The organism is Variovorax paradoxus EPS (assembly GCF_000184745.1).
Taxonomy (GTDB): Bacteria; Pseudomonadota; Gammaproteobacteria; order Burkholderiales; family Burkholderiaceae_C; genus Variovorax; species Variovorax paradoxus_C.
Window position 1 is genome coordinate 4,788,564 of record NC_014931.1, and the last position, 54,905, is coordinate 4,843,468.

Genomic DNA, 54,905 nt, shown 5'->3' on the forward strand with positions numbered 1-54,905 from the left:
AGGGCTCGCTCACCGAAGCGCCGTTCATCGGCCTCGATGTGGACGACCGGGACAGCTTCGGCCCCGAGGTCACGACGTTCGCGAAACTCGCGAAGAACCGCACCTACCGGTTCATCGTGCACAACTATTCCGACACCTTCGATCCGGGACAGACCGGCTCTCCGGCACGGATAGAGGTGGCCAACCGCGGCGCGCAGTGGATCTTCGCTCCGCCCGCCGGCGAGACCTCGTCGACGCGCATCTGGCATGCGTTCGACATGACCACCGATGCGAACTGCCAGGCGACCATCGTGCCCGTGCAGCAGTTCCTGGCCGATCCGCCCGCGCCGATCAACACCGACAACGACGCGCAGTACTGCAACTAGCACGCGCATGGCGACAGGCGCATGGCCCGACGGGCTATGCTCCTTCGCCATGAATTCGCCCACCGCCATTTCTTCATCTCCGAAGAGCCTGGCCGTGGGCGTTTTTGTTTTTCTGCTGGTGGCCGCGGGCAGCGCCTCGGCCGAGCCGGGCTGCCTCGACACCGCCACGCAGATCCCGTCGCCCTCCCGCGCACTCGCCATGGCGACCTTCGCGCAACAGGAGCACCAGGCCTTCGGCGCACAGACCATGGATGCCGAAGGCCGCCTCACCTACGCCGGGGCCTGGGAGGCAGAGAACTTCCGCACCACCGCGCAAGACCTTGCGCCCTGGCAGCGCGTGCTCGGCTACTGGCAGGCGACCGGCGTGCGCCTGCGCGGCACCGACCCCGATGTCGCACTCGACTCGTCCGAGCCGCAGTCCATCGACAACGCGTTGAGCCGAGTCGCCGTGATCGATGCGCCGTGGTCCGCCGCCTTCATCAGCTGGATCGCGCAGCGGGCCGGGCTCGGCGCGGACGAATTCGTTTTCTCGGAAGCGCATGCCGACTACGCCGGCGCCGCGTGGAGAGCGGGCCTCGACGAAGCGGCCAACCGGACGACGCGCTACGCAATGCGCGCCTGCGACCTGATGCGCACACCGCCGCGCGTGGGCGACCTCGTCTGCCAGGCGCGAGGCGCTGGTTCGGGCTATGACACCTTCGAGCGGATCGGCGAAGTGCTGGCCCAGCGCCCTACAGGCGGCGAGGCGTTGCCGATGCATTGCGATGTGGTGGTGGGCGTCGATGCCACGGGCTTCGACACCATCGGCGGCAACGTGGTCCAGTCGGTCACCTTGCGGCGCCTGGCGTTCGCGCCCGGCACGCGGCTGCTGGATCGGAGCTATTTGCCCGAGGGATGCACGGCCGGTGCAACGGGAACGACTGGCCCGGCCGGCTGCATCGATCGCCACATGAGCCGCCAGCCGTGGTCGCTGTTGCTGCAGTGGCGCTGAAGGGGCGCAAGGCCCCTTCCTTCTGTCTTACCGGTAGTAGGCCTCGACCGTGCCCTTGAGCTTCAGCAGCAGCGGGTAGCCCTTGCGGTCCACCGCCTTGCCCGCTGGCACCTTGATCCAGCCTTCGCTGATGCAGTACTCCTCCACGTCGAGCCGCTCCTTGCCGTTGAAGCGGATGCCGATGGGAAATTCGAAGACGGCGGCCACGTGGTGCGGGCTGCGCGCATCGGTGGAGAGGTGATCGGGAAGCGGCGGGCGGGTAGTTTCTTCGGTCATGGGAGTCTGTGGTTCGGGAACGACCCGAATGATAAGGACCTCGACCAGCGGCGCTTTTCAGCGCCGCTTTTTCCAGGGCTTGGGCGGCGGCTTCGGCCCCATGCCAAGGGCCGCGCGCGCCAGCGCATCGGCCTCGGCATTGCGATGGCGCGGAATCCATTGCACGCGGGCTTCTTCGAACTCGCCCAGCAGCGCACGGGCATCGTCGTAGAGCGGTGCCAGCCGCGCGATCGGCCGGGCATCGGCCGTGCCGAGCTGCTCGACCAGGATGCTGTTGTCGCTGTACGCCACCACGGCGCTGGCGCCGCGGGCGCGCAGCTCCCTCAAGGCCAGGGTCAATGCCCGCAGCTCCGCCTCGTTGTTGCAGCCGATGGCGTGCGTGGCCTGCGAGAGCGTGTGGCGGGTGCCGTCGGGCTGCGTGATGACCGCGCCGATGCCCATGCGGCCCGGGTTGGGCATGGCGCTGCCGTCGCAATGGACGGTCCAGTGGCGCGAATGCATCGACGCGGAAAGAGTCATGGATCGAATGCAGGGCCGGCGCCCTTCAACCTTCAGCAGTTGTTGCGCTTGATGCCCGCGAGGTTCTGGCACGGCCGTTGGCCAGGCGGCGGCCCCGGATCGCGCACGCGGGGCGGACGCTGTGCGTGCCGCTGCGGTCCGTCGTAGTACGGCTCCGGCCCCAGGATGTAGACCGGCGGATCGACCGGCGGCGCCTCGGCAACCGGGTGGCGCGGAATGATGGCCGGGCCCGACGGCGCGGCAACTGGCGGCGGCGGCGTGTAGACCGGCTGGCGCGATTCCTCGGCCTGCGGGCGCGGGGCCGGCACCGGCGGAGGCGGCGAGTCGTCGATGGCCACTTGCCGCGACTGCTTGGTGTCGGTCGGGCACTTGCCGTCGGTGTACGAGATCTTGCCGTTGGCATCGGTGCAGCGCACCACGTCCGCATTCGCGGCCAAGGCGGCGAAAAGGAGCGGAAGGAGGACGAGGGAAGTGCGCATGGGGCGGTTCTAACAGATCGCGCACGAATTCCCAATCGGAGACGGCGCTGTCGTATCGTTGCGGCTGCAGCCATTTCCGCCCCTCCACCACCCGTGATGCACCCCGCCCCTCCCGTCGAAATTGCCCTTGCCGACCTGCCGCGAAGCGCGGGCTCCCCGCTCTTCGAACGGCTGCGCGCCTCGGTGAGCCGGGTGACCCGGCGCACCCCGCTGGCGCATGAAGCCGAGCGCTGGCACACGCACACCATCGGCGGCGTCGCGCGGCGCTTTGCACAGCCGATCACCTTCACGCCCTATGCGTCGGTGCGGCCCTGCTCGGCGCGCTGCAGCTTCTGCTCGGAGAACCTGCGCAAGACCGAGGGCGGAACGCCGGCATCGCGGCTGCGCCCCACGCCCGACTACTTCGATGGCCTCGCTCGCGCGCTGCGGGCCCTGCGCGGCGTGCCGCTCTCGTGGTCGCTCTCGGGTCTTGAAACGAGCGACGACGCCGGCTGGATGCTTCAGTTGCTTCACACGCTCACCGCGAGCGAAAAAGACGGCCCGGTCATCGAAGATCGCGTGCTCTACACCAACGGTGCCGGCTTCGCCGCGCCGCAAGGCGAGGCGCTGCGATGCGCACTGCAAGCCTTCGGGCTGAGCTGGCTGGAGCTGTCCCGCCATCACCACGACGGCGCGACCAACCAGGCCATCATGCGATTCCGCCCCGAGGTGACGATCGGTGATCAGACGGTGTTCGAACGCACCGCGCGGCAACTGGCCGACGCGGTTCCGCTGCGCCTCGTGTGCATCCTGCAGCGCAGCGGCGTCGCGCAACCGCAGGACGTGGCGGCGTACCTTTCTTGGGCGCGGCAATGCGGCGCCGGCACCGTCGTCTTCCGCGAGTTCTCGCGCCTGGACGACGGCTACCGAGACAACGCCACCGCGCGCTACCTGCGCGCGGAACGCGTGTCGATGGACGCCCTGCTGACCGCCTGCCTCGACGACCCCGAGGTCTCGCGCGGATGGGCGCTCGAAGCCCTCACCGAGGGCTACTACTTCTGGAACCTGCGCCTTCGCACCGAGAGCGGACTCAACGTCGTCTTCGAAAGCGCCGACTACGGCGCGATGCACCAACGCCACGCAACCGGCGACATCTACAAGCTCGTCTACTTTGCCGACGGCCAACTCTGCGCAGGCTGGGAGCCGGGGCATGACGTGCTGCTCGACACCCGCACCGAACAACAGGCCCTCGCCCATGGCTAGCCACAGCTGGTTGATGCTCGACCACGAATCGCCGCGCTACCGGCTGCCGGACGACCTGCGCGCACGCGACCCGATGGGCGGTCGCGATTGCGGATGGATCGAGCAGATGCTGCCCTTCGTGCGCCAGTTCTCGCAGCCGGGCGACACGGTGTTCGATCCGTTCGCAGGCTTCGGCACGACATTGCTGGCGGCAAGGCTCGAAGGCCGGCTGGCTTCGGGCTGCGAGGTCGATGCGGACCGCATCGGTCTCATCCGCGAGCGGCTGGCGCGTCACGATCTCGCGCAGGGCACGACGCTCCTGCATGGCTCGTGCGATGCGCTCGACGACGCCGCGCTCCCGCCCTTCGACCTCTGCCTTGCCAACGTGCCCTACTTCGGCTGCGGCTGGACAGGCGCACCCGCGGCCTCGCAGCTCTACGACAGCCAGAGCTACGCCCAACACCTCGACGGCCTTCGCAACGTGTTTTATCGCGTCCGCGCGGGCCTGCGCGAAGGCGGCGCCTGTATTGCGATGGTGCAGAACATCCGCCTCAGCGACCGCGTGCTGCCCCTCGCCTTCGATCTCGCGCGCATCCTGGGTTCGCTCTTCGTCATGGAAGAAGAGCGCGTGCTCATCTATCCACACGAGGGCGAAGAAACCAATGCCGATGCGCGTACCGACCGGCGCCACGAATACGCACTGGTCTTCCGCAAACAGCGCGAGCGCATCGACCTGCAAGCCACCGCCGCATTGCTCGAAACCCTGCGCACACAGGGCCATGCCTTCACCCTGCTCGGCAGCTTCGCGCGATGGCTGCAAGATCCGCAAGGAACGCCGCCCGCAGACGCCGACATCCGCGTAGACGCAGACCCGCAGCGCCTGAATGCCCTGCTGCAACACCTGCGCGACCAAGGCTTCGCACTCACAAGCTGGGGCGACCCCGTCGACCTGCCCCTTCACTTCGACAGCTACCGCAACCGCTACTACTTCCGCGCCGACCGCATCGACAGCAAAGGCGCATTGATCCGCCTGGACATCTGCTACGAACAATGAGCGCCGCGCTCAACCGCCCGGCACAACGACAGCGCCTTACGCGCGCAGGCCACCGGGTGCTCCCCGCAGCGAAATCAAGGAGGAGGCCGCAGGCCGGGGGACATTCGCGGAGGGGAGTACCCGGTGGCCTGCGCGCACGCCCTGAACACAGCGCGAACAAGAACCTTCAGAGCAACCCGGTCATCTTCCCCGCCGCAGCCTTCAACGCATCGATGCGCTTCACCGCATCTTCCATCGACATCCGCGCCGTCGGCGCATGCACCGCCAGCGCCGCGCGCACTTCGCCCGCCGCATCGCGCACCGGCACGGCCACCGCCACCAGCCCCGCGATGAACTCCTCCCGGTCGCGCGAGTAGCCGCGCTCGGCGATCTCGTCGCACTCGGCGCGCAGCGCATCGGCCTTGGTGATCGTGTTCGCCGTCATGCGCTCGAACGGCAGGTTGTCGATGAGCACGTCGCGGGCCTTCTTCGGCATCTGCGCGAGAAAGAGCTTGCCGCTCGCGGTGCAGTGCAGCGGCACATGCGAGCCCACATCGAGCGTCAACCGCAACGGCCACTGCGCCTCGACGCGGTCGAGGTACAGCACCTGCGCACCGTCGAGCGTCGTCAGGTTGCAGGTCTCGCCCACCTTGCGCACGAGCTCGGACAACACCTCGTGCCGCAGCCCCCGCACCACGCCGTGGTTCAGCGTGTCGAAGGCGAGCTTGCGCAACGCCGGGCCCACGCTGAACGAGCGCTCGTCCACATCGCGCGCGAGGAACCCCGTCGTCAGCAACTGCGTGCAGATGCGGTGCGCCGTGCCCTTGGGCAGCCCGAGCTGCGCAGCCAGTTCGGCGAGCGTCAGCGCCCGGCCTTCATTGGCCAGCAGCGCCAGCAAGCGCAGGCTCCGCTCGGCGGACGAACCGGAAGCCGACTCCTCGACAAGCGGGGCGTCAGGAACGGCGGGAATCACTTCAGCAGGCGCGCGCGCGGCTCGTGGCATGCGGGTAAACCTTAAAAATGGAACATTGCGTTCCGAAAAACAATAACCTAGGATGCGGCGGATCGGAAGCGATTGTTCCACTCCCCGAATGCCAAGTGATGCCAAGCGGTGCCAAGCGGTGCCAAGCATGCGTGATGAAGAGTTCGACTACATCGTCGTCGGCGCCGGGTCGGCCGGCTGCGTGCTGGCCGGCCGGCTGAGCGAAGACCCCGCCACGCGCGTGCTGCTGCTCGAAGCCGGGCCGCGCGACAGGTCGCTCTGGATTCACCTGCCCATCGGCTACGGCAAGACCATGTGGAGCCCCACCTACAACTGGCGCTTCGAGACCGACCCCGACCCCAACATGAACGGCCGTCGCATCTACTGGCCGCGCGGCAAGACGTTGGGCGGATCGAGCGCGATCAACGGCCTCATCTACATCCGCGGCCAGCGCGAGGACTACGACCACTGGGCCGCGCTCGGCAACGCCGGCTGGGGCTACGACGACGTGCTGCCCTACTTCATCAAGTCCGAAGGCAACCAGCGCGGCGGCGATGCCTTTCACGGCGGCGACGGGCCGCTCAAGGTGTCGGACATCGCGGCGAAGCACGAACTCATCGAAGCCTTCATCGACGGCGCGCGGCAGACCGGCGTGCCGCGCACCGAGGACTTCAACGGCGCCGCGCAAGAAGGCGCGGGCTACTACCAGCTCACGACCTACAAGGGCTGGCGCTGCAGCACCGCCAAGGCTTACCTCACGCCCGCGAAGCACCGCCCCAACCTGCGCATCGAAACGGAAGCGCTCGCGAGCAAGCTCGTGTTCGAAGGGCGCCGCGCCGTCGGCATCACCTACCGGCAAGGCGGCGAATTGAAGACCGCACGCTGCCGCGCCGAAGTGTTGCTCTCGGCAGGTTCGATCCAGTCGCCGCAGTTGCTGCAGCTCTCGGGCATCGGGCCGCGCGCGCTGCTCGATCGCCTGGGCGTTCCCGTCGTGCATGACCTTGCCGGTGTCGGCGAGAACCTGCAAGACCATCTGCAAATTCGCCTCGGCTACGAGTGCACGAAACCCATCACCACCAACGACCAGCTCAACGCCTGGTCCGGCCAGATCGGCATGGGCATGGAGTGGCTGATGCACCGCACCGGGCCGCTGGCAGTGGGCATCAACCAGGGCGGCTGCTTCATGCGCGCGCTGAAGGACGAACACGGCCAACCCGTGGCCGCCACGCCCGACATCCAGTTCCACGTCGCCACGCTTTCGGCCGACATGGCCGGCGGCAAGGTGCATCCGTACTCGGGCTTCACGATGTCGGTGTGCCAGTTGCGGCCCGAGTCGCGCGGGCACATCCACATCCGCTCGCTCGATGCGGCCGAGCCGCCCGAGATGCAGCCCAACTACCTGGCCACCGAACTCGACCGCGCGACCACCGTGGCCGGCGTGAAGGCGGCGCGCGCCATTGCCGATGCGCCCGCGATGCGTCCCTACGTGAAGCGCGAAGTGAAGCCCGGCCCCACGGCTGCTAGCGATGAAGACCTGCTCGAGTTCTGCCGCAACAACGGCGCCACCATCTTCCATCCCACCGGCACCTGCCGCATGGGGAGCGACGCGCTCGCCGTCGTCGATGCACGCCTTCGCGTGCACGGCATCGCGGGCCTGCGCGTCATCGATTGCTCGGCGATGCCGACGCTGGTGTCCGGCAACACCAACGCGCCCGCCGTGATGATGGCCGAGAAGGCCGTCGACATGATCAGAGAGGACGCCAAGGGTTCCTGATATCAAAGGCCCGAAGAGGCCGCCGCAATACAACAACGCATTGGAGACAAACACATGAGCGCAACCGACGAGAAAGCGATTCGCAGGGTGGTCATCTCCGCCCTGGTGGGCGCCACCATCGAGTGGTACGACTTCTTTTTGTACGGCGTGGTGGCCGGCATCGTGTTCAGCAAGCTGTACTTTCCGGGCAGCGACCCGGTGGTGTCGGTGCTGCTGGCCTACACCACCTTCGCGGTGGGCTTCGTCACGCGGCCTTTGGGCGGCGTGATCTTCGGCCACTTCGGCGACAAGATCGGCCGCAAGAGCATGCTCATCATCACGCTGATGATCATGGGCGTGGCCACCTTCCTCATCGGCCTCGTGCCGACCTATGCGCAGATCGGCATCGCGGCGCCCGTGCTGTTGCTGCTGCTTCGCGTGGCACAGGGCATCGGCCTTGGTGGCGAATGGGGCGGCGCGGTGCTCATGGCGTATGAATACGCGCCGAAGGACAAGCGCGGCTTCTATGCGTCGCTGCCGCAGATCGGGCTGGCCATCGGCCTGTGTCTGGCCTCGGGCGTGGTGGCGCTGCTGTCGTCGCTGCTCACCGACGAGCAGTTCATGTCGTGGGGCTGGCGCATCGCGTTCCTGATTTCCGGCGTGATGGTGCTGGTGGGCATGTACATCCGCCTGCACGTGCAGGAAACGCCCGAGTTCGCGGCGGTGAAGGCGCGCAACGCCGAGCTGCGCATTCCATTCATGGACATGCTGCGCCGCTACCCGGGCAATGTGTTGAAGGGCATGGGCGCGCGCTACATCGACGGCGTGTTCTTCAACATCTTCGGCGTGTTCTCGATCAACTATCTCACCAGCACCATCAAGATCAGCCGCACCGATGCGTTGCTGGGCGTGATGGCGGCAGCGGTGGTGATGATCTTCTTCATCCCCTTCTTCGGCCGCATGTCCGACAAGGTGGGACGCGGCAAGGTCTACATGTGGGGGTCGCTCATCACCGCGGTGTCGGCGTTTCCGGGCTTCTGGCTCATGACGCACAGCGGAGGCAACGTGCTGCTGGTGTGGCTCGCGATCATCGTGCCCTTCGGCATCCTGTATGCCTCGGTGTACGGGCCCGAAGCCGCCCTTTTCTGCGACCTGTTCGATGCGAAGGTGCGCTACACGGGCATCAGCTTCGTCTACCAGTTCTCGGGCATCTTCGCCTCGGGCATCACGCCGATCATCGCGACCGCGCTGCTGAAATCAGGTGGCGGCGAGCCGTGGCAGATCTGCATGTATGTGCTGTTCGCGGGCGTGGTGTCGGCGCTGTGCGCGTGGATGATCGGGCGCAGCCCATCGCCGGCGGATGCGGTCGATACGGCGGATGCGCCCGTTGTCACCGCTTCGCGCTGAGGCGGCGCTCTACTTCAGCCGGTAGCTGAGCTTGCGGCCGCCGCTCACCGTCGAGTCCAGGCCGATCCACTCGCCCTCGGCCGAGTACCAGATGTCGATCGGCTGCGCCGGCGTCGCGATGCGCCAGCGCGTGGCCGCCACCTGCTGGCCGCGCACCTCCACAGTGCTGCTGCCGGTGCGGCTCACCTGCACCGCTTCGAGCTTGCCGCTTTGCGAATTGAGCAGGCGCTCCTGCTTGCGGATGGCGGGGTTCCAGTAGGCGAAGCTCATCACGCAGCCGTCGACCGATTGCGTGCCCTTGGCCGTGGTCACCGTGAGCGCGTTGTCGCCGGTCGCGCTTGCATCCACCTTCTCTGGCGTGCCGTCGTCGTCGGTCTTCGATGCGAGCTGGCGCAGGCAATCGCCGCGCCATTGCTCGGTCGCCGAATGCCGGTAGCGATAGACCGTAACGCCCAGCAGCTTTACCGCGAACTGCGCCTCGCTGGTCAGCTTTCGCTCTTCGCCATTGGGAACGAGCGCGAAGCGGTGTTCGCCGATGGGCGAATCGTCGAGCAGCACGCGGAAATTCCATTCGCCGCTGGCGGGACCGGCGGCCGAAGCAGCGCCGCACCACAGGGCGACCAGCACGAAGAGCGTTTGTCTCATGAGCGATTCCGGTGGTTGCGCACAGGCCCGGGCACGAAGGCGTTGGTGCGTGCGATGTAGTCGCGATACGCGGGGCGGCGCTCGCCGATGTCTTCTTCGAGCATGCGCACGCCGGAGACCTTCAGCAGCAGCCAGGTCATGAGCAGCGGCGAGACGACGGTCCACGCACCGCTCCAGCCTGCGCCGCCGATGGCGATGAGCCACAGGCCCCACCAGACGCAGGCCTCGCCGAAGTAGTTGGGGTGGCGCGTGTAGCGCCAGAAGCCGCGGTCCATCACCTTGCCTTCGTTCGCGGGGTCGGCCTTGAAGCGCGCCATCTGCGCATCGCCGATGGCCTCGAAGAAAAGGCCGAACAGCGCGAGCACGATGCCGGCGAAGTCGATGAAACCCATCGGCTGCGCCGCCGCCATGCCCGGCAGGAACGGCGCGGAGACGAGCCACGCGAGCACCGCCTGCAGCGCGAACACGAGGTACAGGCTCTTGAACGCAAAGCCCGGCTGGTTGCGCGCGCGCATCGCCTGGTAGCGGCGGTCTTCGCCGTGCCCCCAGTTGCGCCAGGTGATGTAGAGGCAAAGCCGCACCGCCCACGCCGTGCCCAGCACCGCCATGCACAGGCCGCGCGGCGTGTGACCCGGCAGCAGCGCAAAGTAGACGAGCCCCGCGCCGACGATGCAGACGGACCACACGCGGTCGATCAGGCTCACGTCATGGCGCACAAGGCTGGCGAGCCAGGTGAGCACCACGACCAGCGCGGGCCATGCCAATCCGGCGAATGCGATGCCTACCGTTTCTCCCCCTGTCGTCATGCGCGTCGCTCGAACAAGTAATGACTGACCCACCAACGCTGCCCGCCGTCGAAGCCGAACAGCTCCGCCACCGACATGAAGAACAGCCGCCAGCGCGTCCACCACACGTTGGCCTCCGCGCCGTAGGTGGCCTGGAACAGCGGGCGCAGCTGCTCGCGGCGCGCGTCCATGTTGCGCAGCCACGCCTCCGCCGTGCGCTGGTAGTGGCTGCCCTCCCAACGCCAGCGGCGCAAGAGGCGCAGGTCGTCCTGGCAGTGCAGCGCGAGATCGTCGCTGGGCATCATGCCGCCGGAGAAGAAGTACTTGCTCATCCAGTCGCTCGCATCGCGCACCTCGAACGGGTACGGCGCCTCGCGGTGCGCGAAGACGTGCATGAAGAAGCGGCCCTCCGGCTTGAGCCAGCGCGCGACGTTGGCGAAGGCTTGGGGCCAGTTGCGCAGGTGCTCGAACATCTCGACGGAGACGATGCGGTCGAAGCGCTTGTCGGTGTCGAAGGCGTTGATGTCGCGGGTCAGCACGCGGACGTTGGCGAGGCCTCGCTGCGCGGCCTGGGCTTCGATGTATTCGCGTTGGGAGTTGGAGTTGGACAAGGCCGTGATGCGGCTGTTGGGGTAGTTCGCGGCCATCCAGAGGGTGAGGGAACCCCAGCCGCAGCCTAGTTCCATGACGTCCTGGCCATCGACGAGGCCGGCGCGGTCGCAGGTGGCGGTGAGGGCGGCGGATTCGGCTTGCTCGAGGGTGTGGGTGCCTTCGGGCCAGTAGCAGCTGCTGTATTTGCGGTGGTTTCCCAGGACCTGGGCGAAGAACGCGGCGGGGACTTCGTAGTGTTGTTCGTTGGCCTTCTCCGGGAGCGGGGCCAGATGGGCGGAGCGCATCTGGGTGAGGAAGGCTTGGGTCAGATCGGCTGTCGCGAGGGGGTTGCCGGCGTGGAGCTCGGTCAGGCGGTCCTTCAGGAGGCGGCGGATGCCTCGGCGGATGAAAGGGTCGGGAATGAGGCCTTTTTCTACCCAGTGGAGGGCGGAGGTGAGGTCTTGGGGCATGGGGTTCTCCTCGAAGGCAAGCGTGCCGTTGGGAGCTGTACGCAGCTGAAGCCAGTTTGGATGAGGCCTGGCTTTTTTGATCCCGTTCCCTGGCCGCGAGGCCCGGCCCCCCATCGGCTTTCCAGATAGCGATAAACGGCCCTCGCGGTACGAAGATACGGTCCTTGGCTCTCAGACGGGCCGCTTGCTCGTCGCTGGCGAGGCGCCTCCGTCCAAGGCAGCGCGCAGCGATTGCACTGTGATATCCGTGGCTCCGATACTCCGTTCCAAAGCCTCGTTGACGAGCCCCACCAGCGCGCAGAGTTCCGTGCGATCCGGGCCGAATTCTTCCGTGTCGCTCGCATGCTGCGGCCCGATGAGTTTCTCAAGGCACGCATAGGCGCGCTGCACGACACGAAGACTGTCGATGTCGTCGCAAGCCCGCAGCGCGAGCAATCCTGCGCTGGGGGTTTCAGAAGATTCGGGGAACGAGGGAGCGTGAGCCATGCATGGCCTCCAAGAGGTGCGGTTTGCAGAAACCGCCGCCTCCGAGTCCAAACGGGGCGGCAGCTCGACGAGTTGGACTACCGGGCACCTCTTGCGAGAACCGGCCGGGCTTGCGCCCGCCCGTCGAGCCGCCAAAACTGGGGGCACGAATGACAAAGCCGCAGACCCTGCGGGGGTGACTGCGGCTTTCGTCGCAGAGATGCTTCGGGAGTCCAATCCCGGTCACGCCTGTTTTGACGTGACCGGCGCAGTATAGCCACGCACCACAACAAGATCAGCCCCGCGCTGACACTGCAAGACGGGCAATCGCCTGACCCTGCAAGCACTTACCACCACCCCTTCATCGACACGTGCCTGTTCGCAACCTCGTCGTGGTCCTGGGGGACCAATTGAGCCTCTCCAGTGTGGCATTCGATGGCTTCGACGCGGCGCAAGACCGCGTGTGGATGGCCGAGGTGCGCGAGGAGTCCGAGCATGTGCCGAGCACGCAGATGCGCACGGCCCTCTTCCTGTCTGCGATGCGCCACTTTGCAGAGGCGATCACCGCACGCGGCATGCCCATCGACTACCTGAAGCTGGGCGCGCACGATTTCGCATCGATCGAGGCCGCGTTGACGCACGCGCTGTCGCACCATCGCCCCCGCGCGGTCGTGATGATCGAGGCGGGCGAATGGCGTCTCGAACAGACGATCGCAAGGGTGTGCCAGGCCGCGCAGGTGCGGTTCGCGGTTCGCGACGACCTGCACTTCATGGCCTCGCGTGCCGAGTTCTCCGAGCACGCGCACGGAAAACGCCGCCTCGTGATGGAAGACTTCTACCGCCGCATGCGGCTCAAGCACGAAGTGCTGCTCGATGCGCGCGGGCAGCCCGAAGGCGGGCAGTGGAATTTCGACCACGACAACCGCAACGCCTTCGGGCGCAACGGGCCGGGCATGCTGCCGCCGCCGCCCTCCTTCGCGCCCGACGCGATCACGCGCGAGGTGTTGGCCGATGTCGAAACGCACTTCGCTGGCCACTACGGCAGCGCCGCGCAGTTCGACTGGCCGGTGACGCGCGAGCAGGCGCTCGTCGCCATGAACGACTTCATGGCCCACAGGCTGCAGGACTTCGGACGCTTCCAGGACGCGATGTGGACCGACGAGCCGGTGCTCTATCACGGGCTGCTGTCGTCGTCGCTCAACCTCAAGCTGCTCGATCCGCGCGAGGTGATCGATGCGGCCGTCGCGCAGTGGCGCTCGGGAGTCGCGCCGCTGGAATCGGTCGAAGGGTTCGTGCGGCAGATCCTCGGATGGCGCGAGTTCATGCGCGGGGTGTACTGGTGGCGCATGCCGAAGCTGGCCGCTGCCAACGCACTGAATCATCACGAAGACCTGCCCGGCTGGTACTGGACGGGCGACGTCGGCATGAACTGCATGAAGCAGGCGATCGGCCAGACCTTGCAACGCGGCCATGCGCACCACATCCAGCGGCTGATGGTCACGGGCAACTTCGCGCTCACCTTCGGCGTCGCTCCTGCGCAGGTGCATGCGTGGTACCTGTCGGTGTATGTCGATGCGGTGGAGTGGGTCGAGCTGCCGAACACGGTGGGCATGTCGCTCTACGCCGATGGCGCACGCTTCGTGACCAAGCCCTATGCCGCCGGCGGCGCCTACATCCGCCGAATGAGCAACTACTGCGACGGCTGCCGCTACAAACCGGGCACCCGCAGCGGCGAAGGCGCCTGCCCGATGACGGTGATGTACTGGGACTTCGTGGCACGCCATGCGCGCATGCTCGAGAACAACCCGCGCACGACGGTGATGACGCACAACCTGCGGCGATTCGGCACCGACGAGCTTGCGGACATACGGCGCACGGCGCAGCAAATGCGTGAGCGGCCGCAGTTGCTGTAGAGCTCACCTCGAAGCCAACTGGAGATTCCCTTCGGCAACCCCCGAAAGCTGTGGGGTCGAAAGGCAATGCCGGGCCTCGAAGTAGCACTGGGTGATACACTTTTTGCATGCCTTCCAGAAGAAAAACACGGGTCTTCAAGACCTCCAGGTTCAGCAGGGATGCAAAGAAGGCGCGAATCAGTGACGTGGACCTGTGCGAGGCCATCGCCCAGGCGATGGCCGGACAGGCCGATGATCTGGGCGGCGGCGTGTTCAAGAAGCGGTTGAACGACAACATGCATCGTTCCATCGTGCTCGCCAAGGGTGGGCGCTACTGGGTCTACGAGTACCTGTTCGCCAAGAAAGACCGCGACAACATCGAGCCCGACGAACTGGTTGCGTTCCGCCTGCTGGTCAAAAGCTATGCCGGGCTCACGGACCTGCAGATCGCGCAACTGGTGCGCGCCAAACATTTTGTGGAGATATGCCATGACGACACGGCCTAAGTTCAAGAGCGATGCCTTCGAAGCCATCCATACCTCGGCGAGCGCCCTTCGAAAGATCGGCGCGATCGACAAGGCCACCATGCGCCAGTTCGATGAAAGCTGCCTCGTCGCTCCGCCGGTGCTCGAGCCCCAGCAGATCAAGCACATCCGCGAAGCCGCGCATGTGAGCCAGCCGGTGTTCGCGCGCTATCTGAACACCAGCGAATCGACGGTGCAGAAGTGGGAGGCCGGCACCAAGCGGCCCAGCGGCATGGCGCTCAAGCTGCTGGCCGTGGTCGAGAAGCACGGACTGAAGGTGCTGGCATGAGGGTGGCCTGCGGCCCGATGCATCGAGTTCGAAGCTGAAACGATCGCCCACCATGGACGGCCTCGACCTCATCAAAACCTTTCGCGAAGTTGCCTTCCGCCGCAGCTTCTCCCGCGCCGCCGATTCGCTCGGCATGTCCAAGGCCACGGTCAGCCGCTATGTGGCCGAGCTCGAAACGCGCAGCGGCGTGCGACTGCTCAATCGCTCCACCCGCTCGCTGAGCCTCACCGATGCCGGGCAGGTGCTGCTCGATCGCAGCACCGAGCTGGTGGCAATGGCCGAGAACACGCTCAACGACCTGCAGGCGCACGGCTCGCACCCCAGGGGTCGCCTCCGCATGAGCGCGCCGAACGGGATGATCGCGGGTTGGCTCTCGGATGTGATGGCCGCGTTCATCAACCTCTATCCCGACGTGTACGTGAGCCTGGTGTTCACCAACCGCGACATCGACCTGATCGAGGAAGGCATCGACATCCACCTGACGGGTGGGCGCATCGACGACATGAACCTGATCGTGCGCCGGCTGGTGCAGTACGACATGGTGGTGTGCGCTTCGCCGGCCTATTGGGCGCGGCGCGGCATTCCGCAGGTGCCCGAGGACGTGGGCCGCCACGACATCCTGAGCTATGCGTCGATGCCGACCACGCACCTGCCCTTCGAGACCGACGGCAGGCCGCACGAGGTGGCGGTTCACAGCCGCATGGAGGCCAACGACGCGATGGCGCTCATCGAGCTGGCGCTGCGCGGCGTTGGCGTGGCCTATGTGCCGGAGCCGCTGGCGCAATCGCACCTGGAGCGCGGTGCGCTGGTGCCGGTGCTGCGCGAGCACATGCCGCGCGACCACTGGCTGTATGCGGCGTACTCGCAGCGCCGCCACAACAGCGCGGCGATGCGGGCGATGCTCGACTTCCTGGAGAAATCGATGGAGCCGCTGGGCGACCCGCCCACGATGCCGGCATCGCCACCGGCGTCACCGGTCTCGCCCCCTGTTACATGCGCCCTTTCCAGGGCACGAGACGTCGCTCGAGCCACCGCATCAGCAGGTCGAACAGATACGCCACCACGCCAATGACGATGATGCCCATGATGACGATGTCGGTGCGCAAAAAGTTCGACGCGTTCAGCACCATCTGACCGAGGCCCATGTTGGCCGCGACCATCTCGGCGGCCACCAGCGTGGTCCAGCCGAAGCCGATGGCGATGCGCATGCCCACGAGGATGTCGGGCAGTGCCGAGGGCAGGATGACGTGGCGAATCACCTGCATGTAGCTCGCGCCCATCGAATACGCGGCGTTGATCTGCTCTTGTGAAGCGCTGCGCATGCCCGAGCGCGCGGCCAGCGCCAGCGGCGCGAAGCAGCTCAGGAAGATCAGCAGCACCTTGGGCAGTTCGTCGATGCCGAACCAGATGATGATGAGCGGCAGGTACGCAAGCGGCGGCAGCGGCCGGTAGAACTCCAGCGGCGGATCGAAGATCCCGCGCCAGAAGCGGCTCATGCCCATCGCGATGCCGACCGGAATGGCGGTGGCGCACGCAAGAAAGAACGCCGAGAACACGCGGAACATGCTCGCGAGGAAGTGCTGCCACAGCGGCTTGTCGTTGGCCTGGCCGGTGAGGTATTCGTAGAACTGCTGGAACACCGCCTGTGGCGTCGGCAGGAAGAGCGGCTTGACCCAGCCCATGTTGGTCACGATGAACCACAGCGCGACCAGCGACACCACGGTGACCACGCTGATGACGACGCTGGAGCCCTCGCCCGGCACCTTGAAGGCGCTGGTCTTGAGCTTGGCGCCCGGTGCGGGCGGCGGCGTGGCTGCGGGCTTGGAAGGCGGCGTCATGGCGGCAACAACACTGGGCGATGCGATAGTGACCTCAGGCATGAGCGGCCTCGCGATGGTGAATGATCGACAAGACCTCCTCGCGCATGCGGATGAATTCGGGCTCCGACTTCACCTTGCGCGAATCGCCGTGCGAGAGGTACTGGCGCGAGAACGGCACGTTGTCGTAGACGTGCGAAATGCGCCCCGGGCTCGGGCTCATCACGATGAGGCGCGTCGCGAGGAACAGCGCCTCTTCCACCGAGTGCGTGATGAAGAACACCATCTTGTTCGACTTGGACCAGGCCTTGAGAAGGATCTCCTGCACCTGCTCGCGCGTGAACGCGTCGAGCGCGCCCATGGGCTCGTCCATCAGCAGCACGGCCGGGTCGCTGGCCAGCGCGCGCGCAATGCCCACGCGCTGCTGCATGCCGCCCGAGAGCTCGTACACCGCGCGATCCGCGTACTGCTGCAGGCCGACGAGCGCAAGTTTGTCTTCGGCGATGCGGTCGCGTTCGGCCTTGCCCGTGCCGGCCAGGCGCAGGCCCAGCGCCACGTTGTCACGCACGTTGAGCCAGGGCATGAGCGCGTGCTTCTGGAACACGACGCCGCGGTCCGCACCGGGGCCGACGACGGGTTTGCCGTCCAGAAGAATCTCGCCGGTCGATGGCGGCAGGAAGCCCGCGATGCTGTTGAGCAGCGTCGTCTTGCCGCAGCCCGAAGCACCGAGCGCAACGACGAAATCGCCGTCGTGCATCGTGAGGTTGACGGGCGCCAGTGCCTGCAGCGTGCCGCCCTTGACGGCGTAGTTGACCGTGAGGTCGCGGATGTCGAGTGTGGGCATCGGATGTGCGCCCCGCTCTTACTTGCCCATCGCCTTGTCGACGTACACGGTGGTCACATAGGCGCCGTAGTCGGGCTTGACTTCCTGCACGCGACCCTGCTCCTTCAGGAACGCCGCCGTGCCCGCCATCGCCTTGGCCGCACCACCGCCCAGCCACGTGGGCGAGACCTGCTCGGCCATGGTCGGGAAGGTGTAGAGCGACATCGCCGCGCCCACGTCCTTCGGGTCGGCCTTTGTCCACTTGGCCATCGCCTTGGTCTGCGGCGAATCGGGCGTCCAGCTCTTGCCGGTGGCCTTGTATTCCTCGTTGGCGCGGTTCAGTGCTTTGACGAACGCGATCATGAAAGGCTCGTTGGCCGCGGCCCACTTGGCGTTGACGACGATGCCCTCGAAGGTGGGCGCGCCGCGCTTTCCGATGCTGCCCGAGGTGGCGATGGTCTTGCCCGAGCCCTTGATCTTGGAGAGCACCGGGTCCCAGATGAAAGTGGCGTCGATGTCGCCGCGCTCCCATGCGGCGGCGATCTCGGGCGGGCGCATGTTCATCACGTTGACGCTCTTGGGGTCGACGCCGTCCATCTTCATGCCGGCCATGAGCTGGTAGTGCGCGGTCGACACGAAAGGCGTGGCGACCTTCTTGCCGGCCAGGTCCTTCATGCTGTTGATGCCCGAAGCGTTGCGGGCGATGAGCGCCTCGGCGTTGGCGATGTCCGCCGAGATCCAGAAGAGCTTGATGTCCTGGCCCTGGCTGGCTGCCGCGGTGAGCGGGCTGGAGCCGGTCTCGCCCATCTGTACATCGCCCGAGGCCATCGCGCGGATGACGTCGCCGCCCCCGGAGAACATGCGCCAGTTGATCTTGTAGCCGGTGGCTTTTTCTACCTCGCCGGATTCCATGACGAGGCGCAGGGGGACGAGCATGTCCTGGTGGGCGAAGGTCACCTCCTTGGCTTGCTGTGCGGAGGAGATGCCGCAGAGCGTGAGGGTGGCGGCCAGGATGGCGAGTTGGAGGGGGAGACGGCGGGACGTGGTCATCGGGTTTCTCCAATTGAGTGAATCGGAGCGACTTTGCACTTAACGCGTGCGGCCAGGAAGTACCAGCGAGGTTGGGGGGATGGAGCCAGCTTGTCCGTGAATACCCTTGTTGTGGTGCATATGGCACTCAGACGGGGCGTTCTTGCTGCCCCCGCGGCGCTGGCTGGGCTTTGAGTTACTTGCTTTCTTTTGCTTTCCGAGGCCGGGTCTCGCCCCGGCAGGCGACCTACTTTTCTTTGCTTCGCCAAAGAAAGGTAGGCAAAAGAAAGGCGACCCTGCTGTCTGCGACCCTACGCTTCGCTTCGGGCAACCTGCGGTGCTCACGTTCCGCGGGGTCTCGCCCAAACTCGCTTCGCTCAAACAAGGGCGAGCCCTGATCCGCGAAACGCTCCGCTCCTCGGCGCATACAGAAGGGCTTGGGAACCGACACGCCATCGCTGCGCTCGGCTGCTCAACACCTCACGAGCCTTTGCTTCGCTCGGCTTGGATTGGCTCCCTCCCCTTCCGGGAGAGCAACCGTGTCAATACCTACCGAGCAATCGGGTCAGTGCGCCAGGGCTGCTCGGACTTGAGCATGGCGTTGAGAATGACGAGCAGCTTGCGCATGCAGGCGGTGATGGCAACCTTGAAGGGCTTGCCGGCAGCGCGCAGGCGCTCGTACATCGCCTTGATCACGGGGTTGCATCGCGCTGCGCTGAGCGCGGCCATGTACAGCACGCAGCGCACGTCTGCGCGCCCGCCCTGGATGTACCTCTGGCCACGGCGCTTGCCGCTGTCGTCGGCAAACGGGGCGACGCCCGCCAGCGCAGCGATGCGCTTTCTCTCCAGCGTGCCCAGCTCGGGCATGCGGCTGAGCAAGGTGGTGATCGTCACCCGTCCCACGCCCGGCACGCTGTCCAGAAGGTCGTATTTGGGCCGATACAGAGGCGAGTCCTTCAAGCGCCCGTCCAGGTCACGCTCGATCTGCCTGATGCGTGCATCGAGCCACGCGATGTGCTCGCGCACGCTCTTGCGCGCAACCGGCTTGACCGTGGTCAGGCGCGCCTTCTCCTGCGCTCGCATCGCCACCAGTTGCGCGCGCCGGTCCACCAGCTCGGTAAGTTCCTGCTGCGCCTCGTCAGGCAGTGCATGCACCTGCGGGCGCATGCGTTGGGCAAATACCGCAAGCACCTGCGCGTCCAGCTTGTCGGTCTTGGCCAGGATGCCCGCGGCGCGGGCAAAGTCGCGCACCCGCTTCGGATTGACCACCGCCACGGGAACGCCGGCCAGGCACAACTGGCTTGCCAGCGCAGTTTCAAAGCCACCCGTGGCTTCCAGCACCACCAGCGTGGGTCGCAGCCGTTTGAGTTGCTCCACGAGAACGGCACGGGCACCATCCTCGTTGTCCACGCGCAAAGCAAATGCACTGGCTTCACCTGCAGCCAAGGCGGGCACTTGTGCCACGTCCAGCCAGGCCTTGCATACGTCGATACCGATAAAGATTTCGTCGTTCATGACACAGCGCCCTTCCTTGTGTTCGATGCGGTCTCTCAGACCTCACAACCGTTCGGGCTGTCTGTTCACTACGAACCGAGGTCGGCCGGCACGACCCTCGCTCCCCCTCGGTATGACCATGAAGGCCTACCCTGGGTCGATCGGCCTGTGCCGGCCAAGCGCTACTTTGCTACATACAAGGGTTGGGGTGGGGGCACGCGGCGCTCGATGAGGCGCAGCTGTGCAGCGAGCGCCGTCGTGCCCCCATCCCAGCCTTCCCCCGGGAGGGGAAGGAGCAATGCATCAGGCCCGGTGTCGCATGTCTTGTCTTTCTCCCTCCCCTCCCGGGGGAGAGTCGGGGCGGGGGCACCACGGCCGAGCGAAGCAAAGGCCCGACTGCAAGCCGAGCAAAGCGATGGCCCGTTCGGTATCCACCCCCTTCTGGCTGCGCCGAGGAGCGCAGCGGTTCGCGGATCAGGGCTCGCAGCTGTTTGAGCGAAGCGAGTTCTGCGAGACCCCGCGAACCGCGAGCACCGCAGGTTGCCCGCAGCGAAGCGAAGGGTCGCAGACAGCAGGGTCGCCTTTTCTTTGCTTACGTTCTTTTGGCGAAGCAAAAGAAAGTAAGTCGCCCGCCGGGGCGAGACCCGGCCTCGGAAAAAAACTTAGATCAATGCGTACGAAACCCAGCGGTTCTCTTCTCGCCGCGCGCCAAAGCCAGCTCCTCGACCGCCATCCCTAGCGCACGGATACCAGCCGGAATTTGTGAAGCCGCAATGGACGAAAGCCGTAGCCGAAAGAACGGGCATGGATAAGGCGGCCGTGCAAAGAACACATCACCCGCTTCAATCAGCACCCCATGGCTCCGAGCCATAAGAGACAGCTCCGTCGCATCCACCCAGGTAGGCGCCTGAACCCAAATGGACGCTCCCCCAGAAGGCAGCCGGAACTCGAAATCCGGCAAATGATCCCGCAGCGCCTGCGCAGCAATAGCCAGCCTCTCCTGCATCGCATGGTTCACCCGCCGCGCATGCGACTCGTGATGCCCCAGCGAAAGAAACAGCGCATACGCGTGCTGCAAAAACGCACTCGGATGCCGCACCATCGCATGCCGAATCACCCTCAGTTCCTTGATCAACGCCCGAGGCGCCACGATGAACCCCAGCCTCAGCGCCGGCGACAGGCTCTTCGACACTGACCCCACATAGATCACCCGACCAGTCTTGTCCAAGCTCTTGAGTGCAGGCATCGGCGCGCCTTCGTACAGGTTCTCCGCCTCGTAGTCGTCCTCGATGATCACGAAGTCCTGCAACTCGGCCTTCCGCAGCAGCCACTGCCGTCTTTCCAGGCTCAGCGTCGCAGTCGTCGGGCTCTGGTGCGAGGGCGTGACGAACAGGTAATCGGCGGCGGGCAGCGCATCGACCACGAGCCCGTCTTCATCGACATCCACTTCCACCCACTTCGGCTGCCGCAGCGAGAAGCTGTTGCGCGCATGCGGGTGGCCGGGTTCTTCCAGGCCGACGCGCGTCTGCTCGTCGAACAGCGCCTCGGCCAAAAGGTAGTACGCGTGCTGCGCACCCATGGTCACGAGGATCTCTTCCTTCAGCGCGAACACGCCGCGCTTGGGCAGCAGGCGCGTGCGGATCTGCTCGATGAGGTCGGGCACGTCGTCGGTTTCGAAATCGGGCGTCCAGTGCGGCAATTGCGACCTCGCCAAGCTGCGCGCGCAGCATTCGCGAAAGTCTTCGGTCGGAAATAACTGTGGGTCGTAGTTGCCGTAGACAAACGGGTATGGGTAGTCGCGCCACCGGTCGGGCTTGGAGAGCGTGGGCTTGTCGACCAGCGAGCGCAGCACGCGGTGCGACCAGTCGGGCGGCTGGCTCGCCTGCCCGCTGCGGCCGACCAGCGGCTCGGCATGCACCGCAGTGAGCGGGCGCGCGTTGTGCGCCACGAATACGCCGCTGCGCGGTCGCGCTTCCAGAAAACCTTCATCGATCAGTTGCAGGTACGCCGAGGTGACGGTGTTGCGGCTCAACCCGAGCAGCGCCGCCAGTTCGCGCGATGACGGCAGCGGCGCACCGGGCGCGAGGTGCTCTTCGAGGATGGCCTGCACCACGGCGGTTCGCAGGCGCGCCTGCAGCGGCAGCGCCGGTTGGTCGGGCAGCGCAAAAAGCTGCGCCCACTGGGTGGATCGCGGGTTCGAGGGCATGGTGCGCCGCAGTTTAGGACAGGCACTCCCTTCGTGGTGCCCCGGCAATGCCCGATGGTGCTCTGGCTCGGTCGAATCACCCCATCTGGCCCTATCGCGCCGCCACCCGGCTGCCTACGCTTGTGCCATTCATTTCCGCTCCGGAGTTCCCGCGTGACCGCCCAACCTTCTTCTTCCTCAGTGACCACCGACACCCTCGCCGCCTTCAGCGACGCCTGGAACCGCCACGACATCGACGCGCTGATGAGTTTCATGACGCCGGACTGCATCTTCCAGACGGCCGCCGGACCCGACGCCTGCGGCGCCCGCCACGTAGGCACGGAAGCGGTGCGCAAGGCCTTCGCGGGCGCCTGGCAGGCGGTGCCCGATGCGCAGTGGGTCAACGGCCAGCATTTCGTGCACGGCGACTTCGGCACCTCGCAATGGACCTTCACCGGCACCGCAGCCGACGGCAGCCGCATCGAGACGGACGGCATCGATGTCTTCACCTTCAGGGACGGAAAGATCCACCTGAAGAACGTGTTCCGCAAGGCCCGGCCGAACCTGCCTGCGGCGAAGTAGCTGGGCGGCAACGACCCGCCTTCCTCACCTGGAGCCCTCTCATGACCATCGCAGCAGGGACCACCCGATTCACCAGTGACGCCAGCGCCGCGACCATCGACGGCGCCGCCCCCATGCAACCACCGCAAGACCCGTTTCGCCCCTACGACCCGCAATACGACCCGCTGCTCGCGCCCGACCCGGGCGCGGGCCGCGCGTACGCACCCACCTGGTGGGTGGCGAGTGCGGGCACGCCGCCCGAAGACGACGGCCCCTTGCTGAACGACATCGACGTGGACGTGGCCATCATCGGCTCGGGCGCCACGGGCATGGCGACGGCGCTGTACCTCGCGGAGGAACACGGCATCAAGGCCACGGTGCTCGAAGCCAATCAGGCGGCGTGGGGGTGCTCCAGCCGCAGCGGCGGCCAGGGCCAGAACGCGAGCGGGCGCCTGAAGCGCTCGCAGTGGATCGAACGCTGGGGCCTGGACACCGCGAAGAAGCTCGATGCCGAGATCCGCAAGGGCTTCGAGAACTTCCGCCACCTCACGACGCAGATCGATTGCGATGCCTTCGATGGCGGCCATCTCTATCTTGCGCACCGGCCCGAGAAACTGGTCGGCCTGGAAGCCGAGGCCCGCCTGATGCGCGAGACCTTCGGCTACGCGACCCGCATGATGGGCACCGAGGAACTGCGGCGCGACTACTGCGACGAGCGCGAGGCCAAGGGCGCGATGTTCGAGGCCGAAGGCGTGGGCATCCATCCGCTGAAGTTCACCTTCGGGCTGATGCGCCGGGCGCGCGCGCTGGGCGTGACGGTGCACACCTCCAGCCCGGTGCAGGGCTGGCACACCATCGACGGCGTGCACCATCTGCGCACGCCCGCCGGCACGGTGCGCGCGCGCCGCGTGGCGGTGTGCACCGGCGGCTACACGGGGCAGGCGCTGAGCCCGATGCTCAAGAACCGGATCATGCCGATCCTCTCGAATTCGGTGGTGACGCGGCCACTCAGCGATGCGGAGCTGGCCGCGACCAACTTCAAGTCGCACACCTTCCTCACGGACACACGCACGCTGCGCTTCTACTACCGGCTGCTCAAGGGCAACCGGCTGCAGATCGGCAGCCGCAGCGCGGTGAGCGGCGCCGATGCCGAAGACCCGGTGCACCTGAAGCTGCTGACCGATGCGATCGCGCGCAAGTTTCCGCCGCTCACCGACATCCGCATCGACTACTCGTGGTGGGGCTGGGTCGACATGAGCCACGACATGATGCCGCGCATCACGCAGCCCGATGCGGCCAAGAAGATCTGGTACGCGGTGGGTTACGGCGGCAACGGCGTGTCGTTCTCGACATGGGCGGGCAAGCGGCTCGCCGAGCGCGTGGCGGGCAAGGATGCGGGGCAGGACGTGTTGGAGCTCCCGATCTACCACTCGCCGCTGCCGTTCCCGAACGTGATGGGGCTGGTGGAGTCGCGCGCGTTCGCGCCATTCCGGCGCATCGGGCAGCGCGCGCTCTACAAGTGGTATTGGCTGCGCGACGAGAAGTAGGAAAAGTAGACAAGCAAGCAATCAAGGAGCGCCGAGCCGCGCACCGCCCGCGCGCATTCACCGAAGTGGCGCATGCCGCTGGTGCACAACGGGGCAAACCCGTGGCTTCTGGCCCTGCGAGTCGCGCGCAATTGGCTCTTCGTCCCTGCGCGGCCAGCGCCTATCTTCGACGCCAAGGCCCAAGCGGCCGAAGCCTGTTGCCTGTGTCGAACTTCCTGAGGTCCCGCCATGTCCCTTCCCCGTTTCACGCGCCGTGCCACCCTGCTCTCGGCCGCCTCGGTGGCCGCGAGCACGCTGCTCCCGCTGCCCGCATCGGCCGCTGATGAACCCAAGCGCGGCGGCACGCTGGTGATCGGCAGCACGCAGACGCCACGGCACCTGAACGGCGCGGTGCAGTCGGGCATTGCGACCGCGATGCCTTCCACGCAGATCTTCGCAAGCCCGCTGCGCTTCGACGACAAGTGGAACCCGCAGCCGTACCTGGCCGAATCGTGGAAGCTCGCCGACGACGGCAAGTCGCTCACGCTCAAGCTGCGCAAGGACGCGGTGTTCCATGACGGCAAGCCGGTCACCTCGGCCGACGTGGCGTTCTCGGTGATGGCCATCAAGGCGAACCATCCGTTCACCACCATGCTCGGCCCGGTCGAGAAGGTGGAGACGCCCGATGCGCAAACGGCCATCATCCGCATGAGCGTGCCGCACCCGGCCATCGTGCTGGCGATGTCGCCGGCGCTGTGCCCCATTCTTCCCAAGCACATCTACGGCGACGGGCAGGACCTGAAGAACCATCCGCGCAACACGACCGACGTGGTGGGCTCGGGCCCGTTCCGCGTGACGGAGTTCAAGCCGGCGCAGCGCATCGTGCTGGAGCGCTTCGACAAGTTCTTCCTGGCCGGCAAGCCCTACCTGGACAAGGTGATCGTCAACGTCACGCCCGACATGGCGAGCCTCATGCTCGGCCTGGAGCGCGGCGACATCCAGATGCTGCCCTTCGCCACGCTGCCCACCGACCTGCGCCGCATGGCGACCGACCCGAAGGTGTCGCTCACGCCCAAGGGCTACGACGGCATCGGCGCGCTCAACTGGCTGGCCTTCAACACGGCGAAGAAGCCGCTCTCGGACGTGCAGGTGCGCAAGGCCATCGCGACGGCCATCGACAAGAACTTCATCGCCAAGGCGCTCATGGGCGGCTTCGCGACCGTCTCCGACGGCCCGCTGGTGGCCGCGAGCCCCTTCGCGGTGAACGACCTCGTGCGCTATCCGCTCGACCTGAAGAAGGCCGCCGAGATGCTCGATGCGGCGGGCTACAAGGCCGGCGCGAACGGCGAGCGCTTCAAGCTCACCATCGACTACCTGCCGGGCGCCGACGACCAGCAGAAGAACGTGGCCGAATACATCCGCGGCCAGCTCAAGAAGGTGGGCATCACGGTGGAGGTACGCGCCTCGGCCGACTTTCCGGCATGGGCCAAGCGCCTGGCCTCGCACGACTTCGACATGTCGATGGACCTGGTGTTCAACTGGGGCGACCCGATCATCGGCGTGCACCGCACGTACCTGTCGACCAACATCAAGCCGATCGTGTGGACCAACACGCAGTCGTATGCCAACCCGAAGGTCGACGAGCTGCTCAATACCGCCGGCGGCCTGATCGACGCGACCCAGCGCAAGGCCTACTACGCGACCTTCCAGAAGATCGTGACGGACGACCTGCCGATCGAGTTCATCAACCAGGTGCCCTACCACACCATCGCGAGCAAGAAGCTGGGCAACGTGCCCGCCACCATCTGGGGGCCGCTCTCGCCGATGGACGAGGTCTACTTCAAGTAGGGCGGGCGCGATGGGCACGCTTCGCTACGCCGCCTCGCGACTGCTCCAGGCCATCGGCCTGGTGCTCGCGGTGGTGGTGCTCAATTTCGTGCTGGTGCACGCCGCGCCGGGCGACCCGGTGGAAACCATCGCCGGGGCCAGCGGCGGCATGTCGCCCGAACTCATGGCGCAACTGCGCACGCAGTACGGGCTCGATCAATCGCTGCCGGTGCAACTGGGCGTTTACCTCGGCAAGGTGGTGCGGGGCGACCTGGGCTACTCGTACTTCTTCAACCTGCCGGTGACGGCCATGATCGCCGAGCGCGTGCCGGCCACGCTGCTGCTGGTGCTCAGCTCGGTGCTGCTGGCCTTCTTCGCGGGCACGGCGCTCGGGGTGCTGTCGTCGCGCAAACCCAACGGCTGGCTCTCGCAGTTAATCACGGTGCTGTCGCTGGTGGGGTTCGCGGCGCCGGTGTTCTGGCTGGGCATCATGCTGGTGATCCTGCTGGCGTCGGTGTTCCCGATTCTTCCGGTGGCAGGCATGCGCTCCATCGATTCCACCGGCGGCGGCGGACTGAAGGACGTGCTCGACGTGGCGCATCACCTGGTGCTGCCCACGCTCACGCTGAGCCTGGTCTATCTCGCGCAGTACAGCCGCCTCGCGCGCTCCTCGATGCTCGACGTGCTGGGCTCGGACTTCATCCGCACCGCGCGTGCCAAGGGCCTGGCCGAACGGATGGTGCTCTACAAGCATGCGCTGCGCAATGCGCTGCTGCCGGTGGTCACGGTGCTGGGGCTGCAGTTCGGCAACGTGCTGGCCGGCGCCATCCTGGTGGAGACGGTGTTCAACTGGCCGGGCCTCGGCCGGCTGGCCTTCGAGTCGGTGCTGCGGCGCGACTACCCGACCATCCTGGGCGTGCTGTTGTTCTCCTCGGTCGTGGTGGTGGTGATGAACCAGCTCACCGACCTCTGCTATCGCTTCATCGACCCGAGGATCAAGGCCTCATGAGCAAGGTGATCACGATGCCTTCTGTCGCCGCATCTTCAAAGCCCACCAAGGCCGCGCCCGTGGTGCGGGTGGAGCACCCGGGCACGGAAGCGATGCGCATGTTCCTGCGCAACCCCGCCGCCATCGCCGGCATGGTCATGCTGGTGTTGATGCTGGCGGTGGCCATCGCCGGGCCCTGGCTCTATCCGGCCGATCCGTTCGAGATCAAGACCGCGCCGCTCACGCCGCCCTTCAGCGAAGACGCGTGGCTGGGCAGCGACTACCTCGGGCGCGACGTGCTCACCGCGCTCATCTACGGCGGGCGCGCCACGCTGCTGGTGGGCGCGGTGGCCGCGCTGCTGTCGGTGGTGATCGGCATCACGCTCGGCGCCTTCGCGGGCTACTACGGCGGCAAGGTCGATGCGGCGCTGATGAAGCTCACCGAGTTCTTCCAGGTGCTGCCCGCGTTGCTGTTCGCGATGGTGGTGGTCACGCTCTTCTCGCCCACGCTGGTGACGGTGACGCTGGCCATCGGCATCGTGAGCTGGACCGGCACCGCGCGCCTCACGCGCGCCGAGTTCATGAAGTACCGCGGGCTGGAGTTCGTGCGCGCCGAGCGGGCCATTGGCGCGCGCGACGCACGCATCATCTGGAAGGTGATTCTGCCGAATGCATTGCCGCCGCTGGTGGTGTCGGCCACGCTGGCCATCGGCGCGGCCATCCTGTTCGAAGCGGGCCTGTCGTTCCTCGGCCTGGGCGACCCGAACCAGATGAGCTGGGGTCTCATGATCGGCTCGAGCCGGCAGTACGTGCTCTCGTGCTGGTGGGCAGTGGCCTTTCCGGGCGCGGCAATTTTCATCACCGTGCTGGCCGTCAGCCTCATCGGCGACGGGCTGAACGATGCCCTCAACCCCAAGCTGAGGGAACGCTGATGGCATCGGGTAACGACAACAACAACGACGACGCATTGCTCCGCGTGCAGGACCTGCACGTCGAGTTCAAGACCCGGCGCGGCCAGGCGCTGGTGCTCAACGGGGTCGACTTCGAGATCCGCGCCGGCGAAACGCTGTGCGTGGTCGGCGAGTCGGGCTGCGGCAAGAGCATGACGGCACTGGCGCTGCTGCGGCTCATTCCCTCGCCGCCAGGGCGCATTCGCGACGGCCGCGTGCTGTTCCAGGGCGAAGACCTGGTGCAGGCAAGCGACGCGCGCATGCGCGAGGTGCGCGGCAACCGCATCTCGATGATCTTCCAGGAGCCGATGACCTCTCTGAACCCGGTGTTCACGGTGGGCGACCAGATCGGCGAATCGCTGCAGCTGCATGCCGGCATGAACGCGCGCGAGGCGCGCCAGCGCGCCATCGAGATGCTGCGCCAGGTGGGCATTCCGGCACCCGAGCGGCGCGTGGACGAGTACCCGCACCAGCTCTCCGGCGGCATGCGCCAGCGCGTGATGATCGCCATGGCGCTGGCCTGCCGGCCCGACATCCTCATTGCCGACGAGCCCACCACCGCGCTGGACGTGACGGTGCAGGCGCAGATCTTCGACCTGCTGCGCGAGCTGCAGCGCGAGAAGGGCACGGCCATCATGTTCATCACGCACGACATGGGCGCGGTCGCCGAGATGGCCGACCGCGTGATGGTGATGTACGCCGGCCGCGTCATCGAACAGGGCACCACCGAACAGGTGCTGTCCGAGCCCGGCCACCCCTACACGCGCGGCCTCATCGACTGCCTGCCCGAGCTCGGCAGCAGCGCGGCCCGGGAAGGCGACGTGCGCGAAGACCTCGCCGAGATCGCGGGCGTGGTGCCCTCGATCTGGGAACTGGGCACGGGATGCGCCTTTCGCGAGCGCTGCCCGCGCGCCATGGAGCGCTGCGCGGCCGAGGTGCCGCCGATGTTCGCGGTGACTGGCGAAGTGGCGGCCGGCACGCCGCATGGCGCTGCCTGCTGGCTGCATGCCGAGGCGCTCGCAGAGCGCGAAAGGGAGGCCGCATGACATTCATCGGCAAGACCGACACGCTGCTCTCGGTCGAAGACCTGAAGGTGCACTTTCCGCGCGGCAAGTCCGGCTGGGGCCGCACGCCCGAGGTGGTGAAGGCGGTAGACGGTGTGTCGTTCGCGGTGCGCCGCGGCAGCACGCTCGCGGTGGTGGGCGAATCGGGCTCGGGCAAGACGACGACCGCGCTGGCGGTGATGCGACTCGCGCCCGTCACCTCGGGCCGCATGCAGCTGGGCGACACCGACCTGGGCGCGCTGCAGGGCGAGGCGCTGCGGCAGGCGCGCACGCGCATGCAGATCATTTTTCAAGACCCGTTCTCCTCGCTCAACCCGCGCGAGCGCGCGGGCGCGGCAGTGCGTGCGCCGCTGGACCTGATGCGCGTCGGCACGCCCGAGGAACGCACCCGCCGCGTGGCGGAACTCTTCGAGGCCGTAGGCCTTCGGCCCGAGCAGCAGCACCTGTTTCCGCACCAGTTCTCGGGCGGGCAGCGCCAGCGCATCAACATCGCGCGGGCGCTGGCCACCAACCCCGAACTGGTGGTGTGCGACGAGCCGGTGTCGGCGCTGGACATCGCGATCCGCGCGCAGATCCTCAACCTGCTCGCGCGGCTGCAGCGCGAGCTGGGGCTGACCTATCTTTTCATCTCGCACGACATGGCGGTGGTGGAACACATCTGCGACGACATCGCTGTGATGTACCTCGGCCAGATCGTCGAGCGCGCGCCGCGGCGCAGCTTCTTCGCGCGGCCGCTGCATCCGTACAGCGTGGCGCTGATGTCGGCCGTGCCAACGGTCAGTGGCGGGCGCCGCCGCGCGGCGAACCGCATCAAGCTGAGCGGCGATCCGCCGAGCCCCATCGATCCGCCGAAGGGCTGCCGCTTCGCCGGGCGCTGCCCCGTGGCAGAGCCGGCCTGCGCGGCCGAGCTGCCGCCGCTGCGCGAGGTCGCGCCCGATCACTGGGTGCGCTGCAGGCGCGTCGACGTCGTCGACGAACAGCCGCGCCCTCCTCTTTCGATTCCAGAGTCGCCATGAGCCCCAACAACGCAACCACCACCACCGTCTATCCCGCCCGCAAGATCATCACCATGAACCCGATGCAGCCGCACGCCACCCACGTGGCGGTGCGCGACGGGCGCGTGCTGGCCGTCGGCACGCTCGCGGACATGCAGGCCTGGGGCGCGTTCACGCTGGACGAGCGCTTTGCCGGCAAGGTGCTGATGCCCGGCCTCGTGGAAGGCCACTGCCACCTGAAGGAAGGCAGCATGTGGGACTGGACGTACCTCGGCTGGTTCGACCGCCGCGACCCCGCGGGCAAGGTGTGGAGCGGCCTGCGCTCCATGGACGAAGTCGTGGCGCGCCTCACCGAGGTGGCCGCGAAGATGACCGCCGAAGGCGTGCCCGACACCGAGCCACTGATCGCCTGGGGGTTCGACCCGATCTACTTCGGCGGCGAGCGCATGACCGTGCGGCACGTGGACCGCGCGAGCGCCACGCGCCCCATCGTCATCGGCCATGCCAACGGCCACCTGATGAACGTGAACAGCGCGATGCTGCGCATCGCCGAGATCACGCGCGACAACGAAGTCGAGGGCGTGGTCAAGTTCGCGGAAGGGCCGAGCGAAGGCGAACCCACCGGCGAGCTGCAGGAGCCGGCCGCCATGTTCCTGGTGCTGCGCAAGATCGGCAACGCCGGCCTGCTCGCGCCGATGACCGAGGCCGGCGTGCGCTCCTTCGCGAAGCTGGCCTGCCTGCAGGGCGTGACGACCGCGACCGACCTGGTGAACAAGCTCACGCCCGAAGACTGCGGCGTGCTGGAGACGACGACCGGCGACGACGGATTCGGCGTGCGCATCCTCCCCGCATTCCAGGCCTTTCACGGCACGCATGGCGCGGCGCTTGGCGCGGAGCACGTGAAGAGCCTCGTGCCGCGCAACACCGACCGCCTGCGCTACGGCCTCGTGAAGATGATGCTCGACGGCTCGATCCAGGGGTTTTCGGCGCGGCTGCGCTGGCCGGGGCATTTCAACGGTGCGCCCAACGGCATCTGGGTCACGGCGCCCGCGCAGTACGAGGCCGACTTCGAGACCTACCACCGCGCCGGCCTCACCATCCACACGCACACCAACGGCGACGAGGCGAGCGAGGTCGCCATCGATGCCATCGAACGCGTGCTCACGCGTGCGCCGCGGCCCGACCACCGCCACACGCTGCAGCACGGCCAGATGATCGATGCGCCGCTGTTCCGCCGCATGGCGTCGCTCGGCCTGTGCGCCAACCTTTTCGCCAACCACATCTGGTACTGGGGCGACCAGCACTACGAAATGACCATGGGCCCCGACCGCGCCAACCGGCTCGATGCCTGCGGCAGCGCGCTGGCCGCGGGCGTGCCGCTGGCCATTCACTCCGATGCGCCGGTCACGCCGCTCGGGCCACTCTTCACCGCGTGGTGCGCGGTGAACCGTGTCACGCCCAAGGGCCGGCTGCTGGGCGAGGCCGAACGCATCACGGTGGCAGAGGCGCTACGCGCCATCACGCTCGGCGCGGCCTGGACGCTGAAGCTGGACGGCGAGATCGGCAGCATCGAGTGCGGCAAGCGCGCCGATTTCTGCGTGCTCGAAGACGACCCGCTCGAGATGGACCCGATGGCCCTGAAGGATGCGCGCGTGTGGGGCACCGTGCTCTCGGGCCGCGTCTTCAAGGCGCAATACGCTTGAACGGGGCGCACGCGTGATGCCGACAAGAAAGCGCCTGCCGTTCACCGTCATCGGCGGCTTCCTGGGCGCCGGCAAGACCACGCTGCTCAACCGCTGGCTGCGCGAGGCGAAGGGCCTGCGCATGGCGGTGCTGGTGAACGACTTCGGCGCGCTCAACATCGATGCGGACCTCATCGCCGCCACGCACGGCGACACGCTCGCGCTGACCAACGGCTGCGTGTGCTGCCAGATCGGCGACGACCTGGGCCGCGCGCTGGTCGATGTGATCGAGGCGACGACGCCGTTCGACGCGGTGGTGATCGAGGCGAGCGGCGTGTCGGACCCCTGGCGCATCGCGCAGATCGGCATGGCCGCGCCGGAGCTGAGCCTGGAGGGCGTGATCGTGCTGGTCGATGCCAGCGCCGCGGCGCGGCAGTCGCGCGACCCGCTGCTGGCGGACACGCTGGCGCGGCAGCTGAAGTCGGCCGACCTGGTGGTGGTCAACAAAATCGACCTGGCGAGCGAAACGGCTTTGGCCGAAGCGCGGGCCTGGGTGGACGCCACCGCGCCAGGAACGCCGTGCATCCAGACCGCGCAATCGACCGTGCCGCTGTCGCTGTTGAGCGGCCTGGCGTTGCCTCCCACTGCGCACGCGGCCGCTCATGCCTGCGGTCCCGGCTGCGACCATCACGACCATCACGACCATCACGACCATCACGACCACCATGATCATCACGGCCACGCGCCCGACCACGGCGCGCTGTTCGCGACCTGGAGCGCGCAACCCGAGGCGGTCATTCCCGCCGCCGCGTTGCGCACCTGGCTGCGCGAGGTGCCCGCCGGCGTGCTGCGGCTCAAGGGCGTGCTGCGAACCGGCCATGGCGCGAGTGGCGGCGACGAATGGTCGGAGGTGCAGTTCGCGGGCCGCCATGGCTCGCTGCGCAAGGCCGTGCCGCCGGACGACGCGCGCGCGGCCGTGGTGGCGATCGGGTTGCGCGAGCGGCTGCCAGAAGCGGCACTGAGCGATTTCTTCTCGCACTGAGCCCGGGGCCGTGTTGCAATCGCACGTTTTTTCAACAACGTGCAGGCAGCCGACGCATGACGACGACCTCTTCTTCCCCTCTTCTGATCCGCCCGCCGGTGCCCGATGACTACGCGGGCTGGAAGCCGCTCTGGGACGGCTACAACGCCTTCTATGGGCGCGAAGGTCCGACCGCATTGCCGGACGAAATCACACAGGTCACTTGGCAGCGCTTCTTCGATGCATACGAGCCGGTGCATGCGCTCGTCGCGGAGCGCGATGGCCAGCTCGTGGGGCTCACGCACTACCTCTTTCACCGCAGCATGACGCGCATCGAGCCGACCTGCTACCTGTCGGACCTGTTCACGCTGTCATCGGAGCGCGGCCAGGGTGTCGGCCGGCAATTGATCGAGGGCGTGTACGCGCATGTGAAACGCGTGGGCGGCCACCGCGTCTACTGGCAGACGCATGTGACCAACACAGCGGGGCGCACGCTCTACGACAAGGTGGCCACGCACGACGGGTTCATCGTGTACGGCACGCTGGTCTGAGGAAGACTAGGAGAGGGACGACGCGGCCTGCAGCATCGCGCCCATCTTCTCGTGGATCAGGTTCACTGCCTTCAGGGGCCGCAGCATCACCTTGAATTCGGTGATCAGGCCCGCGTCGTTCCACTTGATCATGTCGACGCCGTTGACCGAGATGCCGTCGATCTCGACTTCGAATTCGAGTACCGCATCGCGCTCGCTCTTCAACTCTCGCACGTAGCGGAAGCTCTCGTTGAAGAACACATGAAACGCCGCGCCCAGGTATTTGGCGGTGATGGCCTTGCCCAGCTGCGGCTTGTGCACCACGGGCGAGAGGAAGACGGCGTCGTCGTCCAAGAGGGCATCGAGCCCCTTGGCGTCATGCGATTTCACGAGCTGGTGCCAGGTGGCGAGGGTGTCGATCGGCATCAAGGGTCTCCTCAAGCAATGGTGCGGGAGAGTCTATCCGTCGGACCGGATCAGTACTTGATGGTGACGCCCGCCTTCACCCCGTTGTTGGACTTGCCGTCGGAAGTGACGCCGCCGTTGAACGACAGGCTACCGCCCGTGCTCCCGCCGAGCGAGTAGACCGGCCGCGGCATGGAGGTGTCGGTGCCGATGTACGTGCCGCTGCCGTCGGGCCGCTGCACGCCGACGGTCGCGCCCTTGGTGTAGGCCGAGGTTTCGGTCGAGTTGACGTTGGGGGCGACGTAGACGGTGCCCTTGTCGCTGCTGTCGATCGGCACCTTCACCTCTTCCGCGGCGGCGAACGAAGACCACGCGACCACGCTCACGCCCACAAGGATCAGTTTGTTCATGCGGCGATCCTGCGGACCATGCCGCGAGATCCGTGTAGGACAGGAGGAAGCATGCCGGCCGGACATGGAGGCCGATGGCGCCCCTGCCGGTGTAGCCTCGGCCCTCATGGACTCCCTGATCGCCGCCTCCGCACGCGCCCTCGCCGGCGGGGATGCGCTCGGCGCGCTCAAGCGCGTCGCGCTGCGCGACGACCCGCCCGCGCTGGCCCTGCGCGGCATCGCGATGGCGCAGCTCGGCGAGCACCCGCGCGCACGCGAACTGCTGCGCCGCGCTGCGCGTGCCTTCGGCGCGCACGAAGAACTGGCCCGCGCGCGCTGCATCGTCGCCGAGGCCGAAGTGGCGATGGCGATGCGCGACCTGGGCGGCACGCCACGCGCGCTCGCAGCGGCCGCAGCCACGCTCGAAGCGCACGACGATTTCGCCAACGCGCGGCAGGCGCGGCTGATCGCGGCGCGCCGGCTGCTGCTGCTCGGGCGCCTTGACGAGGCCGCCGCCGCGCTGGCGTTGCTCGACGGCCAGGCGCTGTCGCCGCCGCTCGCGGCAGTGGCCGAACTCACCGCAGCGGAACTCGCGTTGCGCTCGCTGCGCATCGGCCCCGCGCGTGCCTCGCTCGCCCGTGCGCACGAAGCGGCCGGGCGCGCCCGCGTGCCGGCGCTCGCGGCCGAGGTGGCGGAAGCGCTGGCCGCGCTCGACCGCCCCGCCGCACGACGGCTCTTTCCCGGCGGCGAGCAGGCGCTACAGCTGGACGAAGTCGCCGACCTCCTGGCCTCGGATGCGCTGGTGGTCGACGCCTGCCGACGCAGCGTCGGCGCCGGCGATGCATGGCGGCCGCTTGCGCGCCGGCCCGTTCTCTTCGCGCTGGCGCGTGCGCTCGCGGAAGCCTGGCCCGGCGATGTCGAGCGCGAGACGCTGATCGCCTACGCCTTCAACACCCGCCACCCCGACGAAACGCTGCGCGCGCGATTGCGCGTCGAGATCGGCCGACTGCGCGCTCTCGTCGCGGCAGAGGCCGGCATCGAGGCCACCGCGCGCGGCTTCGCCCTCAAGCCGCGCGATGGGCGCGAGGTGGTGCTGCTGGCACCGCCCATCGACGGTGAACAGGGCGCGCTGGTGGCGCTGCTTTCCGACGGCGCGGCGTGGTCGACCTCCGCCCTCGCACTCGCCCTGGACGCCAGCCAGCGCACCGTGCAGCGCGCGCTCGCCGAACTGGAGGCCGAGGGGCGCGTGCGCGCCATCGGCCGGGCGCGGGCGCAGCGCTGGCTCGCACCGCCGCTCGCGGGATTCACGACGATCTTGTTACTCCCCTCTTCGCTGCCGATTGCCTAAAGTTGTCTCCAAGGCGCCGATCCGCGGTGCCTCCCCAAGGAGCCAACGATGAACAGCAAGAAAGACAGCAGCAGCACCCAGTCCGCCGTGCGCATGGCCGAGGTCGTGCGCGAGTACGGTCCCTTCGACGGCGTCGACAAGGTGGGCGGCGTGACGCACGACGGCCAGCGCGTCTGGGCCGCCACCGGCGCCCGGCTGATCGCCTTCGACCCCAAAAGCGGCGAACAGACCCGCACGCTGGACCGCGCCGCCGACGCCGGCACCGCCTTCGACGGCAAGCACCTCTACCAGATCGCCGAGGAGCGCATCGACAAGATCGACCCCGCCACCGGCGACGTGCTGAAGTCGATTCCCGCGCCCGGCCACGGCGCCGACTCGGGCCTCACCTGGGCCGAGGGCAGCCTCTGGGTGGGCCAGTACCGCGACCGCAAGATCCACCAGATCGACCCCGCCACCGGCGCGGTGCTGCGCACCATCGAATCGAACCGCTTCGTGACCGGCGTGACCTGGGTCGACGGCCAGCTGTGGCACGCCACCTGGGAGGGCGACGAGAGCGAACTGCGTCACATCGATCCCCGAAGCGGCGCCGTGCTCGACCGGCTGGAAATGCCGCGCGGCGTGAACATCAGCGGGCTCGAGTCCGACGGGGCCGACCTCTTCTATTGCGGTGGCGGCGGCACCGGAAAAATCCGCGCCGTGCGCCGTCCGAAATCCGCCCGGGCCTGAACACAGGCCTTCGCACTCCCCACTCACTCAAGGAGAACACACCATGAACACCGCCGTTGCAGAAGAGCCCAGCAGCCTGAAGAACCACCCCGTCGTGTCGAAGGACCGATGGCTCGCCCAGCGCAAGGCGCTGCTGGCGCGCGAGAAGGAACTCACGCACCTGCGCGACCAGATCGCCCGCGAGCGCCGCGCCATGCCGTGGACACGCGTCGAGAAGAACTACAGCTTCGACACACCCGAAGGCCCACGCAAGCTCGCCGATCTCTTCGAGGGCCGCCGCCAACTGGTGGTGCAGCACTTCATGCTCGGCCCAGACTGGGAGCAAGGCTGCCCGAGCTGCTCGTACATGGCCGATCACATTGCGGGCATGCAGGTGCACCTGGAACACCGCGACGTGACGCTGCTGGTCGTCTCGCGCGCGCCGCTGGCCGAGATCGAGCGCTTTCGCGAACGCATGGGCTGGCAGTTCAAGTGGGTGTCGGCGCACGACAGCGACTTCAACTACGACTTCGGGGTGAGCTTCAAGCCAGAAGCGTGGGCCGAGGGCAAGGGCGAGGTCTACTACAACTACAGCGTGCGGCCCTTCCCCGCGCAGGAGGCGCCCGGCATCAGCGTGTTCTACAAGGACGATGCGGGCGAGGTCTTCCACACCTACTCGACCTACGAGCGCGGCGTCGAAGTGATGATGGGCACGTACAACCTGCTCGATCTCACGCCCAAGGGGCGTGACGAGCCCAACCCGGTCTACGCGATGGATTGGGTGCGGCATCACGACCGCTACGAGCCGCAGCCGGTGGCTGCGAAGCCCGCTGCAGGTTCGTGCTGCCACGGCAACGACCACGGCAACCACTGAACGCGTGGAGACGATGCCATGGCAGCCGCGGACCTCTGGCCATGGCTCGCGGTCGCGGGGGTCGGCGCCCTTCACGGGCTGAACCCCGCGACCGGCTGGATGCTGGCCGCCGCGTGGGGCGTGCGCTCGGGTGATCGGGCACAGGCGCTGCGGGCACTGATGCCGATCGCTGTCGGGCATGCGGCATCGATCGGGCTGGTCGCCGGCGCGGTGGCGTTCGGCCTCGCGATGGACCGCGTAGCAATGCAGGTGCTGGCCGGTGGACTGTTCGTCGCAGCCGCGGTGCTTCACCTCTGGCGCCGGACGCCCACGGCTGCGCGTGCGCCGGCAGGGCACGCCGGGCTGGCGCTCTGGTCTTTCATGATGTCCACCGCGCACGGAGCGGGGTTGATGCTGGTGCCGGCGTTGATTCCGCTGTGCATGACAGATGGCGCGGGCCAGCAGATCGCCGCATCCGACTCACTGATGCTCGCGTTCGCGGCGGTGGGTGTTCACACGGCGGCGATGCTCGTCGTTACGGGCTTGATCGCCAGCGGGGTTTGCCGTGGTTTCGATGCAGGTGCGTGCTGGCTGCGGAGCTTCTACTTGCGCACGCGCCCGCGCTTGAATCGCAAGAACATGCCGATCGCGAGAGCCGTCAGTATTCCGCCCAGGATGAACTGACCGACGATCGCGGCCAGCGCGGCACCGGAGATCAATCCGAGGCCGATTGCGCCATCCACCAGGTGGAGGAATCCCTCCAGCTTGCCGGGGCGTTGAAACTTCATCGCGGTGCTCTCGAATCGGAAGGCAGCTACGCCGCCTTCGGCTCCGGCAATATCGCCGTCAACGCGAAGTCGATCAGCCGCAGCCACGTCTCTTCGAGCCCCATGATGTTGTAGTGGTCCGACCCCGGAACGGTCTCCACGGACACCGGCGTCGGCCATGCCGCGATGAGTTTCTGCGAACGCTCGGGCAGCACGACATCGTCGCGCTCGGCCAGCAGCACCTGGGTCTTGGCTGCGACCTCCGCGCAGTGCGTGAGCGAGTCGAAGCGGTTGCGCAGCAGCAGCGACAGCGGCACGAGCGGAAAGCGCTTCTTCGCCACTTCGAGCATCGAGTCGTAGGGCGTGACCAGTTGCAGGCTCGCGAATTCCTGCCGCGCCACGAGCTGGATGGCCACGCCCGTGCCGAGGCTGCGGCCGACGACGTGCAGCCGCGCATTCGGGAAGGCGCGGCGCAGGTGCTTCGCGAACTGCGCGCCGTCTTCGACCGAGGCGATTTCCGAAGGGTGGCCTTGCGAGTCGGCCACGCCGCGGTAGTTGATCGCGGCGAAGCCGAAGCCTTCCGGCAGCCAGTGCAAGGTCTGCGCGGTGGCGCGAACGTCTTCGCTGCGGCCCGCGAAATAGATGAACAGGTCCTGCACCGCGTCTTCGCCCTGGGGGTGGTAGACATAGCCGCGGACCATGCCGCCCGGCACCGTGTGCGAATAGGTGGAAAAGTCATCCGAAAGCTGGACGACCGGGTGCTTGCGGGCATTGAAGAGGATGTGCCCCTGCCGCGTGGCAAGAAGGGTCCAGTAGGCGGCGAGGCTGCCGATGGCGGCGGCCGAGACGGACAGCGCGATGCGGGCGACTTTGGCTTTGGAGAGCAAGGTTTTTTCCTGAGCAGCGAGGCAGGTGGCGCGAGGCCTGTGTTTCTGTACTTGAGCGGTGCCCTAGTTTCGCCTCGTTCCTGGGTGGGGTTGTGTCAGGATTTAGTTCCCCGGCGGGTGAGGCGTTTTCTTCTTCCTTTCGCTCGCCGATGGCATCCGGCCCGGTCGATGCGCGGCGAGCCGTCCGGCGCGAACATGCGCGCGGTTTCATCGCCTGCGCAGCTACTCCGCCGCCCTGCCCTGCATCTGCACCTTGAAGCCGCGGTTGTTCTCGAAGGCCACGTTCACTCGCTGCCCGTCGAAGCGCAGGGTGTACATCGTCACCTCGTCTTCGCCAAGCACGCGCGAGTCGATGCGAAAGCTCTGCGCGTCGAGCCAGTTGCCCTTGACCGCGACCGGCGCGTTGGGGGCCGTGTCGTTGACGCGGTAGAGGCCATCGAGCCCGATCGGTCCGGTGAAAGGCTGCGCGACCGCACCTGGGTCACGGCTGTCGAACACGATCTCGTAGGTCGGCGTGGCGGCCTTCAGGTCGAGCGTCAGGCGGCTCACGCCCAGCGCATTGCGATCGAACTGCCACACCTTGCCGGAAATCGCTGCCGCCAGCTCGGACGTGGGACCGACGGCACTCGGCTTTTCGATGGATGCATTGCGGATGCGGTCGGCCAGTTGCGCCTCTGCGGCGGTGTCCGCGGGCAAGGGCGAGGTCGAGCGCGCTGCGGCGGTGATCGCGTCGATGAGCGGCGGCAGCGGGAAGTTGCGCCGGCTGGTGGTGACGGCGACCACATCGACCTCGGGCAGCACGATGATCAGTTGCCGGTTGTAGCCCGCCGCGATGTAGGCGCGCTTTTCCGGAATCGTCCACCAGCCGTTGGCATAGCTGAACGCCGGCTTCGCGCCGAATCCCATGTCGACGGAGGCGCTGAACACCTTCTCCACCCATTCGGCGGGCAGCAGCTGCCGGCCCGCCCACTGGCCCTTGCGCAGGTAGAGGTAGCCGATCTTCGCCATGTCGCGCGGCTGCAGGTAGAGGCCGAAGCCGCCCGCTTCGATGCCCTGCGGGTCCTTGATCCAGCGCACGTCGGCGATGCCCAGCGGCTCGAACAGGCGCTTCTGCGCATAGGCCAGCGTGCTGCCGCCCGTCTTCTTCGCGACGATGGCCGACAGCAGGTGCGAGTTGCCGCTGTTGTAGTTGAAGCTGCTGCCGGGCGCCTGTGCCATCGGGCGGTCGAGCACAAAGCCCTGCCAGTCGCGGCTGCGGCGCATCTGGATCATGCTTTCGGGAATGCTGGCGTCGAGTTTTTCTTTCCAGTCGAGGCCCGAGGTCTGGTCGAGCAGGTTCCCGAGGGTGATCGACTTCTTGGCGGCATCAGCGTCGGCCACCGGGCGATCGGAAAAGAACTCGAGCACGGGCTGCTCGCGCGAGGCCAGCAGGCCGTCTTGAATCGCCATGCCGGTCAACGTGCCGACGACGGCCTTGGTGACGGAATTGACCGCGTGCTTGAGGCCCGCGCGATACGGCGCGTAGTAGGCCTCGGCGACCAGCTTGCCGTGGCGCGTGATGAGGATGCTGTCCAGGCTGTTCGCCTCGCCGCGTTCAACCAGCCTGGCGAGCGCCGCCGAGTCCATGCCCTGCGCTTCGGGCGTGCTCGCGGCCCAACCGGCTGTGGGCCACGCGGCGGGCTCATCGGCCCATGCGGACTTGAACGGCATGGCCGCGAACAGCAATGCGGTTGCGAGATGGGCCAGTGAAGAATCGATCTTTCGGTGCATGCGCATCGCCGGTCTCCGCGGTTGTGTGGCGGCGATCATATCGACGCACTCCTTGAGCGCAGCCCTTTCCGCTCAATGCCGTGTTTCGTTCAAACGTCTCAGTTCGGTGCAGGCGGTATCGAACTGCTCGTAGTAGGCATCGACGAACGCTTCTTCATCCTCATCCGCAGCCATGTCGAGCAGCGTGGAAAGCATGTCGATCTTCTGTGCGCGAGCAAAGGCCGCCAGCTCTTCGATTGCGGTCTCGTGCACGTCTTCCAGCGCATCGAGAGAGCCCGCATTTCTCACGGCGTAGTCGAGGGCCCACATGCAATAGATCGCACGCTCGGGCGGCGAGAGCGACGCTTCGCCTTGCGCCGCCTTCTTCTCGATGATTGCGTCGCCGGCTTCGAGGAGCCAGGTTTCCATGTCGTCCGTGTCGTCCATATCGTCCATATCGTCCGCAGTGCTCATGAAGTCATTTGTCCTTCTCGTCGATGGCCAGGGACAGCGCGATGCCGAGCGCGAGCCCGATCCCGATTCCCATGCCGATGTTGTCGATCACCAGGCCGATGGCCACACCCACGGCCAGGCCGGTTCCGATGCCCAGGCTCTTGCGTTTCATCGGAACAGTTTATTCAAGGGCGCCGCGCGAAAGGCGTGTTCATTGGCAACAGGCCTTCGTCCCCAAGAGCCGGGAATATCGCCGGGCCTGCTACAGCTCCTGCTCGGGAATGAACGGCGCCAGCAGGCGCAGCCGCAGGCGTTGCCACGCAGTCGTCTCCGGCGGCACGTCGTAGACCGTCTGCTTGCCGTCGTCGTCTTCCTCCACCCATTCGACGCTCCGGCCATCGGCGCCCAGGCGCAGCGTGTAGCCGCTGCCCGCATCCGCGAAACTCTCCAGTTGCCGCGCCATTTCCTCGCTCTGGATGATGATGCCCAGCTCGGTGTTGAGCCTCGCCGAGCGCGGGTCGAGGTTCATCGAGCCGAGGAACACTTCCTTGTGGTCGAGGATCGCGTTCTTCATGTGCAGCGCGCCGGTGCGGTGCCCGAAGACGCCGAGCTTGCGCCGCTTCACGCTCAGTGAGGGGCTGATCTCGTAGATGACGACCCCCGCGGCCAGCAGGTCCTTGATGTGCGGCCAGTAGCCCACATAGACCCAGGGCTCGTCGGTCGATGCGAGCGAGTTGGTCACCAGTTCCACGCCGAGGCCGGCCTTGCGCGCCCGCACGAGGTTCGCCACGGCCTCGTCGCTCGGCACGAAGTACGGCGACACCATCTTGATGTTCTTGTCGGCCGTCATGAGCCACTGGACGACGCCTTCGGTGACAGTGCCCTTGATCGAGCCTTCGCGCTCGTTGAGCCCCTGCGTTTTCGTGAGCGGATCGAACAGCACGCGTGCGTTGGCCCACAGCAGCGGACTCAGCTGGCGCTTCGCCAGCTCGAACGGAAGATTGAGCATGGGCACCAGCTCGAGCGGCAGCAGCGGCGGATCGTCCGGGCTCGGATGCAGCGGCTTGCCGTCCAGTGGAATCTCGGCCGCCACGGGTGGCTTGGCGGCCGCGGTCTGGCGCTCGAAGTTGTCCTGCAGTTGTACGCGGTTCAACGCGCTGCGTGCGATGCGCTCGAGCGGATACACGACCTCGCTGTTCCAGTAGTGGTCGAACTCGGCGGACAGGTCGCGCACCACCGGTCCGGCCACGAAGGTGTCCATGTCGATGAAGTTGCTGCCCTCGGCATTCATCACGTACTCGTCGGCCATGTTGCGGCCACCGGCCACGGCCGCCGCGTTGTCGGCAACGAAGAGCTTGTTGTGCATGCGCCGGTTGACGCGGCGGACGTCGAACAAGCCCGAGCTGATGAAGCGGGTGGCCATGCTGCGTCGGCCGCCCGGGAACGGATTGAAGAGGCGCACCTCGACGTTGGGGTAGCTTGCGAGGCCGAGCAGCAGGTCGTCTTCGCCGGAGGTGTAGAGGTCGTCGACCAGGAGCCGCACGCGAACGCCGCGTGCGGCGGCATCGCGCATGGCACGCATCAGCGCGCGGCCGGTGTTGTCGCCTGGCAGCAGGTAGTACTGCACGTCGAGGCTGCGGGTGGCGAGTTTCGTGAGTTCGATGCGCGTGGCGAACGAATTGGGGCCGTAGGGTTGCAGGCGAAAACCCGAGCGGCCATCGGTGGGGAGCACTTTCTTGGTGATGGCGCCGAGGGGCGTCTGCGCGTAGTCGCCGATGGCGGCTGTCGGCGGCGTGGCGACCTGCGGAGGCAAGCTGGAGCAGGCCGCGAGCACGGCGGCGAGACCCAGCGCAATGACCGAGCGAAGCGCCGACCGGGCGTCGATTCGCAGCGAAGCCTTGTCGCGGACCGAAGCGAGGAAATCCAGGAGCACCTTTGTCGCCATGCGCTGTTCTCTTCCTGCGGCGGACCGCGGCTAGGTATCGGCCTCGAAGAAGGCAAGCTTGCGGGTTCGAGGCAGTGCTTTCACCTTGAGCTCCGCCCGCAATGCGGCCCCCTTGTCCGGATAGACGCGGGCAGCAAGCACACGCAACGGCGGACGCGCGCGCGTGAACTTGGCGCCCAGCCCGAAGACATGCTGGAAGAAGCGCTGCTCCACATCGAGCGCGATTCCCGCGTAGTACACGCCGCCTTCGCACTCCAGGAGATAGAGCCAGTAAGGAGTGGGCGCGGGCTGAGGGGCTGGCAGGGTTCGGGGCACGGCCGGATTGTGCAGCGACAATTCCGCCATGGCTCAAGGCAAACGCATCTCGGCAGACATCGACAGCGACGCCCTCCAGGCGATCAAGCACATGGGGGCGCAGGCCAAGCTGGCGCGCACGCGCGCCGGCGAAGGCCAGTCGGCAGCCGCTGCACGGCTCGGCGTGCATGTGCAGACGATCGCACGCATCGAATCGGGCGAGCCCGGCGTGGCCATCGGGCATGTGCTGGGCATGCTGGCGCTTTATGGCATCGCAACGAAGACGATCGATCCGGCAAGCACGGAATGACGCACATCAAGAAGATGGCCATTGCGGGTGCAGCAGCGCTTTCGCTATGAATCCGCTCCTTTGATTTGGAGCGCGACGATATCCAGCGGAAACCTCGTCGAGACCGCGCACCAACGCGCGGCCCGACACGGTGATTCGCGACGATCTTGTTACTCCCTCGCGGTGCGCTCCCTCGAATAGATTGGTCATCACGCCATGCGGCATGCGTGGATTTTTGGAACCAACGAAACGGAGCGCCCCATGACCGACATCATCGAAAAAACAGCAGAGATCGACCAGCCCTACACCGGCGGTTGCGCATGCGGCGCGATCCGCTACGAGATCTCGGGCAAGCCGGTCTTCCAGAACGATTGCCAGTGTCGCGACTGCCAGCGCAAGAGCGGCACCGGCCATGGCTCGTACCTCACCTTTCCCCGCGCCGGCGTGAAGCACAGCGGCGAAGCGACGCTGTGGGACATGGTCGGCGACAGCGGCAACTTGAAGACCCGTGCGTTCTGTCCGCACTGCGGATCCCCCGTGTACCTGACCTTCACCGCGATGCCCGAGGTGTTCACCGTGCATGCCGCGAGCCTCGATGACCCTGGCCGCTACCGACCGCAGGCAATCACATACGGCGTGCGCGGTCACGCATGGGATTTCCTGGACCCGGCATTGCCGAAGTTCGACAGGATGCCGCCGATGTGAGGTCGCCGCGCGGTCGGCGCCTTCAGGCGGACATCTTCATGGGGATTGCCTTGCTTGTTCCGGTGCCGCGCTGTTGCTGCTGTCGCCGACGAGTTGAGCCTCGATGGCCGCCTTGTCGATGACGGACCAGACGCTTGCGATCCTTTCGTCCCGGAACTCATAGAACACGTTCTCGGCGAACGAGACCTTCCGGCCGTTCACCGGCAGCCCGAGAAAAGTCCCCTTCGGGGAGCAATCGAACTGCAGCCGACTGGCGATGCGGGGTGGATCGCAGACGAGCAAGCGGATGTCGAAGTGCAGATCGGGGATCTCTTCGCAGTCCTTCTCCAGCATCGCGCGATAGCCGGCGAGGCCGATGCGCCGGCCGTTGTGGTGCGCCTCCGCGTGAACGAAGCTGTCGAGATTCGCCCAGTCGCGCGCGTTGAGGCAGGCGATATAGCTTCGGTAGAGGGTGGGCAGGTCGGCCCCGGTCATGGCAATTCCTTTTTCCGAACGCCGAACGGACGCCCGGCATGGCAAAAGAATGGCCCATCGCGGCCGCCGCGACAAGTGCGACGGCCTGCCACGCGGCATCGGCCGCACCCGATGCGGCATACTCCCACCCCCCAAACACGCCACGAACCCACCCCGCATGGACAAGGAAGTCGACCCCCACGTACTCACCGTCATCGATGAGATGCGACTCTCAGGCCCCCGGCTCACGCCGGTCGAGATCGTCGCCAAGATGGGGGTGTTCGACGCACGGGAAAAGCCATTCGACCAAGCCTGGCTGGCAACCGGCGATAACGTCATCGCCACCATCTGGGCGGAATACGTGAGCGTCGGCAGCGGCGGGCGCTGGTTCTGCCTCGAATCGCTCGACACGCAGCTTCGCGCCGGCGGCGGCACGCGCACCGCCTTCCAGGTCCAGCGCGCCAAGGACCGCCTCGCACTGCTCAAGCGCACCTTCGACGCAGGCCAGGGCTTCCGGGCGGTGCTGCAGACCAACCGGGTCGCCATCGCCGAACTGGAAAGCAACAAGGCCGCGAAGGTGTCGACGCGCGTGCGCGACGATGCCGAATGGCACGTCGCCAGCTGGGAGCCCGAGCAGCAGCTCGCGGTGCTGGTCCGCGGCCCGCGCGGCTGGACGCCCGACGAGGCGGAAGTGAAGGCCGCCGCGGCGCGCGGCAGCGTGCCGGTCGTGGCCGAGGCCGAGCCGGAAGTCGCCGCCCCGCCCGCACCGGTTTCGCGCGAAGAAGTCCAGGCCGCCGCCATGGACTACGTCATGCGCCACTTCAAGGGCTACGGCTACAACGCCGAAGATCTGACCAGCAAGAACATCGGCTACAGCATCGAGGTGTCGAATGCGAAGGGCGCGACGCTCCTGCGCGTCGTGGTGAAGGGCACCGCCACAGGCTCGCCCAAGTTCCAGCTCACGAGCGAGGAACAGGCCTGCTCGGTGCGCGAGCCGCTCTGGCGGCTGCTGGTGGTCTCCGACGCGGGCACTGCGATCGCGCAGCACAAGATCTACAAGCCTTCGGAGATGAGCCAGGCGCCTGGGTTCGAAGCGCAGGGGTAAGAGAGTCCGTCGGCCTGCGAGCCGACGTCGTTCAGAGCGTCTCCCAGACCTGAACGAGTCCGATCAGATGGACGAGGCCAAACGCGAAGCAGATGGCCGAGCTCCAAACCCAGAAGGCGCTCAGTCGCCGCCGGTCAAACACGAACAGCACCACGGCAACGAGCCCCCGCAGCAGGTAGACCGAGGTGATCGCGGGCAGCACGAATGCCAGCAACGGCAACGGCTGCAACACACCCGCACCGGAGAGCGCGTACGCCGCCCACACGCCCAGCACGCCGGCGATCAGCAGCGTGACGATGGGCGGATACCAGTGCCCCGCCTCCGCGCCCTTGGCCATGCGCTCACCGGCCCCGAAGAAGCGATACCACGCGGGCCCGCCGAAGATGACGCAGATGTGCAGCAGCGCTGCAATGGCGCTGAGCGCGGCGCCGACGATCAGGAAGATGTTGGGCGTCACGCGGTCTTTCCGATGTGCTCGCGTGCACGCACGGTGTCGCGCGTCGGCCCGAATGCACCGAAGCGCACGGGCAGGCCGCTGAAGGCTTCGGCGCGCTCCACCCACGCTTGCGCGGTGCCGATGGGTTGCGGTTCGTAGAGGGGTTGCGCGCCCTGCAGCAGTTGGGTCAACGCGTGCTGATGGTCGAGGTCTGGTTCATCGCTGAACGGCAGTGATGCGACGTTGGCGCCATCGGTGGTGCGGTAGCCGGTACACCAGCGCAGGTCCGCGCCGTCGATGGCGTCGAGGTGGCTCACCACCAAACCGTCGAGCCGTCCGGCCGCGGCGAGCGCATAGCGCAGCAGCACCGCATCGGGGTGGCCGCGTCGGAACGCACCCTGCCAGCCTTCGTCGGCGTTGTGCGGTTCGGTGAATCGCGCGTCGAGCGCGCGATCGTGCGTGGGCAAAGGGCCCGGGCCGTGGCGCGTGAGGTAGCTGCGCAGCACGCCCAGGTGCTGTACGGGCGCGTCGATGCCCGCTTCATGCAGCACGGCTTCGACAGCGGCGGCCGAGATGCTGCTCCACGTGGTGTGCGGATGAAAGCCGCGCCATTCGTCGAGCAGCACACCCTGTGCGCCTTCGAACAGCACGGTGCCGGGACGCGCGAGCCTTGCCCCGATGGCGTCGGCGCTTGCAGGCGGCGACAGGCGAACGCATGGCGCGGCGGCATCGAGCCAGCGCTGGGCGAGCGAGGCGTCGGCCAGCAATGCCAGCTCCTGGGCGGCCTCGGGGTGCGATGGCGCCATGCCCGCGAACTCGCGGCGCAGCGCCATGCGCGAAGCCTCCAGCTTTTCGAGCGCGCGCGCGCGATGCACGAGGTCGCCGTAGCGCAGCGCATCGCCGGGCGCAGCCAGCGCCTGCCGCACTGTCTCGCCGACACCCACGCCACACGTGCCATGCGCCGCCGCTCCCCTCGCCCATTCACGCAGCCGGCCCGCGGCCTGATGGAATGGCGTGGTCACACGGCAGCGCGCGTCGATCCGCAAACGCGCGAGCGCATCGGTCACGCCCACGCGGCGCAGCGCTTCTTCCTCGACGCGCAGCGCCGTCGGATGCACCACCACCGGACTCGCGAGCACCGACGCCACGCCCGCATGAAAACTGCCGGCGCCGAATTGCGAGAAGGTGTGGTGCCGCCCATCGGCCAGCACCACGTTGTGGCCCGCCTGGGCGCCGCCGTTGAAGCGCACCACCGTGTGCGCCTGCCATGCGCCGCACAGGTGATCGGTGAAGAGGCCCTTGCCGCAGTCCCCGAAACCCAAGCCCAGCAGCGAGACGTAGCGCGTGGCCGCGGCGGTGATGCTCACGCAGTCTTCAGCCGAAGAGCCGCTTCCACCACGACGACCGTGGCGCGCTCGTGGCCGGCGGCGCGCGGCGCGGCGCGGTGGGGTCGAGCAGCGCCGCATACGCATCGAGCGCATGCAGCACGCCACCCACGCGCTCTTTGGCCATGCCGGTCGCGCCCATCACCTTGGCGAGGCCGTCGAGGTTGGGCACGGCCTTCTCGGTGAGCGCGACGATACCGGCGGCCACGGCGCAGGCATCGTCGGGCGAGTCCATGCAGATGACGTGATCGCCCAGCAGTTCGCGCCAGCGCGGCTCGCAGCGGCGGCGGCGCTGCGCGTCGGGAATCAGGAAGAACAGGTTCGTGGTCTCGGCCGCGGCGGCGATGACTTCCTCGATGGGAATGTCCTCGTCGAGCTTCTCGCCGATGAGGCCTTCGATCTGGTGGCGCGAGACGGCCGGATACGGCAGCTCGTCGCCAGTCACGAACAGGTAGCCGCGCTTCTTTCGCTTGACCCAGCAGTCCATGTCGGTGTGCTGCGCCATCACGTAGAAGGCCAACTCGTAGCTCTCCTCGCCGCTGCCGCCACCGCCGCCTTCGAGGTAGCTCCAGGTGAGCCACTGGTCCATGAGGTTGGCGGTGGATTCGAACTGGCCGACCTGCAGCGGCGCGCGGTCGGAGGTGGCGTCGCCGATGGCCATGAACATGAGCTGGGGGTCGGCCACGCCGCAGTCGGTCAGCAACTTCATGAAGGTGGGCAGCTCGCGACGCGCGAGGGTCTGCGGGATGTCGCCCATCGAGCCGGTGACGTCGAGCGCGAACACGATGCCCAGCGAGTTGGGATGGTCGGCGTTGTCGCGCGACTCGCGCACCTTGAGGCCGTGCGGGTTCATCAGCGCATGCGTGGCCGTTTGCGTGAACACCTCGGCGCCTGGCTTGGCGGCGCGGTCGGCGATCAGCGCCGTGTGGGCGGCGTGCGAATAGTTTCCGTAACCCATGGGGTGCTCCTTGGAATATCAGTGGGTCTGTCAGTCGGTCAGCCGCCGAGGCGCGGTGCGGGATCGAAGTGAATGAACTGCGGTGCGCCGAAAGATTCGCGCGATGCGGTCGATAGCGCCTGCTCGATGCCTTGTGCGCCAAGGCGCTCGCAGAACGCGGCGGCTTCGCTGGAATGGCGCAGCAGGGCAGCCAGGGGCGCGGGTGTGCGGGCTCCAAGCCCCGGTTCTCCGGCAGAGCCGCCGTGCAGCACCGCGCGCACGGTCCACGCGGCTTGCGCGAGATCACGCGCCGCTGCGGCTGCATGCGAGGAACCCGAGGCCTGTCGCGCCTGCGACCAGCCGATGATCAACACGCCATGGTCACGCGGATGCACCAACGCATGCGCGGGCGAAAGATCGCGATGCGTCCAGCCGGCGCCATGCACGAAGGCCAGCACCTCGAGCATGCGGCGCCAGATCCAGACGGCGTGACGCGGGTCGATGCCTTGCGGGTTGGCCTGCGCCACATCCTGCAGGCTGCCCCAGAAGCCGGTGGGATGGCGCAGCACCAGGGCCTGCCGCTTGCCGTCGCCGAGGCCTTCGGCGATGCCCGTGCCCAGCGGCTGCGGCAGCCGGCGCGTGAAGTAGGCGGCGCCCGGAACGGACAGGTCTTGCAGCGCCTGCAGCACCGCGCCTTCGCGCCGCAGCACATCGTTGTCGGAGGTTTCGCGCGCCAGCTTCAGCGTGACGCGCTCAGGCACCGCACCGAGCCGCTCGGCGAACAGTACTTCGCTGTGCTCGCCGAAGCCCAGCGGCGCCAGCACGCGGTAGCGCGCGCCGCGCCATTGCACAAGACGGCCGCCTGCGACGTCGGCGTTGGCTCGCCGCAAGGCCGAGCGGAAGCTCTCACGCTCTACCGTTTCCTCGCCGCGCGTGATGGTCGCGCCGCAGTAGCTGCAGTTGACGGTGCGCCAGCGTGCGGCGCGGGGCAGCGGCGCAGAGCATTGCGGGCAGCTCAGTGCGAGCAGCGACAGCATGGCCGTGCGGTGCCTGTTGCTTATTCTTCGCGCGGCGCCGCGGGATCGGGCGAGGCCAGCACGCGGTCGATGCGACGGCCTTCGAGCGCGACGATCTCGAAGACCCATCCCGCGCATTCGATGCGCTCGCTCACCGCGGGCAGCCGGCCCGACACCGACATCAGCAAGCCGGCCACCGTGTTGTAGCGGCCGCGGTCTTCTTCGGGCAACTCGCGGATGCCCAGGCGCGCACGCAGTTCCGACACGGGCATGAGGCCATCGAGCTCCCACACGCCATCGGGCCGCTCGCGTGCCCAGGCTTCGGTCTGCATGCCGGGCTGCAGCTCTCCGGTGATGGCTTCGAGCAGGTCGCGCGGAGTCATGAGGCCCTGCACCACGCCGTATTCGTCGACCACGAACACCAGCCGGCCGGCACGGGCGCGGAACTGTTCGAGCAGTTCCATGCCGGTGAGCGTTTCGGGCACGAACACGGCCGGCGTGGCCTCCTGGCCGAGCACGCCCTTGTGGGCGGAACCCAGGCGCAGCAGGTGCGCCACGCTGATCACGCCGACCACGTCGTCCAGCGAGTTGCGGCAGACGGGATACCACGAGTGCACGAGGTTGAGCGCCGCCGCATCCGCTACCTTCTGCAGCGCCTGCGACACGGTGTTGGAGGCGTCGAGCCATTCGATGTCGGCGCGCGGGATCATCAGCGACGACAAGCGACGGTCATCCAGATGGAACACGTTGCGCACCATCTGGTGCTCGTGCTGCTCGATGACGCCGGCATCGACGCCTTCTTCGAGGCTGGCCGAAATTTCTTCCTCGGTCACCGAGCGCGCCGCATTGGCATCGATGCGCAGCACCTTGAGCATGGTGGCCGTGGCACCGGCCAGCAGCCACACGAAGGGCTTGGCGCCCTTGGCGAGGCCCCGCATCGGGCGCGACACCCAGCGCGCCACCGGCTCGGGGTAGAGCTGGCCGATGCGCTTGGGCACCAGCTCGCCGAAGATGATGGTGAAGAAGGTGATGCAGGTCACCACCACCGCGGTGGAGACGATGCTGGCGGTGCCCGCGCCCATGCCCACGCTCTCCATCCACAACGCCAGCGGCGCGGCGAAGGCGGCCTCGCCGACGATGCCGCTCAGCATGCCGATCGATGTGATGCCGATCTGTACGGTCGAGAGGAACTGGGTGGGCGCCTCCATCAGTTTCAGCGCGGCGGCCGCGCCGGTGTCCCCCGTTTCGGCCAGGGCTGCGAGGCGTGCGCGCCGGCTGGTTGAAAGGGCCATTTCGGACATTGCGAACACCGCGTTGAGGGTGGTCAGCAAGGCCAGCAGGAAGACATCCATGAACAGGGGGAGAGAATGAGGGAATGTCACTTTACTGTATCGGCGACGTGCAGGGCTGCGACCCTGCCCTCGGGCGGCTGCTCGCGGAGATCGATTTCTCCCCCAGCCGCGACACCCTCGTTCTGCTCGGCGACCTGGTCAACCGGGGCCCCGATTCGGCCGCCGTGCTGCGCCGGGTGCAGGGCTACGGCGCCTCGGCGCGGAGCCTCCTGGGCAACCACGACCTGCACCTGCTGGGCGTGGCGCACGGCGCGCGCAAGGCCGGCCGCAAGGACACGCTGGCCGACCTCCTGGCCGCGCCCGACAGCGAGGCGATGCTCGACTGGGTCCGCCAGCAGCACATGGCGCTGCACATGCAGATCGGTGGCGGCGACCTGCTGATGGTGCACGCCGGCGTGCTCCCGCAATGGACGGTCGGCGACACGCTCGCGCTGGCGTCAGAGGTCGAATCGGTGCTGCGCGGCCCGGCGCTCGGCGACTTCCTGCTCACCATGTACGGCGACGAGCCGGCGCAATGGAGCGACACACTCAGCGGCAGCGCGCGCCTGCGCGTGATCGTCAACGCGCTCACGCGCCTTCGCTACTGCACGCCCGAGGGCGTGATGGACTTCGAGACCAAGGACGGCGCGATCCCCGCGCCCGAAGGCCTCTCGCCTTGGTTCGACGTGCCGGGCCGCAAGACCGCGGCAGCCACCGTCGCTTTCGGCCACTGGTCCACGCTCGGCTGGCTCTCGCGGCCCGACCTCCTCTCGACCGACACCGGCTGCGTCTGGGGCGGATGCCTCAGCGCCGTTCGCATCGGCGCGACGCTCGACGAGCGCGAGCTGATCCAGGTGAAGTGCGAAGCGGCGCAGAAGCCCGGCAAGTCGGCCTGAAAGTATTGGGCTGTGAGTGCGCCGTTCGGGCTCAGAACCCGTGCGTCATCAGCGCATACACCGTCTGCACGCCGGTCACGTAGTTGCCCATGCGCAGGTTCTCGTTGGCCGCGTGCTGGTTGTTGTCGGCGTTCACCAGCGGAATGATCGCAAAGGGCACCTGCAGCACACGCACGATTTCCGCCGTCGGCACGGTGCCGCCCATCATGCGGATGCGCACCGGCTCGGGCTTGGTGCCGAAGGTGTCGGTCAAGGCCTTGTAGGCCCATTGCCCGATCGGTGAGTTGATCGGCGAGCCCGCCGCGTCGGCGCCCTCGCTGCGGTAGGTGAAGCTCGCGATCTTGTCGTAGCGGGCGCGCTCCTCGTCCGTCGGCGCGCCCTTCACGAGGTGGTAGCCCTGCTTGGCGATGTGCGCCTCGATCAGCTTGCCGAGATACGGCGCGTCGGAATCGGGCGTGGTGCGCAGGTCCATCTCGGCCTCGGCCTTGTCGGGGACGATGTTCGCCACCTTGTCGCCCACTGCTGCCGAGGCCATGCCGCGCACGTTCAGCGAAGGGTACTGCATCGCCTCCTGGTAGTTGGCGCCGACCTTGTCGGTCTGCGCGATGCCCAGGCGGCGCTTGAGCGAGGCCTCGTCGTCGGGCACGGCGGCCATGATCTTGCGGTCGGCCTCGCCGATCTTCACGCGGTCGTAGTAGCCCGGCACGGTCACGCGCCCCGTGTCGTCCTTCATCGAGGCCAGCAGGCTGGCGAGGCGCTGCGCCGGGTTGGGGGCGTAGTTGCCATAGTGCCCGCTGTGCAGCGGCACCTTGGCGCCGTACACGGTGAGCCGCGCATCGGCCGCGCCGCGGTTGCCGAACACCAGCGTGGGCCGGTTGGTCGCGTGCATCGGACCGTCGTGGATCACGATGGCGTCGCTGCGCAGCAACTCGCGGTGCGCCTGCATGACCTGGCTGATCGACGGCGAGCCCTTTTCTTCCTCGCTGTCCAGGATCACCTTGACGTTGACCGCTGGCTGGCCGCCCCCGGCCTTCAGCGCATCGATGGCCGCCAGCATCATCATGATCGGCCCCTTGTCGTCGGCCGAGGCCCGGCCGAACACGCGCCATTCGGGGTCGAGCGGGCCGCTGAAGAGCGGTGCGGAATCGATCTCTTCCCAGTCGCCCTTTTCCGTCTTGCGCTTGAGCACCGGCGTCCACGGGCTCTTTTGCGCCCACTGCGCGGGAATCACCGGCTGGCCGTCCAGGTGCATGTAGAAGAGCACCGTCCTGCGCGCAGGGTCGCTCCCCGGGAACTCGGCGTAGAGCATCGGCTTGCCGTTGTTGGGCAACTGCTTCGTCGTGAAGCCGCGCTTGCGGAAGGCCTGCTCGAGCCAGTCGACGTTCTTGCGGATGTCTTCCGCCACGGTGGCGTCGTTGGGCAGGGCCAGCAGTTCGAAGTACTCGCGGTAGGTGGCCTGGGCGTGGCGCTCGGCGAGGGCCGGAGAGAGTTCGGCGGCCTGCGCGAGGCCTTGGCCGAAGAGCAGGAAGGCTGCGGGAACGAGCGCGAACAGGCGGCGCTGATGACGGTTTTGACGAGGCGAAGGGGTGGATGCGAAATCGATGGGCATGGGTGGCAATGAGGGGAAGACGGGACAGCGAAAGAGTGCGGCGTCCGCCCAGCATAGAAAGCTGCCGGGCTTTCAACAACCGTTAGTTTCCTGAACGACCAAGCATTTCCCGCGCCTGCGGCTGCAAGGCCGCGCGAGCCCGGCGCCGCATCGCTCCGTCCTCAATCCGCGCGCGGCAGCCGGAACTTGTCCAGCGCCATGCGCTGCCTGCCCTCCGCATCGAAGTTCTCCGCCGCGAGCCAGCGCTCGAACGCCTTGCGCAGAACGGGCCATTCGCTGTCGAGGATCGCGAACCACGCCGCGTCGCGGCTGCGGCCCTTGTAGATGCTGTACTGCCGGAACAGGCCCTCGGCCTGGAAGCCCAGGCGGCCTGCCGCGCGCTTGGACGGCTCGTTGAAGTTGTCGCACTTCCATTCGTAGCGCCGGTAGCCCAGCCCTTCGAAGACGAGCTTCATCAGCAGGTACTGGGCTTCGGTGGACAGGGGCGTGTGCTTCAGCAGCGGCGAGAAATTGACATGACCGACCTCGATCACGCCGTTGGCGGCGTCGATGCGCATCAGCGACAGCGTGCCGACGGCCCGGCCGCTCTGCCTGTCGATGACGGCGAAGTGCAGCGGGTCGGTGGTTTGCGCAAGGCGCTCGACATGGGCGCGCATGGCATTCAGGTCGGCGGGCCGCTCGGCGCCCAGGTAGGTCCAGTCGCGGGCGTCGGGGGCCTGCGCGTAGGCGGCGTGCAGGTCGTCGGCGTGCTTGGCGGCGTTCACCGGCTCGAGCGTGCAGTAGCGGCCTTCGACGGGCGTGCGCGGCGGCAGCGGACGGGCGCTCCATTCGGGCATGAGCGGGCCGAGGGACTGGCCGAATTCGTTGTGGCGGGCTGGCATGGGATCAAGAGTCTTTCAGGAGCGAAGAGCGGCGATGCCGGAGAACGGTAAAGTACGCCCGCCGTGGCTCTACGAGAAGCGCCACGAGATATTCATTTCGTAGTGCCACGCTCCCATCCATCGCTTCATGCCGAATCCGCCAGACCTCGCCGCATTGCTCGAGTCCCCGCTTGCGCGGGACCGTGACGCGGACTCGATGCAGCGCCAGCTGCACGAGCGCCTGAAGCGCGCCATCCTCGATGGCCGCCTCGCCCCGGGCAGCCGCCTGCCCGGCTCGCGCGCGCTGGCCGAGGCGCTCGCGATCTCGCGCAACACCGTCACCGCCGCCTACGAGCACCTGGCCGCCGAGGGCTACGTGCAGCCCGACCGCCAGGGCACGCGGGTGACCGAACTGTCGTCTCCGGTGGCCGCGACGACCACCAAGCGCCCGCGCAGCAAGGCGACCGGAGCACCAACCACCGCGCACCGGCTCGCGAGCATCCAGCCGCGAACCGCCTTCACCGAGCCGGACGCCACCTTTCGCCCCGGCGTGCCCGCGCTGTCGCACTTTCCCGCGACCGCCTGGCGGCGCGCGCTCGACCGCGCCATCCGCACCGCGAGCCCGGCCACGCTCGGCTATGGCGATCCGCTGGGCGAGCCGCGGCTTCGCGCGGCGATCGCGCGGCACCTGGCGATTGCGCGCGGCGTGCGGTGCGAGCCGCGGCAGGTCGTCATTGCCGAGGGCGCGCAGGAAGCCATCTCGCTGTGCGTGCGGCTGCTTTCGAACCCCGGCGAAACCGGCTGGATCGAAGACCCGGGCTACCGCGGCGCGAAGTCGGCCATGCGCGCGGGCGACATGCAGATGGTGCCGATCCGCGTCGATGCGGAAGGCCTCCATGCGAGCGCGGA

Annotated in this window: 58 protein-coding genes (2 of these 58 cut by a window edge); 29 read left to right on the forward strand and 29 right to left on the reverse strand. The window is 67.4% G+C overall.

The genetic code is table 11. The features are described from left to right. A protein-coding gene (locus VARPA_RS22035; RefSeq protein ID WP_013542791.1) for a carboxypeptidase-like regulatory domain-containing protein crosses the window boundary here: on the forward strand, positions 1-365 show its end. The gene continues 1,240 nt to the left of window position 1, outside the view; only the last 365 of its 1,605 coding nucleotides appear in the window; the start codon falls outside the window, past its left edge; its stop codon occupies positions 363-365. Between the two features lie 49 nt (positions 366-414). Beyond that, positions 415-1,356, forward strand: a complete 942-nt coding sequence (locus tag VARPA_RS22040; protein ID WP_013542792.1) for a DUF2272 domain-containing protein — start codon at positions 415-417, stop codon at positions 1,354-1,356. A gap of 27 nt (positions 1,357-1,383) precedes the next feature. Here the strand turns inward: VARPA_RS22040 and VARPA_RS22045 are convergent, their stop codons facing one another. The 3 genes from VARPA_RS22045 to VARPA_RS22055 are packed head-to-tail and all read right to left on the reverse strand — an operon-like array spanning position 1,384 to position 2,630. Next, complete coding sequence (locus VARPA_RS22045) at positions 1,384-1,632, reverse strand: DUF3297 family protein (RefSeq protein WP_013542793.1); 249 nt, start codon at positions 1,630-1,632, stop codon at positions 1,384-1,386. A gap of 57 nt (positions 1,633-1,689) precedes the next feature. Beyond that, entirely contained in the window at positions 1,690-2,133 is a 444-nt protein-coding gene (locus tag VARPA_RS22050) for a ribonuclease HI family protein (RefSeq protein ID WP_013542794.1), read from the reverse strand. 50 nt (positions 2,134-2,183) lie between these two features. Beyond that, positions 2,184-2,630 carry a DUF4124 domain-containing protein gene (locus VARPA_RS22055; RefSeq protein WP_013542795.1) on the reverse strand — a complete coding sequence of 149 codons (447 nt, stop codon included), beginning with the start codon at positions 2,628-2,630 and terminating at the stop codon, positions 2,184-2,186. A 96-nt stretch (positions 2,631-2,726) separates the two neighbouring features. Here VARPA_RS22055 and VARPA_RS22060 point away from each other — a divergent pair, with 96 nt between their 5' ends. Together VARPA_RS22060 and VARPA_RS22065 are read left to right on the forward strand one after the other, a co-directional pair. Continuing rightward, complete coding sequence (locus tag VARPA_RS22060) at positions 2,727-3,872, forward strand: hypothetical protein (RefSeq protein WP_013542796.1); 1,146 nt, start codon at positions 2,727-2,729, stop codon at positions 3,870-3,872. Further along, positions 3,865-4,905, forward strand: a complete 1,041-nt coding sequence (locus VARPA_RS22065) for a DNA methyltransferase (protein ID WP_013542797.1) — start codon at positions 3,865-3,867, stop codon at positions 4,903-4,905. Before VARPA_RS22060 ends, VARPA_RS22065 begins: the two co-directional genes overlap by 8 nt. Before the next feature lie 166 nt (positions 4,906-5,071). Here VARPA_RS22065 and VARPA_RS22070 read toward each other — a convergent pair whose 3' ends face one another. Further along, positions 5,072-5,887 (reverse strand): IclR family transcriptional regulator, encoded by an 816-nt coding sequence (locus VARPA_RS22070; protein WP_013542798.1) that lies wholly within the window; start codon positions 5,885-5,887, stop codon positions 5,072-5,074. Positions 5,888-6,014: 127 nt separating this feature from the next. Here VARPA_RS22070 and VARPA_RS22075 point away from each other — a divergent pair, with 127 nt between their 5' ends. Together VARPA_RS22075 and VARPA_RS22080 are read left to right on the forward strand one after the other, a co-directional pair. Then, the gene (locus VARPA_RS22075) at positions 6,015-7,640 is read left to right on the forward strand and encodes a GMC family oxidoreductase (protein WP_013542799.1); all 1,626 of its coding nucleotides are present in this window, start codon (positions 6,015-6,017) and stop codon (positions 7,638-7,640) included. Between the two features lie 54 nt (positions 7,641-7,694). Beyond that, entirely contained in the window at positions 7,695-9,026 is a 1,332-nt protein-coding gene (locus VARPA_RS22080) for an MFS transporter (protein ID WP_013542800.1), read from the forward strand. A gap of 9 nt (positions 9,027-9,035) precedes the next feature. Here VARPA_RS22080 and VARPA_RS22085 read toward each other — a convergent pair whose 3' ends face one another. From VARPA_RS22085 to VARPA_RS22100, 4 genes are all read right to left on the reverse strand, one after another. Further along, entirely contained in the window at positions 9,036-9,671 is a 636-nt protein-coding gene (locus VARPA_RS22085; protein WP_013542801.1) for a DUF6134 family protein, read from the reverse strand. Next, positions 9,668-10,477, reverse strand: a complete 810-nt coding sequence (locus VARPA_RS22090; RefSeq protein WP_013542802.1) for a DUF1295 domain-containing protein — start codon at positions 10,475-10,477, stop codon at positions 9,668-9,670. Before VARPA_RS22090 ends, VARPA_RS22085 begins: the two co-directional genes overlap by 4 nt. After that, on the reverse strand, positions 10,474-11,517 hold the full coding sequence (locus VARPA_RS22095) for an SAM-dependent methyltransferase (protein ID WP_013542803.1): 1,044 nt from the start codon (positions 11,515-11,517) through the stop codon (positions 10,474-10,476). The genes VARPA_RS22090 and VARPA_RS22095 overlap by 4 nt, the downstream gene beginning before the upstream one ends. A gap of 171 nt (positions 11,518-11,688) precedes the next feature. After that, positions 11,689-12,003: a hypothetical protein gene (locus VARPA_RS22100; RefSeq protein WP_013542804.1), complete on the reverse strand. Its 315-nt coding sequence runs from the start codon at positions 12,001-12,003 to the stop codon at positions 11,689-11,691. Positions 12,004-12,353: 350 nt separating this feature from the next. Between VARPA_RS22100 and VARPA_RS22105 the strand changes: the two genes are divergently transcribed. The 4 genes from VARPA_RS22105 to VARPA_RS22120 all read left to right on the forward strand — a co-directional run bounded on the left by VARPA_RS22105 (position 12,354) and on the right by VARPA_RS22120 (position 15,759). After that, a complete protein-coding gene (locus VARPA_RS22105; RefSeq protein WP_013542805.1) occupies positions 12,354-13,895 on the forward strand; it encodes a cryptochrome/photolyase family protein in 1,542 nt (513 codons plus the stop codon). A gap of 107 nt (positions 13,896-14,002) precedes the next feature. Then, positions 14,003-14,380: a type II toxin-antitoxin system RelE/ParE family toxin gene (locus VARPA_RS22110; RefSeq protein WP_013542806.1), complete on the forward strand. Its 378-nt coding sequence runs from the start codon at positions 14,003-14,005 to the stop codon at positions 14,378-14,380. Further along, positions 14,364-14,687, forward strand: a complete 324-nt coding sequence (locus VARPA_RS22115) for a helix-turn-helix domain-containing protein (protein WP_013542807.1) — start codon at positions 14,364-14,366, stop codon at positions 14,685-14,687. Before VARPA_RS22110 ends, VARPA_RS22115 begins: the two co-directional genes overlap by 17 nt. A gap of 52 nt (positions 14,688-14,739) precedes the next feature. Next, positions 14,740-15,759, forward strand: a complete 1,020-nt coding sequence (locus VARPA_RS22120) for a LysR family transcriptional regulator (protein ID WP_013542808.1) — start codon at positions 14,740-14,742, stop codon at positions 15,757-15,759. On the opposite strand, the gene VARPA_RS22125 is transcribed toward VARPA_RS22120, so the two are convergent. The 5 genes from VARPA_RS22125 to VARPA_RS22145 form a co-directional block, all read right to left on the reverse strand. Continuing rightward, the gene (locus tag VARPA_RS22125; protein WP_013542809.1) at positions 15,677-16,567 is read right to left on the reverse strand and encodes an ABC transporter permease subunit; all 891 of its coding nucleotides are present in this window, start codon (positions 16,565-16,567) and stop codon (positions 15,677-15,679) included. The two genes, VARPA_RS22120 and VARPA_RS22125, sit on opposite strands and share 83 nt — an antisense overlap. Continuing rightward, positions 16,560-17,348 (reverse strand): taurine ABC transporter ATP-binding protein, encoded by a 789-nt coding sequence (locus tag VARPA_RS22130; RefSeq protein WP_013542810.1) that lies wholly within the window; start codon positions 17,346-17,348, stop codon positions 16,560-16,562. The genes VARPA_RS22125 and VARPA_RS22130 overlap by 8 nt, the downstream gene beginning before the upstream one ends. A gap of 18 nt (positions 17,349-17,366) precedes the next feature. Then, complete coding sequence (gene tauA / locus VARPA_RS22135; RefSeq protein WP_013542811.1) at positions 17,367-18,377, reverse strand: taurine ABC transporter substrate-binding protein; 1,011 nt, start codon at positions 18,375-18,377, stop codon at positions 17,367-17,369. Positions 18,378-18,905: 528 nt separating this feature from the next. Then, the gene (locus VARPA_RS22140) at positions 18,906-19,871 is read right to left on the reverse strand and encodes an IS110 family transposase (protein ID WP_013541048.1); all 966 of its coding nucleotides are present in this window, start codon (positions 19,869-19,871) and stop codon (positions 18,906-18,908) included. Positions 19,872-20,517: 646 nt separating this feature from the next. Further along, positions 20,518-22,056, reverse strand: coding sequence for a PLP-dependent aminotransferase family protein (locus VARPA_RS22145; protein ID WP_013542812.1), 1,539 nt, complete (start codon positions 22,054-22,056; stop codon positions 20,518-20,520). Positions 22,057-22,209: 153 nt separating this feature from the next. Here VARPA_RS22145 and VARPA_RS22150 point away from each other — a divergent pair, with 153 nt between their 5' ends. From VARPA_RS22150 to VARPA_RS22195, 10 genes are all read left to right on the forward strand, one after another. Further along, complete coding sequence (locus tag VARPA_RS22150) at positions 22,210-22,617, forward strand: nuclear transport factor 2 family protein (protein ID WP_013542813.1); 408 nt, start codon at positions 22,210-22,212, stop codon at positions 22,615-22,617. Positions 22,618-22,730: 113 nt separating this feature from the next. After that, positions 22,731-24,143: an NAD(P)/FAD-dependent oxidoreductase gene (locus VARPA_RS22155; RefSeq protein WP_041943919.1), complete on the forward strand. Its 1,413-nt coding sequence runs from the start codon at positions 22,731-22,733 to the stop codon at positions 24,141-24,143. Between the two features lie 228 nt (positions 24,144-24,371). Further along, positions 24,372-25,970 (forward strand): ABC transporter substrate-binding protein, encoded by a 1,599-nt coding sequence (locus VARPA_RS22160; RefSeq protein WP_013542815.1) that lies wholly within the window; start codon positions 24,372-24,374, stop codon positions 25,968-25,970. A gap of 10 nt (positions 25,971-25,980) precedes the next feature. Next, positions 25,981-26,958 (forward strand): ABC transporter permease, encoded by a 978-nt coding sequence (locus tag VARPA_RS22165; protein WP_013542816.1) that lies wholly within the window; start codon positions 25,981-25,983, stop codon positions 26,956-26,958. After that, a complete protein-coding gene (locus VARPA_RS22170; RefSeq protein WP_013542817.1) occupies positions 26,955-27,869 on the forward strand; it encodes an ABC transporter permease in 915 nt (304 codons plus the stop codon). Before VARPA_RS22165 ends, VARPA_RS22170 begins: the two co-directional genes overlap by 4 nt. Beyond that, entirely contained in the window at positions 27,869-28,933 is a 1,065-nt protein-coding gene (locus tag VARPA_RS22175) for an ABC transporter ATP-binding protein (RefSeq protein WP_013542818.1), read from the forward strand. Before VARPA_RS22170 ends, VARPA_RS22175 begins: the two co-directional genes overlap by 1 nt. Further along, complete coding sequence (locus tag VARPA_RS22180; RefSeq protein ID WP_013542819.1) at positions 28,930-29,967, forward strand: ABC transporter ATP-binding protein; 1,038 nt, start codon at positions 28,930-28,932, stop codon at positions 29,965-29,967. The genes VARPA_RS22175 and VARPA_RS22180 overlap by 4 nt, the downstream gene beginning before the upstream one ends. Next, complete coding sequence (locus VARPA_RS22185; RefSeq protein ID WP_013542820.1) at positions 29,964-31,649, forward strand: amidohydrolase; 1,686 nt, start codon at positions 29,964-29,966, stop codon at positions 31,647-31,649. The genes VARPA_RS22180 and VARPA_RS22185 overlap by 4 nt, the downstream gene beginning before the upstream one ends. A gap of 16 nt (positions 31,650-31,665) precedes the next feature. Continuing rightward, positions 31,666-32,670: a CobW family GTP-binding protein gene (locus tag VARPA_RS22190; RefSeq protein ID WP_013542821.1), complete on the forward strand. Its 1,005-nt coding sequence runs from the start codon at positions 31,666-31,668 to the stop codon at positions 32,668-32,670. Positions 32,671-32,726: 56 nt separating this feature from the next. Beyond that, entirely contained in the window at positions 32,727-33,200 is a 474-nt protein-coding gene (locus tag VARPA_RS22195) for a GNAT family N-acetyltransferase (RefSeq protein WP_013542822.1), read from the forward strand. A 6-nt stretch (positions 33,201-33,206) separates the two neighbouring features. Here VARPA_RS22195 and VARPA_RS22200 read toward each other — a convergent pair whose 3' ends face one another. After that, positions 33,207-33,605 carry a nuclear transport factor 2 family protein gene (locus VARPA_RS22200; RefSeq protein ID WP_013542823.1) on the reverse strand — a complete coding sequence of 133 codons (399 nt, stop codon included), beginning with the start codon at positions 33,603-33,605 and terminating at the stop codon, positions 33,207-33,209. Positions 33,606-33,655: 50 nt separating this feature from the next. Then, on the reverse strand, positions 33,656-33,994 hold the full coding sequence (locus VARPA_RS22205; RefSeq protein ID WP_013542824.1) for a hypothetical protein: 339 nt from the start codon (positions 33,992-33,994) through the stop codon (positions 33,656-33,658). Positions 33,995-34,100: 106 nt separating this feature from the next. Between VARPA_RS22205 and VARPA_RS22210 the strand changes: the two genes are divergently transcribed. From VARPA_RS22210 to VARPA_RS22225, 4 genes are read left to right on the forward strand one after another with little or no spacing between them, the layout of a single operon-like run. Beyond that, positions 34,101-35,321: a hypothetical protein gene (locus VARPA_RS22210; RefSeq protein WP_041942998.1), complete on the forward strand. Its 1,221-nt coding sequence runs from the start codon at positions 34,101-34,103 to the stop codon at positions 35,319-35,321. A gap of 48 nt (positions 35,322-35,369) precedes the next feature. After that, complete coding sequence (locus tag VARPA_RS22215; protein ID WP_013542826.1) at positions 35,370-36,047, forward strand: PQQ-binding-like beta-propeller repeat protein; 678 nt, start codon at positions 35,370-35,372, stop codon at positions 36,045-36,047. A 43-nt stretch (positions 36,048-36,090) separates the two neighbouring features. After that, positions 36,091-36,900 (forward strand): DUF899 domain-containing protein, encoded by an 810-nt coding sequence (locus tag VARPA_RS22220; protein ID WP_013542827.1) that lies wholly within the window; start codon positions 36,091-36,093, stop codon positions 36,898-36,900. 18 nt (positions 36,901-36,918) lie between these two features. Next, positions 36,919-37,563: a hypothetical protein gene (locus tag VARPA_RS22225; protein WP_013542828.1), complete on the forward strand. Its 645-nt coding sequence runs from the start codon at positions 36,919-36,921 to the stop codon at positions 37,561-37,563. Positions 37,564-37,693: 130 nt separating this feature from the next. Here the strand turns inward: VARPA_RS22225 and VARPA_RS22230 are convergent, their stop codons facing one another. The 6 genes from VARPA_RS22230 to VARPA_RS22250 form a co-directional block, all read right to left on the reverse strand. After that, on the reverse strand, positions 37,694-38,533 hold the full coding sequence (locus VARPA_RS22230) for an alpha/beta hydrolase (RefSeq protein WP_013542830.1): 840 nt from the start codon (positions 38,531-38,533) through the stop codon (positions 37,694-37,696). 222 nt (positions 38,534-38,755) lie between these two features. Then, positions 38,756-40,309 carry a serine hydrolase domain-containing protein gene (locus VARPA_RS22235; protein WP_041943922.1) on the reverse strand — a complete coding sequence of 518 codons (1,554 nt, stop codon included), beginning with the start codon at positions 40,307-40,309 and terminating at the stop codon, positions 38,756-38,758. A gap of 66 nt (positions 40,310-40,375) precedes the next feature. Continuing rightward, positions 40,376-40,756 (reverse strand): hypothetical protein, encoded by a 381-nt coding sequence (locus tag VARPA_RS22240; RefSeq protein WP_013542832.1) that lies wholly within the window; start codon positions 40,754-40,756, stop codon positions 40,376-40,378. 4 nt (positions 40,757-40,760) lie between these two features. Further along, positions 40,761-40,907 (reverse strand): hypothetical protein, encoded by a 147-nt coding sequence (locus tag VARPA_RS31435; protein WP_013542833.1) that lies wholly within the window; start codon positions 40,905-40,907, stop codon positions 40,761-40,763. Between the two features lie 90 nt (positions 40,908-40,997). Then, a complete protein-coding gene (locus VARPA_RS22245) occupies positions 40,998-42,680 on the reverse strand; it encodes a phospholipase D family protein (protein ID WP_013542834.1) in 1,683 nt (560 codons plus the stop codon). Between the two features lie 30 nt (positions 42,681-42,710). Continuing rightward, positions 42,711-43,025: a GIY-YIG nuclease family protein gene (locus VARPA_RS22250; RefSeq protein WP_013542835.1), complete on the reverse strand. Its 315-nt coding sequence runs from the start codon at positions 43,023-43,025 to the stop codon at positions 42,711-42,713. On the opposite strand from VARPA_RS22250, the gene VARPA_RS22255 reads away from it, so the two are divergent. Together VARPA_RS22255 and VARPA_RS22260 are read left to right on the forward strand one after the other, a co-directional pair. Continuing rightward, positions 43,024-43,284: a helix-turn-helix transcriptional regulator gene (locus VARPA_RS22255; RefSeq protein ID WP_013542836.1), complete on the forward strand. Its 261-nt coding sequence runs from the start codon at positions 43,024-43,026 to the stop codon at positions 43,282-43,284. The genes VARPA_RS22250 and VARPA_RS22255 overlap by 2 nt on opposite strands. Before the next feature lie 240 nt (positions 43,285-43,524). Next, positions 43,525-43,968, forward strand: a complete 444-nt coding sequence (locus VARPA_RS22260; RefSeq protein ID WP_013542837.1) for a GFA family protein — start codon at positions 43,525-43,527, stop codon at positions 43,966-43,968. Positions 43,969-44,004: 36 nt separating this feature from the next. Here VARPA_RS22260 and VARPA_RS22265 read toward each other — a convergent pair whose 3' ends face one another. Beyond that, positions 44,005-44,442, reverse strand: coding sequence for an ester cyclase (locus tag VARPA_RS22265; protein WP_013542838.1), 438 nt, complete (start codon positions 44,440-44,442; stop codon positions 44,005-44,007). A gap of 157 nt (positions 44,443-44,599) precedes the next feature. Here VARPA_RS22265 and VARPA_RS22270 point away from each other — a divergent pair, with 157 nt between their 5' ends. Continuing rightward, positions 44,600-45,526: a protein NO VEIN domain-containing protein gene (locus VARPA_RS22270; RefSeq protein ID WP_013542839.1), complete on the forward strand. Its 927-nt coding sequence runs from the start codon at positions 44,600-44,602 to the stop codon at positions 45,524-45,526. Positions 45,527-45,557: 31 nt separating this feature from the next. Here the strand turns inward: VARPA_RS22270 and VARPA_RS22275 are convergent, their stop codons facing one another. From VARPA_RS22275 to VARPA_RS22295, 5 genes are read right to left on the reverse strand one after another with little or no spacing between them, the layout of a single operon-like run. Next, positions 45,558-45,983, reverse strand: coding sequence for a hypothetical protein (locus tag VARPA_RS22275; protein ID WP_013542840.1), 426 nt, complete (start codon positions 45,981-45,983; stop codon positions 45,558-45,560). Next, positions 45,980-47,329, reverse strand: coding sequence for an adenylosuccinate synthetase (locus tag VARPA_RS22280; protein WP_013542841.1), 1,350 nt, complete (start codon positions 47,327-47,329; stop codon positions 45,980-45,982). Before VARPA_RS22280 ends, VARPA_RS22275 begins: the two co-directional genes overlap by 4 nt. A 7-nt stretch (positions 47,330-47,336) precedes the next feature. Continuing rightward, positions 47,337-48,305 (reverse strand): hypothetical protein, encoded by a 969-nt coding sequence (locus VARPA_RS22285; protein ID WP_013542842.1) that lies wholly within the window; start codon positions 48,303-48,305, stop codon positions 47,337-47,339. 38 nt (positions 48,306-48,343) lie between these two features. Continuing rightward, positions 48,344-49,321: a lipopolysaccharide kinase InaA family protein gene (locus VARPA_RS22290; RefSeq protein WP_013542843.1), complete on the reverse strand. Its 978-nt coding sequence runs from the start codon at positions 49,319-49,321 to the stop codon at positions 48,344-48,346. Between the two features lie 20 nt (positions 49,322-49,341). Next, positions 49,342-50,652 (reverse strand): hemolysin family protein, encoded by a 1,311-nt coding sequence (locus VARPA_RS22295; protein ID WP_013542844.1) that lies wholly within the window; start codon positions 50,650-50,652, stop codon positions 49,342-49,344. A 23-nt stretch (positions 50,653-50,675) separates the two neighbouring features. On the opposite strand from VARPA_RS22295, the gene VARPA_RS22300 reads away from it, so the two are divergent. Continuing rightward, positions 50,676-51,527, forward strand: coding sequence for a symmetrical bis(5'-nucleosyl)-tetraphosphatase (locus tag VARPA_RS22300; RefSeq protein WP_013542845.1), 852 nt, complete (start codon positions 50,676-50,678; stop codon positions 51,525-51,527). A gap of 31 nt (positions 51,528-51,558) precedes the next feature. On the opposite strand, the gene VARPA_RS22305 is transcribed toward VARPA_RS22300, so the two are convergent. After that, positions 51,559-53,136 carry a M20/M25/M40 family metallo-hydrolase gene (locus VARPA_RS22305; RefSeq protein ID WP_013542846.1) on the reverse strand — a complete coding sequence of 526 codons (1,578 nt, stop codon included), beginning with the start codon at positions 53,134-53,136 and terminating at the stop codon, positions 51,559-51,561. Between the two features lie 161 nt (positions 53,137-53,297). Further along, positions 53,298-54,017 carry a GNAT family N-acetyltransferase gene (locus VARPA_RS22310; protein ID WP_013542847.1) on the reverse strand — a complete coding sequence of 240 codons (720 nt, stop codon included), beginning with the start codon at positions 54,015-54,017 and terminating at the stop codon, positions 53,298-53,300. Between the two features lie 127 nt (positions 54,018-54,144). Between VARPA_RS22310 and VARPA_RS22315 the strand changes: the two genes are divergently transcribed. Further along, positions 54,145-54,905, forward strand: partial view of a PLP-dependent aminotransferase family protein gene (locus tag VARPA_RS22315; RefSeq protein WP_013542848.1) — the 5' portion only. It continues 739 nt past the right edge of the window; the window shows 761 of its 1,500 coding nt (coding positions 1-761); the start codon lies at positions 54,145-54,147; the stop codon falls past the right edge of the window.

Coding starts and splice junctions, on each gene's coding strand:
- VARPA_RS22040 (WP_013542792.1), top strand. CDS start 415: ATGAATTCGCCCACCGCCATTTCTTCATCTCCGAAGAGCCTGGCCGTG.
- VARPA_RS22045 (WP_013542793.1), bottom strand. CDS start 1,632: ATGACCGAAGAAACTACCCGCCCGCCGCTTCCCGATCACCTCTCCACC.
- VARPA_RS22050 (WP_013542794.1), bottom strand. CDS start 2,133: ATGCATTCGCGCCACTGGACCGTCCATTGCGACGGCAGCGCCATGCCC.
- VARPA_RS22055 (WP_013542795.1), bottom strand. CDS start 2,630: ATGCGCACTTCCCTCGTCCTCCTTCCGCTCCTTTTCGCCGCCTTGGCC.
- VARPA_RS22060 (WP_013542796.1), top strand. CDS start 2,727: ATGCACCCCGCCCCTCCCGTCGAAATTGCCCTTGCCGACCTGCCGCGA.
- VARPA_RS22065 (WP_013542797.1), top strand. CDS start 3,865: ATGGCTAGCCACAGCTGGTTGATGCTCGACCACGAATCGCCGCGCTAC.
- VARPA_RS22070 (WP_013542798.1), bottom strand. CDS start 5,887: ATGCCACGAGCCGCGCGCGCGCCTGCTGAAGTGATTCCCGCCGTTCCT.
- VARPA_RS22075 (WP_013542799.1), top strand. CDS start 6,015: ATGCGTGATGAAGAGTTCGACTACATCGTCGTCGGCGCCGGGTCGGCC.
- VARPA_RS22080 (WP_013542800.1), top strand. CDS start 7,695: ATGAGCGCAACCGACGAGAAAGCGATTCGCAGGGTGGTCATCTCCGCC.
- VARPA_RS22085 (WP_013542801.1), bottom strand. CDS start 9,671: ATGAGACAAACGCTCTTCGTGCTGGTCGCCCTGTGGTGCGGCGCTGCT.
- VARPA_RS22090 (WP_013542802.1), bottom strand. CDS start 10,477: ATGACGACAGGGGGAGAAACGGTAGGCATCGCATTCGCCGGATTGGCA.
- VARPA_RS22095 (WP_013542803.1), bottom strand. CDS start 11,517: ATGCCCCAAGACCTCACCTCCGCCCTCCACTGGGTAGAAAAAGGCCTC.
- VARPA_RS22100 (WP_013542804.1), bottom strand. CDS start 12,003: ATGGCTCACGCTCCCTCGTTCCCCGAATCTTCTGAAACCCCCAGCGCA.
- VARPA_RS22110 (WP_013542806.1), top strand. CDS start 14,003: ATGCCTTCCAGAAGAAAAACACGGGTCTTCAAGACCTCCAGGTTCAGC.
- VARPA_RS22115 (WP_013542807.1), top strand. CDS start 14,364: ATGACGACACGGCCTAAGTTCAAGAGCGATGCCTTCGAAGCCATCCAT.
- VARPA_RS22120 (WP_013542808.1), top strand. CDS start 14,740: ATGGACGGCCTCGACCTCATCAAAACCTTTCGCGAAGTTGCCTTCCGC.
- VARPA_RS22125 (WP_013542809.1), bottom strand. CDS start 16,567: ATGCCTGAGGTCACTATCGCATCGCCCAGTGTTGTTGCCGCCATGACG.
- VARPA_RS22130 (WP_013542810.1), bottom strand. CDS start 17,348: ATGCCCACACTCGACATCCGCGACCTCACGGTCAACTACGCCGTCAAG.
- tauA (WP_013542811.1), bottom strand. CDS start 18,377: ATGACCACGTCCCGCCGTCTCCCCCTCCAACTCGCCATCCTGGCCGCC.
- VARPA_RS22140 (WP_013541048.1), bottom strand. CDS start 19,871: ATGAACGACGAAATCTTTATCGGTATCGACGTATGCAAGGCCTGGCTG.
- VARPA_RS22145 (WP_013542812.1), bottom strand. CDS start 22,056: ATGCCCTCGAACCCGCGATCCACCCAGTGGGCGCAGCTTTTTGCGCTG.
- VARPA_RS22155 (WP_041943919.1), top strand. CDS start 22,731: ATGCAACCACCGCAAGACCCGTTTCGCCCCTACGACCCGCAATACGAC.
- VARPA_RS22160 (WP_013542815.1), top strand. CDS start 24,372: ATGTCCCTTCCCCGTTTCACGCGCCGTGCCACCCTGCTCTCGGCCGCC.
- VARPA_RS22165 (WP_013542816.1), top strand. CDS start 25,981: ATGGGCACGCTTCGCTACGCCGCCTCGCGACTGCTCCAGGCCATCGGC.
- VARPA_RS22170 (WP_013542817.1), top strand. CDS start 26,955: ATGAGCAAGGTGATCACGATGCCTTCTGTCGCCGCATCTTCAAAGCCC.
- VARPA_RS22175 (WP_013542818.1), top strand. CDS start 27,869: ATGGCATCGGGTAACGACAACAACAACGACGACGCATTGCTCCGCGTG.
- VARPA_RS22180 (WP_013542819.1), top strand. CDS start 28,930: ATGACATTCATCGGCAAGACCGACACGCTGCTCTCGGTCGAAGACCTG.
- VARPA_RS22185 (WP_013542820.1), top strand. CDS start 29,964: ATGAGCCCCAACAACGCAACCACCACCACCGTCTATCCCGCCCGCAAG.
- VARPA_RS22190 (WP_013542821.1), top strand. CDS start 31,666: ATGCCGACAAGAAAGCGCCTGCCGTTCACCGTCATCGGCGGCTTCCTG.
- VARPA_RS22195 (WP_013542822.1), top strand. CDS start 32,727: ATGACGACGACCTCTTCTTCCCCTCTTCTGATCCGCCCGCCGGTGCCC.
- VARPA_RS22200 (WP_013542823.1), bottom strand. CDS start 33,605: ATGCCGATCGACACCCTCGCCACCTGGCACCAGCTCGTGAAATCGCAT.
- VARPA_RS22205 (WP_013542824.1), bottom strand. CDS start 33,994: ATGAACAAACTGATCCTTGTGGGCGTGAGCGTGGTCGCGTGGTCTTCG.
- VARPA_RS22210 (WP_041942998.1), top strand. CDS start 34,101: ATGGACTCCCTGATCGCCGCCTCCGCACGCGCCCTCGCCGGCGGGGAT.
- VARPA_RS22215 (WP_013542826.1), top strand. CDS start 35,370: ATGAACAGCAAGAAAGACAGCAGCAGCACCCAGTCCGCCGTGCGCATG.
- VARPA_RS22220 (WP_013542827.1), top strand. CDS start 36,091: ATGAACACCGCCGTTGCAGAAGAGCCCAGCAGCCTGAAGAACCACCCC.
- VARPA_RS22225 (WP_013542828.1), top strand. CDS start 36,919: ATGGCAGCCGCGGACCTCTGGCCATGGCTCGCGGTCGCGGGGGTCGGC.
- VARPA_RS22235 (WP_041943922.1), bottom strand. CDS start 40,309: ATGCGCATGCACCGAAAGATCGATTCTTCACTGGCCCATCTCGCAACC.
- VARPA_RS22240 (WP_013542832.1), bottom strand. CDS start 40,756: ATGAGCACTGCGGACGATATGGACGATATGGACGACACGGACGACATG.
- VARPA_RS31435 (WP_013542833.1), bottom strand. CDS start 40,907: ATGAAACGCAAGAGCCTGGGCATCGGAACCGGCCTGGCCGTGGGTGTG.
- VARPA_RS22245 (WP_013542834.1), bottom strand. CDS start 42,680: ATGGCGACAAAGGTGCTCCTGGATTTCCTCGCTTCGGTCCGCGACAAG.
- VARPA_RS22255 (WP_013542836.1), top strand. CDS start 43,024: ATGGCTCAAGGCAAACGCATCTCGGCAGACATCGACAGCGACGCCCTC.
- VARPA_RS22250 (WP_013542835.1), bottom strand. CDS start 43,025: ATGGCGGAATTGTCGCTGCACAATCCGGCCGTGCCCCGAACCCTGCCA.
- VARPA_RS22260 (WP_013542837.1), top strand. CDS start 43,525: ATGACCGACATCATCGAAAAAACAGCAGAGATCGACCAGCCCTACACC.
- VARPA_RS22265 (WP_013542838.1), bottom strand. CDS start 44,442: ATGACCGGGGCCGACCTGCCCACCCTCTACCGAAGCTATATCGCCTGC.
- VARPA_RS22270 (WP_013542839.1), top strand. CDS start 44,600: ATGGACAAGGAAGTCGACCCCCACGTACTCACCGTCATCGATGAGATG.
- VARPA_RS22285 (WP_013542842.1), bottom strand. CDS start 48,305: ATGGGTTACGGAAACTATTCGCACGCCGCCCACACGGCGCTGATCGCC.
- VARPA_RS22290 (WP_013542843.1), bottom strand. CDS start 49,321: ATGCTGTCGCTGCTCGCACTGAGCTGCCCGCAATGCTCTGCGCCGCTG.
- VARPA_RS22295 (WP_013542844.1), bottom strand. CDS start 50,652: ATGGATGTCTTCCTGCTGGCCTTGCTGACCACCCTCAACGCGGTGTTC.
- VARPA_RS22300 (WP_013542845.1), top strand. CDS start 50,676: ATGTCACTTTACTGTATCGGCGACGTGCAGGGCTGCGACCCTGCCCTC.
- VARPA_RS22305 (WP_013542846.1), bottom strand. CDS start 53,136: ATGCCCATCGATTTCGCATCCACCCCTTCGCCTCGTCAAAACCGTCAT.
- VARPA_RS22310 (WP_013542847.1), bottom strand. CDS start 54,017: ATGCCAGCCCGCCACAACGAATTCGGCCAGTCCCTCGGCCCGCTCATG.